This window comes from Ideonella sp. P3_A4 (assembly GCF_056403075.1).
On the sequence record NZ_JBFUGE010000005.1, the window covers coordinates 1 to 57,671 of the forward strand.

48 protein-coding genes and 1 pseudogene (1 of these 49 running past the window's edge) are annotated in these 57,671 nt (G+C 66.8%); 16 read left to right on the forward strand and 33 right to left on the reverse strand.

The features are described from left to right. Positions 1-208: transposase domain-containing protein (locus AC1DYI_RS01500; protein ID WP_477202310.1), on the forward strand; the 208-nt coding region annotated here is incomplete at its 5' end. Positions 209-245: 37 nt separating this feature from the next. Here AC1DYI_RS01500 and AC1DYI_RS01505 read toward each other — a convergent pair. Further along, positions 246-881: an Arm DNA-binding domain-containing protein gene (locus AC1DYI_RS01505; protein ID WP_477202311.1), complete on the reverse strand. Its 636-nt coding sequence runs from the start codon at positions 879-881 to the stop codon at positions 246-248. A 578-nt stretch (positions 882-1,459) separates the two neighbouring features. Between AC1DYI_RS01505 and AC1DYI_RS01510 the strand changes: the two are divergent. Continuing rightward, positions 1,460-1,657: pseudogene (locus AC1DYI_RS01510) on the forward strand (transposase domain-containing protein); the annotation flags it as partial. Positions 1,658-1,801: 144 nt separating this feature from the next. Here the strand turns inward: AC1DYI_RS01510 and AC1DYI_RS01515 are convergent. Next, the gene (locus AC1DYI_RS01515) at positions 1,802-2,434 is read right to left on the reverse strand and encodes an isochorismatase family protein (protein WP_477202355.1); all 633 of its coding nucleotides are present in this window, start codon (positions 2,432-2,434) and stop codon (positions 1,802-1,804) included. A gap of 564 nt (positions 2,435-2,998) precedes the next feature. After that, entirely contained in the window at positions 2,999-3,874 is an 876-nt protein-coding gene (locus AC1DYI_RS01520; RefSeq protein ID WP_477202312.1) for a pirin family protein, read from the reverse strand. Positions 3,875-4,027: 153 nt separating this feature from the next. On the opposite strand from AC1DYI_RS01520, the gene AC1DYI_RS01525 reads away from it, so the two are divergent. Further along, positions 4,028-4,945, forward strand: a complete 918-nt coding sequence (locus tag AC1DYI_RS01525; protein WP_477202313.1) for a LysR family transcriptional regulator — start codon at positions 4,028-4,030, stop codon at positions 4,943-4,945. Between the two features lie 251 nt (positions 4,946-5,196). On the opposite strand, the gene AC1DYI_RS01530 is transcribed toward AC1DYI_RS01525, so the two are convergent. Both AC1DYI_RS01530 and AC1DYI_RS01535 read right to left on the reverse strand, forming a co-directional pair. Continuing rightward, positions 5,197-6,285, reverse strand: a complete 1,089-nt coding sequence (locus AC1DYI_RS01530; RefSeq protein ID WP_477202314.1) for a S1C family serine protease — start codon at positions 6,283-6,285, stop codon at positions 5,197-5,199. Positions 6,286-6,623: 338 nt separating this feature from the next. Then, a complete protein-coding gene (locus tag AC1DYI_RS01535; protein ID WP_477202315.1) occupies positions 6,624-7,973 on the reverse strand; it encodes a methyl-accepting chemotaxis protein in 1,350 nt (449 codons plus the stop codon). Positions 7,974-8,362: 389 nt separating this feature from the next. Here AC1DYI_RS01535 and AC1DYI_RS01540 point away from each other — a divergent pair, with 389 nt between their 5' ends. Then, positions 8,363-9,112: a hypothetical protein gene (locus tag AC1DYI_RS01540; RefSeq protein WP_477202316.1), complete on the forward strand. Its 750-nt coding sequence runs from the start codon at positions 8,363-8,365 to the stop codon at positions 9,110-9,112. Between the two features lie 101 nt (positions 9,113-9,213). Here AC1DYI_RS01540 and AC1DYI_RS01545 read toward each other — a convergent pair whose 3' ends face one another. The 13 genes from AC1DYI_RS01545 to AC1DYI_RS01605 all read right to left on the reverse strand — a co-directional run bounded on the left by AC1DYI_RS01545 (position 9,214) and on the right by AC1DYI_RS01605 (position 25,327). Continuing rightward, positions 9,214-9,621 (reverse strand): ribonucleotide reductase subunit alpha, encoded by a 408-nt coding sequence (locus AC1DYI_RS01545; protein WP_477202317.1) that lies wholly within the window; start codon positions 9,619-9,621, stop codon positions 9,214-9,216. A 45-nt stretch (positions 9,622-9,666) separates the two neighbouring features. Continuing rightward, positions 9,667-10,500, reverse strand: coding sequence for a carbonic anhydrase (locus AC1DYI_RS01550; RefSeq protein WP_477202318.1), 834 nt, complete (start codon positions 10,498-10,500; stop codon positions 9,667-9,669). A 12-nt stretch (positions 10,501-10,512) separates the two neighbouring features. Continuing rightward, a complete protein-coding gene (locus AC1DYI_RS01555) occupies positions 10,513-11,253 on the reverse strand; it encodes a peptidylprolyl isomerase (protein ID WP_477202319.1) in 741 nt (246 codons plus the stop codon). Positions 11,254-11,264: 11 nt separating this feature from the next. Beyond that, complete coding sequence (gene narI, locus AC1DYI_RS01560; protein WP_477202320.1) at positions 11,265-12,074, reverse strand: respiratory nitrate reductase subunit gamma; 810 nt, start codon at positions 12,072-12,074, stop codon at positions 11,265-11,267. Further along, positions 12,071-12,778, reverse strand: a complete 708-nt coding sequence (gene narJ, locus AC1DYI_RS01565) for a nitrate reductase molybdenum cofactor assembly chaperone (protein WP_477202321.1) — start codon at positions 12,776-12,778, stop codon at positions 12,071-12,073. Before narJ ends, narI begins: the two co-directional genes overlap by 4 nt. Positions 12,779-12,789: 11 nt before the next feature. Then, entirely contained in the window at positions 12,790-14,313 is a 1,524-nt protein-coding gene (narH, locus tag AC1DYI_RS01570) for a nitrate reductase subunit beta (RefSeq protein ID WP_477202322.1), read from the reverse strand. Further along, the gene (locus AC1DYI_RS01575) at positions 14,310-18,107 is read right to left on the reverse strand and encodes a nitrate reductase subunit alpha (protein ID WP_477202323.1); all 3,798 of its coding nucleotides are present in this window, start codon (positions 18,105-18,107) and stop codon (positions 14,310-14,312) included. Before AC1DYI_RS01575 ends, narH begins: the two co-directional genes overlap by 4 nt. A gap of 168 nt (positions 18,108-18,275) precedes the next feature. Continuing rightward, on the reverse strand, positions 18,276-19,664 hold the full coding sequence (locus AC1DYI_RS01580) for a NarK family nitrate/nitrite MFS transporter (protein ID WP_477202324.1): 1,389 nt from the start codon (positions 19,662-19,664) through the stop codon (positions 18,276-18,278). 27 nt (positions 19,665-19,691) lie between these two features. Next, positions 19,692-21,005, reverse strand: a complete 1,314-nt coding sequence (locus AC1DYI_RS01585; protein WP_477202325.1) for an MFS transporter — start codon at positions 21,003-21,005, stop codon at positions 19,692-19,694. Positions 21,006-21,258: 253 nt separating this feature from the next. Beyond that, positions 21,259-21,915, reverse strand: coding sequence for a response regulator (locus AC1DYI_RS01590; protein ID WP_477202326.1), 657 nt, complete (start codon positions 21,913-21,915; stop codon positions 21,259-21,261). Beyond that, the gene (locus tag AC1DYI_RS01595) at positions 21,884-23,770 is read right to left on the reverse strand and encodes a type IV pili methyl-accepting chemotaxis transducer N-terminal domain-containing protein (protein ID WP_477202327.1); all 1,887 of its coding nucleotides are present in this window, start codon (positions 23,768-23,770) and stop codon (positions 21,884-21,886) included. Before AC1DYI_RS01595 ends, AC1DYI_RS01590 begins: the two co-directional genes overlap by 32 nt. Positions 23,771-23,837: 67 nt before the next feature. After that, positions 23,838-24,575 (reverse strand): Crp/Fnr family transcriptional regulator, encoded by a 738-nt coding sequence (locus AC1DYI_RS01600; RefSeq protein ID WP_477202328.1) that lies wholly within the window; start codon positions 24,573-24,575, stop codon positions 23,838-23,840. 119 nt (positions 24,576-24,694) lie between these two features. Next, positions 24,695-25,327: a YitT family protein gene (locus AC1DYI_RS01605; protein ID WP_477202329.1), complete on the reverse strand. Its 633-nt coding sequence runs from the start codon at positions 25,325-25,327 to the stop codon at positions 24,695-24,697. Between the two features lie 233 nt (positions 25,328-25,560). On the opposite strand from AC1DYI_RS01605, the gene AC1DYI_RS01610 reads away from it, so the two are divergent. The 4 genes from AC1DYI_RS01610 to AC1DYI_RS01625 all read left to right on the forward strand — a co-directional run bounded on the left by AC1DYI_RS01610 (position 25,561) and on the right by AC1DYI_RS01625 (position 28,698). Beyond that, the gene (locus AC1DYI_RS01610; protein WP_477202330.1) at positions 25,561-26,118 is read left to right on the forward strand and encodes an iron transporter; all 558 of its coding nucleotides are present in this window, start codon (positions 25,561-25,563) and stop codon (positions 26,116-26,118) included. After that, positions 26,118-26,447, forward strand: a complete 330-nt coding sequence (locus tag AC1DYI_RS01615; RefSeq protein ID WP_477202331.1) for a cupredoxin domain-containing protein — start codon at positions 26,118-26,120, stop codon at positions 26,445-26,447. Before AC1DYI_RS01610 ends, AC1DYI_RS01615 begins: the two co-directional genes overlap by 1 nt. 11 nt (positions 26,448-26,458) lie before the next feature. Further along, positions 26,459-27,289, forward strand: a complete 831-nt coding sequence (locus AC1DYI_RS01620) for an FTR1 family iron permease (RefSeq protein ID WP_477202332.1) — start codon at positions 26,459-26,461, stop codon at positions 27,287-27,289. Positions 27,290-27,375: 86 nt separating this feature from the next. Then, positions 27,376-28,698: a 4Fe-4S binding protein gene (locus tag AC1DYI_RS01625; RefSeq protein WP_477202356.1), complete on the forward strand. Its 1,323-nt coding sequence runs from the start codon at positions 27,376-27,378 to the stop codon at positions 28,696-28,698. A 10-nt stretch (positions 28,699-28,708) separates the two neighbouring features. Here the strand turns inward: AC1DYI_RS01625 and AC1DYI_RS01630 are convergent, their stop codons facing one another. The 15 genes from AC1DYI_RS01630 to ubiU all read right to left on the reverse strand — a co-directional run bounded on the left by AC1DYI_RS01630 (position 28,709) and on the right by ubiU (position 41,826). Beyond that, the gene (locus AC1DYI_RS01630; protein WP_477202333.1) at positions 28,709-29,389 is read right to left on the reverse strand and encodes an anaerobic ribonucleoside-triphosphate reductase activating protein; all 681 of its coding nucleotides are present in this window, start codon (positions 29,387-29,389) and stop codon (positions 28,709-28,711) included. Beyond that, a complete protein-coding gene (gene nrdD / locus AC1DYI_RS01635) occupies positions 29,382-29,576 on the reverse strand; it encodes an anaerobic ribonucleoside-triphosphate reductase (RefSeq protein WP_477202334.1) in 195 nt (64 codons plus the stop codon). Before nrdD ends, AC1DYI_RS01630 begins: the two co-directional genes overlap by 8 nt. 30 nt (positions 29,577-29,606) lie before the next feature. Further along, positions 29,607-31,646: a ribonucleoside triphosphate reductase gene (locus AC1DYI_RS01640; RefSeq protein WP_477202335.1), complete on the reverse strand. Its 2,040-nt coding sequence runs from the start codon at positions 31,644-31,646 to the stop codon at positions 29,607-29,609. A gap of 140 nt (positions 31,647-31,786) precedes the next feature. Continuing rightward, complete coding sequence (locus AC1DYI_RS01645) at positions 31,787-32,179, reverse strand: SirB2 family protein (protein ID WP_477202336.1); 393 nt, start codon at positions 32,177-32,179, stop codon at positions 31,787-31,789. Between the two features lie 6 nt (positions 32,180-32,185). After that, the gene (locus tag AC1DYI_RS01650) at positions 32,186-33,382 is read right to left on the reverse strand and encodes an NnrS family protein (protein ID WP_477202337.1); all 1,197 of its coding nucleotides are present in this window, start codon (positions 33,380-33,382) and stop codon (positions 32,186-32,188) included. Positions 33,383-33,395: 13 nt separating this feature from the next. Continuing rightward, positions 33,396-34,469 carry a hypothetical protein gene (locus AC1DYI_RS01655; protein ID WP_477202338.1) on the reverse strand — a complete coding sequence of 358 codons (1,074 nt, stop codon included), beginning with the start codon at positions 34,467-34,469 and terminating at the stop codon, positions 33,396-33,398. Next, positions 34,367-34,849, reverse strand: coding sequence for a metal-sulfur cluster assembly factor (locus AC1DYI_RS01660; RefSeq protein WP_477202339.1), 483 nt, complete (start codon positions 34,847-34,849; stop codon positions 34,367-34,369). The genes AC1DYI_RS01655 and AC1DYI_RS01660 overlap by 103 nt, the downstream gene beginning before the upstream one ends. Next, a complete protein-coding gene (locus AC1DYI_RS01665; RefSeq protein WP_477202340.1) occupies positions 34,846-35,319 on the reverse strand; it encodes an Rrf2 family transcriptional regulator in 474 nt (157 codons plus the stop codon). The genes AC1DYI_RS01660 and AC1DYI_RS01665 overlap by 4 nt, the downstream gene beginning before the upstream one ends. Positions 35,320-35,329: 10 nt before the next feature. Then, positions 35,330-37,678: a nitric-oxide reductase large subunit gene (locus tag AC1DYI_RS01670; protein ID WP_477202341.1), complete on the reverse strand. Its 2,349-nt coding sequence runs from the start codon at positions 37,676-37,678 to the stop codon at positions 35,330-35,332. A 39-nt stretch (positions 37,679-37,717) separates the two neighbouring features. Further along, positions 37,718-38,005: a DUF2249 domain-containing protein gene (locus AC1DYI_RS01675; RefSeq protein WP_477202342.1), complete on the reverse strand. Its 288-nt coding sequence runs from the start codon at positions 38,003-38,005 to the stop codon at positions 37,718-37,720. Between the two features lie 108 nt (positions 38,006-38,113). Further along, a complete protein-coding gene (locus AC1DYI_RS01680; protein ID WP_477202343.1) occupies positions 38,114-38,338 on the reverse strand; it encodes a DUF3079 domain-containing protein in 225 nt (74 codons plus the stop codon). A gap of 14 nt (positions 38,339-38,352) precedes the next feature. After that, the gene (locus AC1DYI_RS01685; protein WP_477202357.1) at positions 38,353-39,276 is read right to left on the reverse strand and encodes an acyltransferase; all 924 of its coding nucleotides are present in this window, start codon (positions 39,274-39,276) and stop codon (positions 38,353-38,355) included. Continuing rightward, positions 39,276-39,755 (reverse strand): ubiquinone anaerobic biosynthesis accessory factor UbiT, encoded by a 480-nt coding sequence (gene ubiT, locus AC1DYI_RS01690; RefSeq protein WP_477202344.1) that lies wholly within the window; start codon positions 39,753-39,755, stop codon positions 39,276-39,278. The genes AC1DYI_RS01685 and ubiT overlap by 1 nt, the downstream gene beginning before the upstream one ends. Further along, positions 39,752-40,705 (reverse strand): U32 family peptidase, encoded by a 954-nt coding sequence (locus tag AC1DYI_RS01695; RefSeq protein ID WP_477202345.1) that lies wholly within the window; start codon positions 40,703-40,705, stop codon positions 39,752-39,754. The genes ubiT and AC1DYI_RS01695 overlap by 4 nt, the downstream gene beginning before the upstream one ends. A gap of 8 nt (positions 40,706-40,713) precedes the next feature. Further along, positions 40,714-41,826 (reverse strand): ubiquinone anaerobic biosynthesis protein UbiU, encoded by a 1,113-nt coding sequence (ubiU, locus tag AC1DYI_RS01700; RefSeq protein ID WP_477202346.1) that lies wholly within the window; start codon positions 41,824-41,826, stop codon positions 40,714-40,716. 384 nt (positions 41,827-42,210) lie between these two features. Here ubiU and AC1DYI_RS01705 point away from each other — a divergent pair, with 384 nt between their 5' ends. The 8 genes from AC1DYI_RS01705 to AC1DYI_RS01740 all read left to right on the forward strand — a co-directional run. Further along, positions 42,211-42,567: a cupin domain-containing protein gene (locus tag AC1DYI_RS01705; RefSeq protein ID WP_477202347.1), complete on the forward strand. Its 357-nt coding sequence runs from the start codon at positions 42,211-42,213 to the stop codon at positions 42,565-42,567. An 869-nt stretch (positions 42,568-43,436) separates the two neighbouring features. After that, positions 43,437-44,564 (forward strand): 3,5-dihydroxyphenylacetyl-CoA synthase DpgA, encoded by a 1,128-nt coding sequence (gene dpgA / locus AC1DYI_RS01710; RefSeq protein ID WP_477202348.1) that lies wholly within the window; start codon positions 43,437-43,439, stop codon positions 44,562-44,564. Positions 44,565-44,584: 20 nt separating this feature from the next. Then, a complete protein-coding gene (gene dpgB, locus AC1DYI_RS01715; protein WP_477202349.1) occupies positions 44,585-45,307 on the forward strand; it encodes an enoyl-CoA-hydratase DpgB in 723 nt (240 codons plus the stop codon). Positions 45,308-45,471: 164 nt separating this feature from the next. Further along, complete coding sequence (gene sbnA, locus AC1DYI_RS01720) at positions 45,472-46,458, forward strand: 2,3-diaminopropionate biosynthesis protein SbnA (RefSeq protein ID WP_477202350.1); 987 nt, start codon at positions 45,472-45,474, stop codon at positions 46,456-46,458. Positions 46,459-46,469: 11 nt separating this feature from the next. Next, positions 46,470-47,477 (forward strand): 2,3-diaminopropionate biosynthesis protein SbnB, encoded by a 1,008-nt coding sequence (sbnB, locus tag AC1DYI_RS01725; RefSeq protein WP_477202351.1) that lies wholly within the window; start codon positions 46,470-46,472, stop codon positions 47,475-47,477. A gap of 4 nt (positions 47,478-47,481) precedes the next feature. Then, positions 47,482-48,429 carry a TauD/TfdA family dioxygenase gene (locus AC1DYI_RS01730; RefSeq protein ID WP_477202352.1) on the forward strand — a complete coding sequence of 316 codons (948 nt, stop codon included), beginning with the start codon at positions 47,482-47,484 and terminating at the stop codon, positions 48,427-48,429. 47 nt (positions 48,430-48,476) lie between these two features. Then, entirely contained in the window at positions 48,477-50,123 is a 1,647-nt protein-coding gene (locus tag AC1DYI_RS01735; protein ID WP_477202353.1) for an MBL fold metallo-hydrolase, read from the forward strand. Between the two features lie 140 nt (positions 50,124-50,263). Continuing rightward, on the forward strand, positions 50,264-57,671 hold part of the coding region annotated (locus AC1DYI_RS01740; protein WP_477202354.1) for a non-ribosomal peptide synthetase (this coding region is incomplete at its 3' end). 5,126 nt of the annotated region lie beyond the right edge of the window; 7,408 of 12,534 annotated nt are visible.

The following is a 57,671-nucleotide window of genomic DNA, read 5'->3' on the forward strand; positions in this document are numbered from 1 at the left end:
TGGACGCAACAACTGGCTGTTCGCGGGGAGCCTGCGTGCGGGCAAGCGGGCCGCCGCGATCATGAGCCTGGTGCACTCGGCGCGGCTCAATGGGCACGAGCCCTACGCGTACCTGCGCGACGTGCTTGAGCGGCTGCCCACGCAGCCCGCCAGCCGCATCGTGGAGCTGCTGCCGCATCGCTGGCAGCCGTTGGGCGCCACAGCCTGAACTGCCTGCTCGTCTCCAAGACGGGATTGCCGGACGCTTACCGAATACGATCGGCCTTGTCCTTCGACTGGCGCAGCGCAACATCCTTGATTAGTGAGACAGCATCTTCGCCGGTCATCGACCTAGCCTCGATGTTGGCCCATCGTGTTCCTTGGATGTAGTTCTTGATGTCGTACGAGTAAAGACGCGCGCTTACGTCGCTGCCTGGGGTGCCCCGCGTTCGAAGGTGATCCACATACATTTCGCAGAGCCAGACAATGCTGGGGCCGGCGCATGGGGTGCCGATACCGGTGCCGCGTGTGGGGGCGGCCACTGCGACCTGCAGGCCTTTCGTCCTCGATAGAGGAGATCGGACACCAAGTGCTGCCTGAATGTCGATGATTGTCGGATCGCACAACGCCAACGATGCACGCCGAGCCATGATGCGAGCTTCGTCGAGTGTCAGGAAGCCGTCCAGCTTCGTCCTGTTGTATCGGCCTATCCAGGCTCTGTGAACCTTGCCGTCTCGCGAGTACTTGAAGTAGAACAGCCGAGTCCTGCGACCGACTCTCACCATCAGGCGACCCGGGCCTCGCGAGCCATCATTGTCGGACAGCCAGACATCGTTGGGTTCCGCTCGAGCTGACTCGATGCTTTGGTTGCTCAAACGCCTTGCGCCGCGCATGTCGGTCACCTGAGGACAACATTGGGCCCTCGAGATACCGGCATTGCAACGCCCTCTTCGCATCCTGAATTTCTATGACGTGTCCTGACACGACTTGACTGATCGTGCTCCTCCGGCAGCAGGACATGCTGTCGCTGCTGCGATGAGGTGACCGGCTTCCGTCGTATGGGGCGCCGCGAGAACGGGAACCTAGCGGTCCCCGCTCCTGCCGGCGTTGGCTGTCAAGCGACGCGGTCCGCGTCGCTTCAGCCAAGTCGGACAGCCGACGAAGGCTGCCCTGAGCGAAGGCTCGGAAGCCTTCGATCCCCGGAGATTCCCTCGATGCGTCGTCATACTGTAGCGTCGACGTAGCGAAACGTCGCAATCCTCCCTGCTTCGGTCACAGGTGTCGTGACACGACCTGACCCGATTGCAGTCGTCCGTCTTGACGCTCAGTGAATCCCGGTGAATCCTCCTGACACGACCTGACGGTCGAGGTCAATGGCTACGCGGAACGGTGTTTACGCCCTCATAATCCTTTGGTCGCTGGTTCGAGCCCAGCACGGCCTACCAATTCTCATGCGCTTCTGCAAGCGAGTGGGTGTTCACCGTGGGCAACCGGACGCAAGAACTGGCTCTTCGCGGGAACCCTTCTCGCCGGCCAACGGGCTGCCGCCATCATGAGCTTGATACAGACGGCCAAGCTCGACGGGCATGACCCGTACGCGTACCTGCACGACGTCCTGACGCGTCTGCCAACGCACAAGAACCGCGACCTCGGCGAGCTCCTGCCTCATCGCTGGTAACCCAGTTGCGCCTGCCAACTTTCGTGTTGGTCCATGGCGTCGTTCGCGCAATGGGGCATCTGGCTTTTCTCCAACTTCCTCCAAGTTGAAGAACTGAGGGGCCACCTGTCGCCAGGTGGCCCAAGTCCATATTTTCGTCTGAACCTACTTCACGTTTTTTTGTGCCATGTCATAGCTTTCAAACAACGCGCCATATGCGGGCTCGACGTGGTCGACAAAGACCTTGGCGAATTCCATTGCTTCTGGGCGATTCCAAGTGTGCATCACCTCTGTAATCGCCGCGAATGTGTCAATTGGCATCGCGCCCGCCTGCGTGACCCGGGCAATGGAGATGTCGGTTGCCATCTTCGACCAATTACCCGAGGCATCCACAATGCAGAACACTTTGTATCCCTCTGCGAGGGCGCTGAGAGCAGGAAATACCATGCAAATGCTTGTGAGCGTGCCTGCGATGAGCAATGTCTTCCGCTTCGTCTTTTCGACGGCTTCGACAAAAGGGCGGTGATCCCACGCATTGATCGGGCCGCTGCGCGGAACGTACACCACATCGGGGTTGCTCAGAAGGATATCGGGAATGATCAGACCATTAGGACCACCGGGAACTGATGCCGTTGCAACGGTCGGGATCTTCGCGATCTTCGCTGCCTTCGCAAGAGCAATTACGTTGTTACGGAGTTCCCTGTACTCGATATCACGGACCAACTGGAACAATCCGCTCTGATGATCTATCAGCAGCAATACAGCATCGTTGGGGTCAATCATCCACTTGTTTGTCATGTCATTTCCTTTGGTTTTGGAACTGGATACACCGCCTGCAGCAGCGGCGGCTTTGTTTGCCGCGGTCGCCGACGTGGTCAGGAATGTCGCTCCGCCAACTGCAGCGCCGCTAATAAGCATCTCTCTACGCTTCATGTGATTCTCCGATGGGCTGATACTTTCAAATGAGGCCTGTCAAGCTGCAGAGGCGCGCGCGACCACGACTGCCCGGAATGCATTCTGGATGTCCACCGGTTACGGCGCTCTACCCAAGGCATGCCAGAGAAAATTGCGGCCAGAGTCCTCGCCTATGCACCCTGAAGGTTGTGCCTGGTCTCAGTCATGACGCTTACTTCAAGCGATGACTGCATTTAGTCAGTTGCGCACCATGTCATTTCCTTTGGGTTGGAACTAAATATGCTGTCCCAGGCAGCGGGGATCGTGCCTTCCAGCGCACGAATATGTCGTCGGCAGCCAGTACATGGGTCATGGAGCGGCCCCGGTGGACAAAGAGTTTCAATCGGTGGTTGCCGAATTCGCGGATAACTCGGTGGGAACCGAGCGGTCGACGCCAATGACGGTGCTTTAGCCGATCCGCTTGTCACGCCGCAACTCAGCGCCGATGCGCTGAATCTCGGCCTCGCCCTGTGCGAGGGCGGCCTTGCTGGTGTGCACTGAGTAGTAGCCCATCACCAAGTCGTGTGGATGCTTCACCGCCGAGCCGAGGACGAAGGACGTGTCGCCGTGGGCGACGAAGTCGATGGCTTGCTCCGATTCTTCGAACACGGCGAGTTCACCGGTTCCCACCATCCCATTCACGTCGACTCCTCCCGCGCTGACCGCAAACCAGGCCACGGTGTGGCCGGCGGGCGGCGTGTATCGCCAGCGGTCGCCGTCCTTCAGACTCACGGCCAGGTAGTTCATGCCCGAAGGTGCGGGAATCGGGCTCCGGGCCTTTCCGTAGCTTCCGAGCAGCACACGGGCCGGGCCATCGTGCGGAACATCTGAAGGTGTCAGGTAAAGGCTTTCCGCGTGTGCGTTCTCTTCCGAGGGCGGCAAGGCGACCCAGAGTTGAAAGCCCGACATCTGCACGTCGCCGACGGGAGCACCGATGTGCCACACGCCGTTGCCGGAGCGCATCCACTCCACGCCGCCAGCAGGCAGCACGCCCATCTTGCCCGTCGTGTCTTCGTAGCGAAGGTTGCCTGTCATCACGAAGGTCAGTGTGGCGATGCCCGAATGCGGATGCATCGCGAAACCTTGGCTGCCAAGACCGGGGCTGAAACTGTTGAGGTCGAGAAACACGAATGGCTTCAGGGACTCGCCGAGGTCACTCGGGCTCACCAGCCGCGTGATCGGTCCATGCGTGCTTCCATGCGTGCGGTGGACGATGGCCCGCACGCCGGCGCTCGATGCTTGATCAAGGGTCGGATTGCCAGAAATGGCTTGTGATGCGGGCATCGGTTGTCCTTGGCGTTGGTGTGAAGTGCGCTCGGCGAAGGCATGACGCCTGGGCTGCTGCAGTCGATGCGTGAACGATAGGAGCGCTAGGATCGACGTACTAGGCGGTGCTATCGGAGTGCATCCGTCCAGAAATCGAATCAATGGGTGCTCATGCTCGATCTGAACGACATTGCCTTGTTCGTGCACGTCGTGCGCAGCGGCAGCTTTGCGGGCGCGGCGCGGCACCTTGGCGTGCCATCGAACACTGTCAGCAGGCGCGTCCAGGGGCTCGAGCAACACCTCGGCACCCGGCTGTTGCAACGCTCGACCCGCAAGCTCACGCTCACCAGCGCAGGCGAGGAGTTCAACGCGCGTTGCGCCGGTCTGGTCGCCGGCCTTTTCGAAGCCGGGCATGAGCTGAGCTCGGGAAGCCGGGAGCCGAGTGGACTTGTTCGCGTCGGCRCCCCGGCCGACTTTCTCGACTTGTTCTTGATGGAGTGGATCGCCGAGTTCCTGGCCACTTATCCCAGGGTTCGACTCGCCTTGGTGCTCAGCGATTCAAAGGCGGACCTGATCGCAGATCGCATCGATGTGGCGTTTCGTGGCGGTCCCCTTGAGGATTCGGCATACGTCGGGCGGCACGTTTTCTGCACTGGCAACGACGGGCTGGTGGCCAGCCCGGGCTACCTGGCAGCGAGGGGTGCGCCCAACGCGCTGCAGGACCTGCTGGAACACGATTGCGTGACGTTCGCGCAGTCTGGCAGCAGTGATGTGACCTGGCGGTTGGCCGGACCGGACGGCATCGATGAGGCTGTGCAGGTTGCCGCTCGCTTCAGCGGCAATACGGCGCAGGCCCTTCGCAAGGCCACGCTGGCTGGGCTGGGGATCACGCTGCTTCCGAGGGCCGTCATCATCAATGACTTGCGGGCCGGCCGCCTTGTTCCGGTGCTGCCCGAATACCAGCGTCCCGGGCACGGACTCACTGTGCTCTACCCCAGCCGGCRTCATCTGCCGCTGGCGGTGTCGGCGTTCATCGACCTCGTCGTCGAGAAACTCGGCCAACTGGATGCGACATTGACACCGCAATGACCGACGTGGTCCACCAAGGTTCGCTCGATCGGCATCGCGGCGAACTGAGGGTGGCGGCTGTCCATGCAGCGCCTTGGGCTTCTGCCAATCGCGATCGGAACAGTCCGCTGGTTCGAAGCGCCGAGGCACGACCGGCCGCTCATCGTGCAGCTGGCTGTAGTCGAGCGGGCGTCAGCTCTATGCGCATTTGCGCTCTGCCATCAACGGCGTATGCACTGGCACCGAGAGCGCGTGCGCGATTTGCTCAAGGCTCATGGGTCGGTGGTCAAACGTCGGTAGTGGCCGGCGCGAAACACGGTCAGCCGGGCTGCTTCGCCGGCCCGCCAGCGTAGCAGTGCGTCGGCGAAGTCTGCGCTGTCGCCAATCGGCCGCCCGTTCATGCCGACCACGATATCGCCTTTGCGTACGCCCATCGACGCCGCGAGACCGTCCGGCTTGACTTCGTTGATCAGCGCACCGTTGGCGTAGGGCCGCCCGCGCGCGATCGCGATGAACGGCGTCACGTCTTCGAAGCCGGCGCCCAGGCGCGGGCGGGCCGTGCCAGCCTGGCCAGTGATCTCGGCCACGATCTGAAGCACCAGCTCGATCGGCACCGACAGGCTCAGGCCAGGTCCACCAGGCGTGCCGACCACCGTGCGCAGGTTCATGCCGACGATGCGACCCTGCGTGTCCAGCAGCGGCCCGCCCGAGTTGCCGGGGTTCAACGACAGGTCGCTCTGGATGAACAGCATCTCGCCGTCGTCCGCAAAATGCCGGCTGCGGCCGCCGACGACGCCTGCGGCTACTGAGCGGTCCAAGCCGTAGGGTTCGCCGATGGCGAGCACCCAGTCGCCCGGCCACAAGGAGTTCGACGCGCCGAAGACCGGCGCAGCGGGCCGGCTCAGCGGCACCCGGATCACCGCAATGTCGGCATCGCCGTCGATGCCGACCAGCTCGGCCAGCATCACGCGCTGGTCGGACAGCTTGACGATGATCTGCGTCGCGTCGGCTACCACATGCGCTGCGGTGGCGATCAGGCCGTCGGCTGAGACGAAGAAGCCGGCTCCCATCTGCGCACTGACTTTGAGGGCGGATCGGGCGCCTGCTTCGCCATGCTCACCATCGGCGCGGGATACCGCTTCGCGGTCGTCGTCCTCAGGGTCCGGCGCCTGGCGAATACCGTAGACCCCGGCAGCAGCGGGCACGCCGCGCGCCAGTGCGGTGGAGAAGGTCATTGCCGTTTCGCTGACACGGCCGCGCACCACCTGGTTGGGTGCCGGGACTGTGGCGCAACCGCCAAGAGCCATCAGGCAGGCCGTGGCGGCGGAAAGAAGAAGCCGTGGCTGGATGCTCTTGAACATGATGAACTCCGCGGCCGAATCGCCTTGGGCCTGCAGTGTCAGCGGAGGGGCGCCGCCCCGGCTTGATGCCGCGCAAGGCAAGTCGGCCGATGCGGAGACTGGTGACCCGTCGGCATCTCGCACATGGTGTCGATCGGCGAGCAATGCGAGGCGAGCAATGCGATGTGGGTTCATGCCGGCTGCTGGCGGTGGCGCGCAGCAAGCCGGTCCAAGGCCGGGCTTGGGCTGTACCCGGATCGACGAAGAGGGCACGGAGCAGGGTGAGGTTCGCGTGGTGAAAGTGCTGGCCCCTGCCTGGCGCCAGTTTGGAGCAACGCAAAGGATGCTTGGCTGGAAGACTAGAACGAATAGCCTAGGCGCAGCCCGCCCCAGTGTCGGCCGTGCACGGTGATCGGTGCTGACAGGTCCTTCATCAGCACCCTCTGACCGCCACCCATATCACGGCGGTACGTTTGCAGCAGGAACCGGCGTTTGTTGCGGCCGGCGGCCAAGCCGGTTCGATCATTGAAGATTCGGCGGTTGCGACAGTTGGCGGCATTCCATACCGGATCGCTGCCTTGGCGCTTCGAGAACTTGAGGTTGTGCGTCGGCAAGTAGCCGTTGCGATCAACGGCCACGCAAAAGATGACCTTCGAGTTGAATGCCAGCAGCTCTTCCTGAATCGGCGTGAAGAGCTCGTCGGCGAGCTTGACGAATCGGGTGACATGTTGCTGCGGATGCGTCTCCTTCAGCGGGACATAACGTTCGTCGAACAAATCGTCCATCGTGATGCGGCCGCTGGCCACCGCGGATTCCAGCAACCCCGACAAAGTCTCGGCACCGGCAGTCACCGCTTGGATATAGGGCGTGTCGACGGTCACGGCGTCGCAGTCCGCGGTCAACTCGATCAGCATTTCCGCGGCAGCCAGGAATTGCTTGGTGTGGGCGCTCGCGCTTTGCAGGCCTGCGGCGGTCGCGGCCACTTGAGCCCGCGTCGAGGCGACTTCGCCCAGCACCGCGGCGCAGCCATCCACGTTCCGGCACGCATTCTCGGCAATCAGCTGCACGCTCTTCTCGACCGATGCGAGCGCCTGATGAAGGTCACTTTGTGCCACGGCCCCTTGCCGCGTCGTCAGGCAGGAAACGAGTTCGTCTATCCGGCCTTCAAGGCGCGTGACGGTCGCCATGATCATCTTGGAGGATGACTCGACCTTGCCTGCCAGGTCCTTCACGGCGTCCGCGACGATCGCGAAGCCAGCACCGGCCTCGCCCGCCCGCTTGGCCTCCACGGTGGCATTGAAGGCCACCAGGCGTGTCTGCAGTGCGATCTGCGTGATGTCGGTGGCCGCTCCGGCCACTTCACGCAAAGAACTCATGGCCTCCAAGACGCCGTGGCCAACATGTTCGACAGCTTGACGTGTCTTGCCGACCGCTTCCTTGCTCGCCTCGGTCGACACCTGGATGGCCCGGTTCTCGCCGACCATGCCCTCGACGCGGCTGGACAGCGCGTCGAACGCCTTGACCTGCTGCGTCCCGCTGGCCACGGCGTCCTCAATCGCCCCGTCGACCTCGGCCGCCCCGCGACCCAGGTCGCTCGCCTGCTCGGCGATGGAGCCGATGGCATCGCGAAGTCGCGCGTCGCGCGTCGCCGGTGCAGGGGCGGACTCCAATTCGCGCTGCGCAGTGGCTCGCCAAAAGGACTTGATCATTCCGAGACTCCGAACGGTGCCGAGCGAGCCAGCGCCTGAGGAAGCGTCCAACGACTGCCGCCTTGGAGGCCAGGGACGCGACAGTCCGACGTCGTTCGATATGGTGCGCCTCGGCCCATCTTCCAAGGGTGAGACCCGCAGATCCTGCATCTGACTCCGTGGTTGAGGGATTGCGCTTGATGCCGATCAATCGCATCGCGACGAGCGCCGCTTGAGGACAACAACTTCTTGACGGACCGCGGCGATGGTGGCGACGCCTCCAGGCAATCGCATGGGAGTTCACGCCGACAGGCGGCCGGGCGGGCCCGCAACTTGAGCTGCGTCAATCCGTTGATGCGGTGGTGGTGCGCCAATCGAGCACACGGCACGATACAAAAGGGAGCCCCTTCATGAACCCGACCGACGCGCCCTTGAGCCATGGCGTAGAACAACGCCATCCATGGGTCACGATGCGGCTGCCTGCGTTCTTCGATCAGGTGCCGCGGCTGGTGGTGCGAGACCCGATGGCGGAGATGTTGGGCTGCGCGGAAGGCGGCATCTTCGAGTACAGCTACGCCGACGCTGTGCGGCTGACTGGGCACTCGTGCCCCACCGTCGCCAGTGCCTACTGGTTGACGGTGCTGGCCTTGCGGGCGCTGTATGCCGACGAGCTGCCGGTTCGCGGTTGCATCGAGGTGCAGTTCCGCGACAGCGCACGCTCGGGCAGCGTAGGCGTGGTCGCCACCGTGGTGCAGATGCTGACCGGCGCGGCCGGCAGCTCGGGCTTCAAAGGCCTGGGCGGGTGCTTCGCACGTGCCGGGCTGATGCGCATCGCACCCGATCTGCCTTTGTCGTTGCGCTACCGCCGGCTCGACACCGGTGCGGCAGTGGATGCCGCGGCCGATCTGTCGCTACCGCCAGCCAACCCGAGGCTGCAGGATTTGATCGGTCGCGCCACGCGTCAGCACCTCGACACCGCGGCCATGGCCGAACTGGGCCGGTTGTGGCAGCAGCGGGTTCGCTTCCTGTTGCTGGAGCTTCGCGACGATCCGGCCGTCTTCACGGTCCGCCCAGTCAAACGCAACTCACGCGTGCCGTTGGGCGGCCCGGCAGGGTTGCGCGAGCGGCGGACCATGGCAGACAGAGTTGGCAGCCGATAGCTCTTACGCCGACAACACAAGCGCGCTGCACGCCGGCGCGTAAGCAAAGCATCCATACCTCGGATTGACCAACTGGGCTTAGCCCGGCCCTGGGTGGCCACTCATTCGAAGGCCAGCACCTGACCGCGGCTGTCGTACGCCGCCAGGTTGCGCACCAGACCGTTGCGCACCGAATGGACCATCGATTCGAGGGCTGTGTCGATCTCGGCGCTGCTGGCCGGCTGGCCCGTGCGGCCGTCGAGGCCGGCAACGAACACCACGTCCCACGGCGGCTCGGCAACGCGCGACTCGGCCACCAGGCTGGCGAAATCCAGCAGCTCTTCCGGCCCCTTGTCGACGCACATCAGCGGCGTCAGGGTTCCGCCGGAGCCAGTGGCATGCCGGGCGCGCTGCTCAGCGTTGGCGTCGTCCGGCAGGCCGGCGGTGGCGAAGACGAACAGCAGGCGCTGCGGTTGCGCCATGCCGCGGGCCGCCTGCAACAGCTGATGGAAGTGGGACAGCGAGTTCATGGTGCAAAGCATCGCAGGCGGCGGCCTGACGGGACTTGCGCCTGGTCAAGTCGGCGTGACGACGTCATGTGGGGCCACGGGCGCATACGAGTCGTCGATCTCGTTGAACAGTGGCGTTTCGTCATCGAGTGAAAACGGCCCGTCGCCACTGTGCTCGGCCTCCGAAGCCGGGATGAAGCGGCCGCTCTTGAGGTCGAAGACATGCACCTCGCCGTCCTCGATCACGTAGTGCCAGCCGTGCAGCGCCAGCTCGCGCCGCTCGACGCGCCGCCGGACCATCGGGTAGTCCATCAGGCGTTCGAGTTGCAGCACGATGGCGCGCTGCTCGGTGCGGCGCAGCACCTCGGGTCGCAGGCCATCTTGAGGGTCGTCGGCTTCGGGCGCGAACAGGCGCACCGGCAGCACGGCCTCGCGCGCCAAGTCCAGCCAGGCGCCGAGGTTGACGGCTTCGGGCGACAGGTCTTCGTACAGCGCCTTGATGGCGCCGCAGTGGCTGTGGCCGCAGACGACGATGTGCTTCACTTTCAGGTTCAGCACTGCGAATTCGATCGCGGCCGCCGTGCCGTGGTAGCCGCCGCTCCAGCGGGCCGTGCCCTGCGGGGCGGCGCGGGTCAGCCAGCCTGCGGCGCCAGTTTCAGAGTCGTTGATGTCAAGACGGCCGCAGCAAGGCGGCACCAGCGCGCCGACATTGCGCACCATGAACAGCTCGCCCGGGCCGGCGCCTGTGAGCAGGTAGGGCACCAGGCGCGAATCCGAACAGCCGATGAACAACGTGCTCGGGTGCTGGCCGTCGTCGACCAGCTCGCGAAAGCGCGCCTGGTAGTGTGGGAAGGCATCTTCCCGGAAACGGCGCAGGCGCTGCAGCAGCTCGTCGGTCATGGGCCGGTCAGGTCATTGCGCGAGCGTCGCCGCTTCGGCGTCGAGGTGCACGCCTTCGAGCACCGCCTCGTCGGCGAGCTTGTGCAGGTAGTGCCGCACGGCGTTGGCCCAGGCTTGCTGGCGCAAGGTCTGCGCGACGGCGGCGCGCACGTCTTCGAACGCGGGCACCACGCCGGCGTCACGCGCGAGCACCTCGACGATGTGCAGCCCGAAGCGCGAATGCACGAGGCGAGGCAAGACGCCGATCGTGTCCTGGCCGAAGACGGTGCGCGCGAATTCGTCGGCACAGTCTTGTTGCGTCAGCCAGCCGAGATCGCCGCCGTTGGCGCCGGTCGGGCAGTTGGACCATCGGTGCGCAGCCGAGTCAAACGCAGTGCTGCCGGGTTCGGCACAACGCAGTTCCAGCAGGTGTGCTTCGGCGCGCTGGCGCAGGGCAACCAGGTCCACACCCGGTGTCACACCAAACAGGATGTGGCGCAGGTGCAGTCGCTCTTGCCGCGCATAGCGCTCGGGCTTGGCGCCGAAGGCGCGGCGGCAGGCCTCTTCGGTGGGTTCGTCGATCGACAGCTCCTGTTCCAGCAGCCGCTCGATCGCGTCGGGCACCGAGACCGTCTCGATGCCGGCGCGCTGTGCGGCCTGGCGAAGCAGCTCGGTGCAGGCGCGTTGGCGCAGCGTGTCGTCGTCAAGCATTTCGCCGGGCTGTTGCAGCGGCACGCCATTGACCTTGGCGGGGGCGATCAGGGTGGTGGTCATGGTGTGTGCTTTCAGGCGTTGCGGGGGCGGTGTACGGGTTGCGCAACTTCCGGCGGGCGCGGCGACGCCGGCCGCTTCGCAGCCGGCTGAGACGCCAATTGCCGCTGCGAGGCGAGGTGACCGGCCGGCAGGTTCAGCTTGCGGCTGCGCACCATCTGGTAGGGGCGGAAGGCGTAGGTGACGCTGGCAAAGCCGCTCCACACATGCACCAGGCGGGTGAAGGGGAAGACCAGGAAGATCGACATGCCCAGCACCATGTGCGCCTTGAAGACCCAGCTCGCGCCGGCCAGCAGTTCGACACCGCCTTCGCGGAAGGTGACGATGCGCTGCGCCCACTCGGCCAGGCGGATCATCATGCCGCCGTCCAGATGCTGGGCGGACAGCGGGATCGTCGACAGGCCGAGCGCGAACTGCAGCCACAGCAGCACCAGCAGCGCGATGTCGCTGGGCTTCGAGGTAGCGCGGATGCGCTCGTCGAACAGGCGACGGTGCAGCAGCAGCGAGACGCCGGCAAAGCCGAGCAGGCCGAACAGGCCGCCGGAGACCATCGCCACCACCTGCTTGTGGCCGGCGCTGATGAACGGCTCGTAGATGAAGTGCGGCGTCAGCATGCCCACGCTGTGGCCGGCGAACAGGAACAGCACGCCGAGGTGGAACAGGTTGCTGCCCCAGCGCAGGCTGCCGGTGCGCAGCAACTGCGACGAGTCGCTCTTCCAGGTGTACTGGTCGCGGTCGAAGCGGATCAGGCTGCCGAGCAGAAAGACTGTCAGGCAGATGTATGGGTAGTAGCCGAACAGGAAGGTGTCCATCCAAGTGGTCATGCGCTTGCTCCTTGGGCTGGTTGGCGAGCGGTGTTGTTGGTGTTGTGGTGATTGCGAACGATGTGGATCGGCTGCGGCGCGCCCGGCTTGGCCTGGCCGGCGGTCGAGCAGCCGTCGAAGGCAGGCGGCTCGGCCCAGGCCTCGTCTAGGGCCACGTCAGCCACGACCGGCACGGCCTGCACCTTCTGGCCCGACAGCTCCAGCACCGCGGCGATCACCGAGGCGTAGGGGCTTTCGCGTTCCAGCAGTGCGCTGAACACGGCGGTCAGGATGTGCGCCATCTCGCCGAGGAACTTGCGTGCCAGCTTGTCGGGCTGGGTCGAGGCGAACTCCAGCACGATCGGCAGGTGGTCCGGCAGCTCCTTGCCTTGCAGCCGCAGGCCGGCTCGCTCATAGGTCTGCTGGAGGTCGACCAGCGCCGGGCCGCGCTCGCGCGAGTCGCCATGCACATGCTCGAACAGGTGCAGCGACGTGGCGCGGCCACGGTCGAAGGTGTCGACGTAGCGGGCTTCGACTTCGTAAGGATCGTTGGCGCCGATCCAGCGCATCAGCGCCTGCAGCTCGGCCAGCCGCGTGCGCGACAGGCCGTCAGTACGCGCCAGCGCATCGGCCAGTTCGGGCATCGCGGCGCGCAACTCGGCGTTCGGATAGCCGAGCAGGGCAGAAAGAACACGCAGGGCCAGGGATTTGGGGGTGGTGGTCATGCCATGCTCCTTCAGACTGTCGCCTTGATCGGCACCGTGCGGCGCTTCTTGCCGCCGAACAGCGAGGTGTCACTGCTGCCGTCGGAGCAGCCGTTGCCGAACGAGAAGCCGCAACCGCCGCGCATGTCGAAGGTGTTCTCGGCGTACTCGCGGTGCGTGCTGGGGATCACGAAGCGGTCTTCGTAGTTGGCGATCGCCATCACCTGGTACATGTCTTCGACCTCGCGCTGGGTCATCGCCACGCGCTGCAGCAGGGCCAGGTTCTCGACCCCATCGACATGCTTGCCGCGCTGATAGGCGCGCATCGCGAGCATGCGTTCGAGCGCGCGCACCACCGGCTCGGTGTCGCCTGCGGTCAGCAGGTTGGCCAGGTACTGCACAGGGATGCGCAGCTGGCGCACGTCCGGAATTTCGCCGTTGACGCCGATGTCGCCGGCGTTCGCCGCAGCGGTGATCGGTGACAGCGGCGGCACGTACCAGACCATCGGCAGCGTGCGGTACTCCGGGTGCAGCGGCAGCGCGATCTTCCACTCCATCGCCATCTTCCAGACTGGGCTCTTCTTCGCCGCGGCCAGCCAGGCCTCAGGGATGCCGTCGGCACGGGCCTGCTCGATCACCTTCGGGTCGTTCGGGTCGAGGAAGATGTCGCACTGCGCCTGGTACAGGTCGCGGTCACGCTCGGTGCTCGCGGCTTGCTGGATGCGGTCGGCGTCGTACAGCATCACGCCGAGGTAGCGGATGCGACCGACGCAGGTCTCGGAGCACACGGTGGGCTGGCCCGCTTCGATGCGCGGGTAGCAGAAGATGCACTTCTCGGCCTTGCCGCTTTGCCAGTTGTAGTAGATCTTCTTGTACGGGCAACCCGACACGCACATGCGCCAGCCGCGGCACTTGTCCTGGTCGATCAGCACGATGCCGTCTTCCTCGCGCTTGTAGATCGAGCCCGAGGGGCACGATGCGACACAAGCCGGGTTCAGGCAGTGCTCGCACAGCCTGGGCAGGTACATCATGAAGGTGTTTTCGAACTGGCCGTAGATGTCCTTCTGGATGTCGTCGAAGTTCTTGTCCTTCGAGCGCTTGGCGAACTCACTACCCAGGATCTCTTCCCAGTTCGGGCCCCACACGATCTTCTCCATCCGCTTGCCGGTGATCAGGCTGCGCGGCCGGGCTGTCGGCGCGGCCTTGCTCTCGGGCGCCGACTGCAGATGGTCGTAGTCGAAGGTGAAGGGCTCGTAGTAGTCGTCGATCTGCGGCAGGTTCGGGTTGGCGAAGATGCGCATCAGCAGCTTCCACTTGCCGCCTTGCTTGGGCTCGATCGAACCGTCGACATTGCGGATCCAGCCACCGTTCCACTTGTCCTGGTTCTCCCAGTCCTTCGGGTAGCCGATGCCGGGCTTGGTCTCGACGTTGTTGAACCAGGCGTATTCCATGCCCGGCCGGTTGGTCCAGACGTTCTTGCAGGTGACGGAACAGGTGTGGCAACCAATGCACTTGTCCAGATTCAGCACCATGCCGATTTGCGCGCGGACTTTCATGCCTGTTCTCCCGGGTTCGTGCCTTCATCGTCGAGCCAGTCGACCTTGTTCATCTTGCGCACCACGACGAACTCGTCTCGGTTGGTGCCGATGGTTCCGTAGTAGTTGAAGCCGTAACTCAGCTGCGCGTAGCCACCGATCATGTGGGTCGGCTTGGTGACGATGCGGGTCACCGAGTTGTGGATGCCGCCGCGCTGGCCGGTGATCTCGCTGCCCGGTGTGTTGATGATCTTTTCCTGCGCGTGGTACATCATCGTCATGCCGGGCTTGACGCGCTGGCTGACCACCGCCCGCGCCGCGATGGCGCCGTTGGCGTTGAACAGCTCGATCCAGTCGTTGTCGACGATGCCGGCTTCCTTCGCGTCGTCCTCGCTCAGCCAGACCACCGGGCCGCCGCGGTTCAGCGTCAGCATYATCAGGTTGTCGCTGTAGGTCGAGTGGATGCCCCACTTCTGGTGCGGCGTGATGAAGTTCAGCGCCACTTCCTTGTGGCCGTTGGGCTTGACGCCGCTCGCCCCCGCGATGGCCTTCATGTCGACCGGTGGGCGGTAGCTGGTGAACTCTTCACCGAAGGCGCGCATCCACTTGTGGTCCTGGTAGAACTGTTGGCGGCCGGTGAGGGTGCGCCAGGGGATCAGCTCGTGCACGTTGGTGTAGCCGGCGTTGTACGAGACCTTTTCGCTCTCCAGCCCGCTCCAGGTCGGTGAGCTGATGATCTTGCGCGGTTGGGCCTGCACGTCGCGGAAGCGGATCTTCTCGTCTTCGCGGTGTTGCGCCAGATGGGCATGCTCGCGGCCGGTGAACTTGCTGAGCGCTTCCCAGGCCTTCACGGCCACGTGACCGTTGGTCTCGGGCGCCAGCATCAGGATCACCTCGGTGGCGTCGATGTCGGTCTCGATCTTCGGCATGCCCTTGGTCGGGCCTTCGGTGTGGACCTTGCCGTTCAGCTCCGCCAGTTGGCGCACCTCTTCGGCGGTGTTCCAGCCGATGCCTTTGCCGCCGTTGCCGAGCTTTTCCATCAAGGGGCCGAGCGCGGTGAAGCGGGCAAAGGTGGCCGGGTAATCGCGTTCGACCACGGTGATCTGCGGTGCGGTCTTGCCGGGAATCAACTCGACCTCGCCACGCTTCCAGTCCTGCACGTCGAAGGCTTGCGCCAGCTCGCCCGGGGTGTCGTGCATCAACGGGGTCAGCACCACTTCCTTCTCGACGCCGAGGTGGCCCACGCAGACTTCAGAGAAGGTCTTCGCGAAGCCCTTGTAGATCTCCCAGTCGCTGCGTGCTTCCCAAGCCGGGTCCACCGCGGTCGACAACGGGTGGATGAAGGGGTGCATGTCGCTGGTGTTGAGGTCGTTCTTCTCGTACCAGGTGGCGGTCGGCAGCACGATGTCCGAATACAGGCACGTCGTGCTCATGCGGAAGTCGAGCGTGACGATCAGGTCCAGCTTGCCTTCGGGCGCCTTGTCGTGCCAGCGCACCTCTTGCGGCTTCGCATCGTCCGGCCCCAGGTCTTTGCCTTGCACACCGTGCGAGGTGCCGAGGAAGTGCTTCAGGAAGTACTCGTGGCCCTTGCCCGACGAGCCGAGGATGTTCGAGCGCCAGACGAACATGTTGCGCGGCCAGTTGTCGGGGTGGTCCGGGTCTTCGCAGCTCATCTGCAGCGAACCGTCTTTCAGGCCGGCCACCACATGCGCCTTGACATCGCTGCCACCGTCGCGGGCTACTTGCAGCGGGTTGGTCTTCAGCTGCGGCGCCGAGGGCAGCCAGCCCATGCGTTCGGCGCGCACGTTGTAGTCGATCAGGCTGCCGCCGAACTCGGCCTTGTCGGCCAGCGGCGAGAGGATCTCGTCGACCCCCAGCCGCTCGTAGCGCCACTGGTCGGTGTGGGCGTAGAAGAAGCTGGTGCTGTTCATCTGGCGTGGCGGGCGCGTCCAGTCGAGCGCGAAGGCCAGGGCGGTCCAGCCGGTCTGCGGGCGCAGCTTCTCCTGGCCCACGTAGTGCGCCCAGCCACCGCCGCTTTGCCCGATGCAGCCGCACAGCATCAGCATGTTGATGATGCCGCGGTAGTTCATGTCGCAGTGGTACCAGTGGTTCATCGCCGCGCCGATGATCACCATCGACTTGCCACGGGTCTTGTCGGCGTTGTCGGCGAACTGGCGCGCCACGGTGATGACCTGGTCGCGCGGCACGCCGGTGATCTTTTCCTGCCAGGCCGGGGTGTAGGGTGCGTCGTCGTCGTAGCCCTGGGCGCCGTCGCCCTGACCACGCTCGATGCCGTAGTGCGCGGCCATCAGGTCGAACACGGTGGCGACCAGCGCCTCGCGGTACTCGCCGTCCTTGCCCAGGCGGATGCGTTGCACTGGGACCTTGCGCACCAGCACATCGCAGCCTTGTGCATTGGCGTTGAAGTGCGGCGTCTCGATGCCGGCGAAGTAGGGGAACGCGACTTCGGTGACTTCGTGGCCTTGCCCGTTCTCGGTCGCCGACAGGCGCAGCGTCACGTCTTCGCCGTGGCGGGCTTCCTTGTTCTCGAGGTTCCACTTGCCGGCGTCGGGTGTGCCCTCGGCGCCCCAGCGGAAGCCGACAGAGCCGTGCGGCGCGACCACGCGGCCGTTCTGGTCGAAGGCCAGTGTCTTCCACTCGGGGTTGTTCTGCTGGCCCAGGCGGCCGTTGAAGTCGCTGGCGCGCAGGTAGCGCTTGCTGGCCATCACCTGGCGGCCGTCGGGCAACGTGCGCGGCTCCAGCATCACCAGCATCGGCAGGTCGGTGTAGCGGCGCGCGTAGTCGTTGAAATAGGCGCTGCGGACGTTGAAGCCACCGGTCGACTCACTGCCGCCGAAGTAGAACTCCTTCAGGATCACATGGCCCATGGCCATCGCCAGCGCGGCATCGGTGCCTTGCTTGGGGTGCATCCACAGGTCGGCGAGCTTGCTGACCTCGGCGTAGTCGGGCGTCACCGCCACCGTCTTGGCGCCCTTGTAGCGAACCTCGGTGAAGAAGTGGGCGTCGGGCGTGCGGGTCTGGGGCACGTTGGAACCCCAGGCGATGATGAAGGTCGAGTTGTACCAATCGGCCGACTCGGGCACGTCGGTCTGCTCGCCCCAGACCTGCGGGCTGGACGGCGGCAGGTCGCAGTACCAGTCGTAGAAGCTCATGCACACACCGCCGATCAGCGACAGGTAGCGCGAGCCGGCGGCGTACGAGACCATCGACATCGCCGGGATCGGCGAGAAGCCGATGATGCGGTCGGGCCCGTGCTTCTTGATCGTGTAGACGTTGGCCGAGGCGATCAGCTCGTTGACCTCGTCCCAGCTCGAGCGAATGAAGCCGCCCAGGCCGCGCTGGCGCGTCCACTCCTCGCGTTGGGTCGCGTTCTCGACCACCATCGCCCAGGCGTCGACCGGGCTCTTGGCCACCGCCCGCGCGGCACGCCAGTGCTTCAGCAATCGGCCCCGCACCATCGGGTACTTGACCCGGTTGGCGCTGTACAGGTACCAGGAGTACGAAGCGCCGCGGGCGCAGCCGCGTGGCTCATGGTTGGGCAGGTCAGGCCGGGTGCGCGGGTAGTCGGTCTGCTGGGTTTCCCAGGTGACGATGCCGCCCTTGACGTAGATCTTCCAAGAGCACGAGCCGGTGCAGTTGGTGCCGTGGGTCGAGCGCACGATCTTGTCGTGCTGCCAGCGGCTGCGGTAGGCGTCTTCCCAGGTGCGGTCTTCGCCGGTGGTCACGCCGTGACCGTCGGCAAAGTCTTCGCGGGGCTGCGAGAAGTGGGTCAGTCGATCGAGGAAGTGGCTCATCGAGGGCTCCGGTGTATCGGAGTGGAGTTTTGGGGGCCTGAGGCAATGGCGTGCGACACCAGCACGGCACTGCGTGACAGTGCGTGAACGCTGCGTGTCAGCCCGGTAACCGGGCTCGGATTCGCCCCGTGCGCGGCCCCGCCGTTGGGGCCGCCCGGGCTTCGAGAATCAGCAGGGCATCGGCGCGTTGCGGCGGCTGTAGTACCACCAGGTCACGGCGATGCAGGTCAGGTAGAAGACGATGAAGCAGTACAGCGCCGCTTCGGTGCCGCCGGTCAGCGCGATCGAGCTGCCGTAGCTCTTCGGGATGAAGAAGCCGCCGTAAGCGCCGATGGCCGAGCTGAAGCCGAGCACCGCGGCCGCTTCCTTGTTCGCGTCCTTGATGGCCTGCTCTTTCGCGGCCGGGCCCTTGTCCTTCGCGTCGGCCATGCGCTCGGTCAGGAAGATCACCGGGATCATGCGGAAGGTCGAGCCGTTGCCGATGCCCGAGGTGGCAAAGAGGAACAGGAAGGCGACCAGGAAGCCGGTGAAGTTGCCGCCCTGGCCATGCGAGGGCAGGAACTGCAGCACCGCCAGCACGCCCACGGCCATTGCGACGAAGTTCCAGAAGGTCACGCGCGCGCCGCCCACCTTGTCGGCCAACCAGCCGCCCACGGGCCGCACCAGTGCGCCGACCAAGGGGCCGAGCCATGCGTACTGCAGGGCATTGATGCCGGGGAATTGGCTCTTGATCAGCAGCGGGAAGCCGGCCGAGTAGCCGATGAAGCTGCCGAAGGTGCCGAGATACAGCCAGCACATCAGCCAGTTGTGCTTGCGCTTGAAGATCACCGCCTGGTCGGCGAACGAGGCCTTGGCATCGGCCAGGTCGTTCATGCCGAACCACGCCGCCACAGCGCTGGCGATGATGAACGGCACCCAGATGTAGCCGGCGTTCTGCAGCCACAGCACCATCGCGCCGCCGACCTTGACCACGCCCTGCGGCGGGCCGCCGAGGTCACCGAACACGTTGGCGCCGATGACCATCGGCACGACCACCTGGACCAGCGAGACGCCGAGGTTGCCCAGGCCCGCATTCAGGCCCAGCGCGGTGCCTTTCTGCTCCTTCGGGAAGAAGAAGCTGATGTTGCTCATGCTGGAGGCGAAGTTGCCGCCACCGAAGCCGCACAGCAGCGCCAGCACGATGAATACCTCGYACGGCGTGTCGGGGCTTTGCACCGCCAGCCCGATGCCAAGAGCCGGCAGCAGCAACGAGGCGGTCGAGATCGCCGTCCACCGTCGGCCACCAAAAACCGGCACGGCGAACGAGTAGAAGATGCGCAGCGTGGCGCCGCACAAGGCTGGCAGCGAGGCCAGCCAGAACAGCTGGTTGGTCGAGAAGCGGAAGCCCACCTGCGGCAGGTTGACGACCACCACCGACCAGACCATCCACACCGCGAACGCAAGCGTCAGCGCGGGGATCGAGATCCAGAGGTTGCGTTGCGCGATGGTCGCGCCCTTGGTGCGCCAGAAGCCCTGGTCTTCAGGGTTCCATTGCGCGATCAGTGAGGAAGAAGCCATCAGGTGCTCCTTGTTGAGATGGGTTGATCAGGCGGCCGCGGGAGTTGCCACGGTGTCGCCCAGCAGCGGGGCACGACGCACTTCGGTGAAGTACATCCAGATCAGCGAGACCCAGACCACGCCGTACAGCAGCATGAAAGCCGACGAGCGCACACCGGTCAGGTCGAGCAGGGCGCCGAACAGGATCGGCAGCACGAAGCCGCCCAGACCGCCGGCCAGACCGACGATGCCGCTGATGGCGCCGATGTTCTTCGGGTAGTCGTCGCTGATGTACTTGAAGACGCTGGCCTTGCCGAAGGCCCAGGCCACGCCCAGCACCGCCATCAATGCGGTGAACGAGTAGACATTCAGGCCGATGTGGAAGGTGCGCGCGCCGTTGACCGTCAGCACCGTGAAGTCGGTTTGCGGGTAGCTCAGCAGGAACAGGCAGATCCAGCTGACCCACATCACCCACCAGGTGACGCTGTGCGCACCGTACTTGTCCGACAGCCAGCCGCCTACGGCGCGGAGCACACCACCGGGCAGTGAGAAGCAAGCCGCCAGCAGGGCCGCCACGCGGATGTCGAGCCCGAACTCGCCGACGTAATACTGCACCATCCACAGCGACAGGCCCACGTAGCCGCCGAAGACGATGCTGTAGTACTGGCAGTACTTCAGCACCTTCGGGTCCTTCAGCGCCTTCAGCTGGTCGAAGAAGGTCACGTTGTTCGGCACCAGGTGCTGCGGGTCGCTGTGGCTGAACATCCAGAACAGCACGACCGTGCCCAGCATCACCGCGGCGTAGACCTGCGGCACCATCGTCCAGCCGAAGGCGACGACCAGCGCCGGGGCGATGAACTTGTTGACCGCCGCGCCCGAGTTGCCGGCGCCGTAGACACCCATCGCAAAGCCCTGGCGCGACTTCGGGAACCAGCGCGCCACGTACGGCGTGCCGACCGAGAACGAGCCGCCGGCCAGGCCGACGAACAGGCCGATGGTCAGGAAGTGCCAATACGCGGTGGCGTAAGACATCATCCAGATCGCCGGCACTGTCAGCGCCATCAACAGCGCCATCACGATGCGGCCGCCGAAGCGGTCGGTCCAGATGCCCAGCGGCACGCGTACCAGCGAGCCCGAGAGCACGGGCATCGCCGTCAGCAGGCCGAACTGGGTGGCGTTGAGGTTCAGTGCCTTCTTGATCGGGATGCCGACCACGCCGAACATCATCCAGACCATGAAGCAGACGGTGAAGGCGAGCGTGCTGACGATCAGCACCGACAGCGCCTGGCGGCTGCGGTTGGGCTGCACGGCGGCGGCAACGGGGGGCGACGACTGTGTGGCACGGGTGGCAGCTAAGGCCATGACGCAACTCCTATTTCCTGACCTGAACTTTCGGCGCTGCGCCGGGCCGCGAACATCCTTCCGTGGAACGCCGCGCACACGGCGGAAGAACGATGCGGGACCGGCCTGGCATCGTTCGAATGGACGATGCTTCAGCCTTGGGGCATCAGCATCGGCAGCGGGTGGAAATGGCCGACGAACCGTCGGTGACGGCGGGTGTCACTGTGTGAATGCCGCGTATCACGCGGCGGCGCGCGCCCAGGTCGGACGCGTGTCAGCCCGCGCCGAGGTGCTCGGTCGCGTAGACGGCGGCCTGCACGCGCGAGCTGAGGCCCAGCTTGCGCAGGATGTGCTGCACGTGGATCTTCACCGTCGTCTCGGCGATCTCCAGCGTGCGGGCGATCTCCTTGTTGCTGGCGCCGCGCGCGATCTCGCGCACGATCTCGCGCTCGCGCGGCGACAGTGGCGGCCGCTCCGGCGGCTCGCTTGGCTCAGCGTTGCCCGCGCCGCGCAAGGCGGTCACCAGCTTGCCGGTCAGCTCCGGACTGACGACCGTGTCGCCGCGTGCGCAGCGTTCGATGGCGTCGAGCAGCGCCGGGCCGTCGATCGTCTTCAGCACGTAGCCCTGTGCGCCGGCTTGCAAGGCCGTGGCCAGGTCTTGTTCGTCTTCGCTGACCGTCAGCATCACGATCCGCGCGGTCGGTGCGGCGGCCTTCAGCTCCGGCAGGGCGTCGATGCCGCGCACACCCGGCAAATGGTTGTCCAGCAAGACGACATCGGGTTGCAGCGCGGACGCACCGCGCCGGGCTTCACCAGCATCGGCCGCTTCGCCGACCACCTGCACCTGCGCGTACTGGGCGAGCAGCGCAATCAGGCCGCGCCTGAACAAGGTGTGGTCGTCAACCACCAACAGGCGAATCGGCGCTTTCATGGGTGTCCTCGGTGGCATGTTCGGGCAGGCGCAGCGTCACGACGGTGCCTTCGCCGACTGACGAGCGCACGCTGACCTCGGCGCCGATGGTGGCGGCCCGCTCTTGCATGATGCGCAGGCCCACGTGGCTTTCGCCGGGCTGATCGGCCGGGTCGAAGCCGCGGCCGTCGTCGGCGACCTCGAAACGCCATTCGGGCGACTGCCGCACCGTCAACCGCACCTGGCTCGCGCCGGCGTGCTTGCGCACGTTCGACAAGGCCTCCTGCAGCACGTGCAGCACCTGCACCTGTTGGTCGGCCGGCAGCGGCAGGCCGTGGCCTTGCACGTCCAGCTTGACCGGCAGGCCGGTCTGGTGCTCGAACTTCTGCACCGTGCTGCGCAGCGCGGGCTCGATGTCTTCGCTGTTGGTGCGGGTGCGGAAGTGCAGCAGCAGCTCGCGCACGTCGCCATAGCTTTCGCGCACGCCGGTGTCGATCTCGCCCAAGGTGGCCTGGATGGCGGTCGGGTCGTCTCGCCGAAGCGCCTCGCGCAGCAGGCCGACCTGGATCTTCAGAAAGGCCAGCGATTGCGCGATGGAGTCGTGCAGCTCCTGGGCGATCAGCGTGCGTTCGGCGGCGACGGCGGTCTCTCGTTCGGCGGCGGCGACACGCAGGCTCTCGATGCCACCGGCCAGATGCCCGGCCAGGGTTTCGATCAAGGCGCGCTCGTCGGCGTCGGCCGTGCGGGCGCTGCGAAAGAACAGGTCGACTTCGCCGAGCACGCGCTGGTGCAAGCGCACAGGCACGGTCAGCAGCGTCTCGAAACCGGCGCGGCTGCAGTGCCCCGCACCTTGGGCCAGCGCCGGCGCCATCACCACCTGGGTGTGCGCCGTGGCTGCCGGTTGGCCGCAGTGGCAGTTGCCGGTGGGCAGGCAGCGGCCTTGCGCGGCCAGCGTGGGCGGCAGGCCCTCCTGGGCCAGCAAGAGGTAGCGCCGGTTCGATTCGTCCGACCAGCGTACCGCCACCGCGTCGGCACGGGCCACGCGGCGCACATGGCCGGCGAAGTTGCGGGCCAGCTCGTCCAGCGTGTCGGCACGGGCGACCAGCTCGCTGACCTCATACAGCGAGCGCAGCCGGGCGTGTTCGACTTCGAGCCGGGCGGTCTTCTCTTCGACCTTGTGCTCGAGATCGCGGTACAGCGTCGCCAGGCGTTCGGCCATCGTGTTGAAGCCCGTGGCCAACTGGCGAAACTCGTCGGCCGCATCGATCTCGACGCGAGCGCTGAAGTCGCCGGCATGGATGGCAGCCAGCCCGGCGCCCAGGCGCCGCAGCGGGTCCAGCACCATCAGGTGGCTGGCGTACAGCAGCAGCACCGCGCTGGTGACGGCGAGCACGACCATCGCCATCTGGACGCCGCGCAGCAGCGCCGTCCAGTACGACATGCGCTGCTCGATCGTCGACACGAAGCGGTCGACGCGCTCGACCAGGTTGTCGACATCCGGGACCGACACCCGCGCGCCGGCCAGCCAGCGCCCACGCAGGGCTGACCAGATTTGGCGCACGTCGTCATAGGCGGCGCGCGCCTCTTCGCTCCATGGGATGAACAGGGGCCGCGACGGGTCGCCGCTGMGCAGCAGCTCGAGCGTGGCGTCCATCTGCTGCACCGGTGCGGCGAGTGCCTGCGTTGCATCACCATCGGCGCGCAATGCCAAGCGGTAGCTCATCATGCGCAGGCGGCCGGCCTCGTTGACGGCGGCCGCGCCGCCTTCGAGCTGCCAGGTCACCCACAGCGTCAACGCGATCGACGCCAGGGCCACCAGCAGGAACAGCGAGCCGGTGGCCACCAGCTTGAAGGCAAGGGTCTGGCGGGGCCGCATCGGGTCACTCTAGGCCGGCGAGACCCGCAACGGCTTGACATCGATCAAGGCTGAACGGTTCGTGGCCCTATGGCGTCGCCAGCCGGTGCAGCGCCGTCGCGTCCCGCACGAAGATGCGTGCGCCCTTGACGTCGATGGCGCCCATCTCGCGCAGGCGGCGCAAGGTGCGCGAAAAGGTTTCCGGCGAGGTGCCGATCTGCGAAGCGACCGTGCTCTTGCGCTGCGCCAGCACGACGGTGGCGCCGTCAGCGGTGGCGTGCAGGGCGTCGAGCAACCAGGTGGCGCAGCGGGCGAGGGCGTCCTTGGTCAGCAGCTGCTGCGCGTTCTGGGTCGACTCGCGCACATGGCGGGCCAGCAGGCTCAGCAGCACGCGGGCGACCGAGGGCCGACGCCGGCAAAGCACCTCGACATCGGCAATCGGGAAGGCATACAGCGTGCTGTCGGCGTCTGCCACGCAACGCTCGACGACGGCCTGGCCCAGCCAGGCGTTCGCCACGTCCAGCCACTGGCCGCGCTGGAACGAGCGCAAGGGCTGCCGATGGYCGTCGCCGTCGGCGCCGCCCATCGTCACGCAACCGCCGGTGACCAGCCACATCGCATGGCTGGGCGTCATCTCGTCGAAGGGGCTGCACCCGGCGGCCACCCTGTGCGCTTGGCCCAGCATCGCCAGAGCCTGGGCATCGTCCGGCGGTGGTGGCGTGGGTTGGCAGGCTTGCTGCAAGAGTGCCGCAAGGGTGTCGACCTCGGTACCGGCGGCGCTCGGCGCCGGGCCGGGCGGTGTGAGAAGGGTCAGGGCGGTGTCCATGGCGGTCGGTACTGACGTTGTGGTCAAGCCACTGTCCATGCCTGAAGCAGGCGAGGTTTTGTGTTTGGTCAAGAGTCGATCGAGCGAGGGCTTGATCAAGATCATCGTTTCGGCAAGGGTCAACGGGCCGCCGCGGTCTGCTCGTTCAGCGCAGCGGGTGCCGCACCCGGCCGGTGGTTCCACAGCAGCACGAGGTTGAGCGCCACCGCACCGACAATCGAGTAGCCGACGCGACGTGGCTCGATGGTCACCAGCGCGGCCAGCAAGATTGCGCAGTCGATCGCCATTTGCACCGCACCGGCACGCCAGCCGCGGCGGCGCTGCAGGCTCAGCGCGAGGACGTTCACGCCACCCAGGCTGGCTCTGTGCCGGAACAGCACCACCAGGCCGACGCCGATCAGCGTGCCGCCGGCGATGGCCGCGTACAGCGGCTGCACGGTGCGCAGGCTCAGCGTGCGAGCCACCACCTCGACCCCTACCGACAGCGCGCCCACCGCGCAGAGAGTGCGCAACGTGAACCGCAGCCCCAGCTCGCGCCACGACAGCAGGTAGAAGGGCAGGTTGACGCAGAACAGCGCCACTCCCAGCGGCAGGCCCGTGCTGTAGCTCAGCAGGAATGCAATCCCGGGCGTTCCACCGGTCAGCAGGCCGGCGCCGCCGATCAACGACAGGCCCAGAGAGACCAGCAAGATGGCCGTGGCCAGGGCTTGCAGGTCGTCGACCAACGGGTGGGGTGTGCTGCGGATGGACATGGTCAGCGGCCAGTGTCGCGCGGCTCTGGCGGACCGGGTTGAGTTGGCGCAAGCGTTGGCCAATGAAGCGCCCCAGGGCTCAGCAAGCCAAGCCCGCCCCCGAGGGGATCGAGGAACTCGGGGCGGCCCTTCGTTCCTTGAGAGCGATCTGCCGAGTTCTTGTCATGGGTCAAATCCATGAACCCGGCGAGTTAGGAAGATGCAAATCATTCCTATTCATTCGAGACTCCCCCATGAGTTCCCTTTTGATTCGCGCCGCACTCGTGGCTGTCCTCGCGGCCGGCGTTTGCGCGCCGGCATCGGCGCTCGAGTACCCGATCGGCACGCCACACAAGGTGGCGGACATGGAGATTGGCGCGGTCTATCTGCAGCCGGTTGAAATGGAGCCCGATGGCCACATGCGGAAGGCGACCGAGTCGGATGTGCACATTGAGGCCGACATCCACGCGCTCGACAACAACCCGCATGGTTACGCCGAAGGCGCGTGGGTGCCGTTCCTGTTCGTGCGCTACGAGATCCGCAAGCAAGGCGGCGGCGAGCCGATCGTCGGCGACTTCATGGCGATGGTGGCCAGCGACGGGCCGCACTACGGCGACAACGTCAAGCTGCAGGGCCCGGGCCGCTACCACCTCAAGTACACGGTCTACCCGCCGAGCGCGAAAGAGAACCCGATCGGCCACCACTTCGGCCGCCACACCGACCGCGCCACTGGCGTGCGCCCCTGGTTCAAGGCGTTCGACGTCGAGTGGGATTTCACCTTCGCCGGCGTTGGCAAGAAGGGTGGGTATTGATGAACCGCCATCACTTGGCGATAGCCCTGGCTACGGTGCTGGCCACGGGCGCTGTGACCGCTGAGATGCAGACCCTGTCGATCGTGGTGCGCGACGGCCGCATCGAGCCCGCCACGCTGGCCGTGCCGGCTGGCGTGCGGCTGCGACTGGCGGTGAGCAACGGCGGCACCGGCCCCTGCGAATTCGAGAACCTCGGCCTGCGGGTCGAGAAGGTGCTCGCGCCCGGCGCCGCGTCGACGCTGGTGCTGCCGCCGCTGCGCCCGGGCAGCTACCAGTTCGTCGACGAATTCCACCCCGACGGCGCAGCGCTGACGCTGACCGCCAAGTAAAGGCCAATTCGATGCTCCACACCTTCATCGTTGTCTGGCGCGAAAGCGTCGAGGCACTGCTGATCATCGGCGTGCTGCTGGCCTGGATCGCCCGCCAGCCGACACCCGCCCCGTTGCGGCGCGGCCTGTGGGTCGGTGCCGTCGGTGGCGTGGGCCTGGCGGGGCTGCTGGGTGTGGCGACGCTGCTGGCGCAGTCCGAACTGCAAGGCCAGGCGCTGGACGCCGTGCGGTTGACGGTGACGCTGGGTGCCGCGGCGCTGATCCTGCAAATGGTGGCGTGGATGCGCCGCCACGGAGCCACGATGCGCTACACGCTCGAAGCGAGGGCCTCGCGGGTCTCGGGCGCTTCGGGCGTGGCCTGGGTGGCCGCGCTGGCAGTGGCGCGCGAAGGCGCCGAGACGGTGGTCTTTCTGTGCGGCATCGGCTGGGAGACCGCTAGCACGGCCACCGCGCGGTGGCTCGCGGGCTTTGGTGGACTGCTGGCGGCGTTGGCCTGTGCGTGGCTGCTCGGGCGCGGAGCGCGCGCGCTCGGCACGCGCCGGTTGATGCGCCTGAGCGAGGCGCTGCTGCTGATCGTCGCCGCTTCGCTGGTGGCGACCGGCATCGACCAGATGATCGCGCTCGACTGGCTCCCGCCGGGTTGGGACCCGGTTTGGGACAGCGCGCTGCTGCTCGACGACAGCACCGGCCTGGGCCGTGTGCTGGCCGACTTTGCCGGTTACCGCGCGCGGCCATCGGCCACCCTGCTGGTCGGTTATGCAGGCTTCTGGGCGCTGGCCTGGGCGCTGCTTTCTCGAGCCGGCAAACCGGCGTCTTCGGCGCCAGYGCGATGCACCGTGTGATCCCGATCGTGGTGGCGCCGTCGCCGGCGCCTGGCGTCAGCGACACGCCGGTGTCGCGGCCCTGGCCGGCACGCCTGGGCGATGCGATGCAGCGTCATCGCCGGCTGATCCAGACCATCCAGTGGGCGATGGTCGGGTTTTACGGGTTCCTCGTGGTGCTACCGGCCTGCCTGCCGCTGCCGCCGGCAGGTGCCAGCATCGTCGACAACCTGACGCTGTTCGCCCAGTTCATTTTTTGGGGCGTCTGGTGGCCGCTGGTGATCGCCGCGACGATGCTGCTCGGCCGCGTCTGGTGCGGCGTGTTCTGCCCCGAAGGCGCGTTGACCGAATGGGCCAGCCGCCACGGCCGCGGCGGCACGATCCCGCGCTGGGTGCGTTGGCGCGGCTGGCCGACGTTGGCGTTCATCGCCACCACGGTCTATGAGCAACTGATCGGCGTCTACGACTACGCGCAGGCGACGCTGTTGATCCTGGGCGGGTCGACTCTGGCCGCCATGCTGGTGGGTTACCTGTACGGCCAAGGCAAGCGCGTGTGGTGTCGCTATCTGTGCCCCGTCAGTGGCGTGTTCACGTTGCTGGCCAAGGTGGCCCCGCTGCACTTTCGTGCCGACGAGGCGGCCTGGCGACGCCACCAGGGCGTGGTGCCGCGGGTGGACTGCGGGCCACTGCTGAACCTGCGCCACCTCGACAGCGCCTCGGCCTGCCATTCGTGCGGTCGCTGCAGCGGCCACCGCGGGGCGATCGAACTGGCGACCCGTTCGCCGAATGCCGAGATCCTCGGTCCGGTGCGCCCTGGCGACGAGACCTCGGCCAGCTTGCTGGTGTTCGGCCTGCTGGGCGTGGCCGTCGGGGCCTTCCAGTGGAGCTTGTCACCAGCCTTCGTCACGGCCAAGCAGGCCGCCGCCGAGTGGCTGGTCGCGCACGACCACTACGCGCTGCTGGCCGACAACGCGCCATGGTGGCTGCTGACCCACCAGCCCGCGGCGAGTGACGTGTTCAGCTGGCTCGACGGGCTGGCCATCCTGGCCTATATCGGTGGCCATGCGTTGCTGGTCGGCGGCCTGGTGTGGCTGGCCCTGGGCGCTGCGGTGCGCGTGTTGGACGCTACTGCCATCACACGCCACCGCCTGGCGATGGCGCTGGTGCCGCTGGCAGGTGCTGGCCTGGTGCTTGGCTTGTCGATGACGACCGCGAGCCACCTGCGCGCCGAAGGGGTGCCGCTGTCTTGGCTTGGCCCATTGCGCGTGCTGTTGCTCGGTGGTGCCGCGGGCTGGTCGCTGGTGCTCGGGGCTCGGTTGCTGGCGTCAGCCGCTGCGGGTGCCAGTCGCAAGGCCTTGGCGCTGGCCTGCTACGGCCTGCCGGTGGCGTTGATGGGCGTGATCTGGGTGTGGATGCTGCTCGGCGTCTGACGACGCGAGATCAGCGCAGCGTCAGTTCCAACCCCAGCGCGCGAACCTCGTCCAGCAGGGGCTCGGGCCAGGCCCAGTCATCAGGCCAGCGGGTGGTGGCCTCGCYATCAACGCCGAGCAGGCGTTGCAGCGCCCAACGTTGTGCGCCGGCTGCGCGCAAGGCACGGGCGGTGTCCAGCAACGCGGCGTCGTCGACGAGCGCAGGGTGGTAGGTGGTGCGCAGTTCATGAGCGACACCGCTGGCGAGCACCGTGTCCAGCGCCCGCCAGGCGGCACGGCCGCTGCCGCGCCGGCCGGTGACTTCGTCGTAGCTTGAGGCACAGGTCTTCACGTCCAGGCCCACCCAGCCCAGCACGGGTAGCAGGGTGCGCAAACGTGCGGGGTAGATACCGGCGCTGTGCAGGCCCGTCTCGAAGCCCATGTCGCGCACTTCATTCAGTGCCTCGGGCAGATGTGGATCCAGCGCGGGTTCACCGCCACTGAAGACCACGCCATCGAGCAAGCCGACACGGCGCTGCAAGGTTTCGCGCACCGAAGCCCAGCCGATGTCGCTGCGGCCGGTGCGAACCTGCAGCTCGGGGTTGTGGCAGTAGCCGCAGCGCCAGGGGCAGCCGCGGATGAACACCACCGCGCACAGGCGGCCCGGCCAGTCGCTGGTGCTCAGCGGCGTGAAGCCGCCGACCTCAATCACGACTGGCAGGCGAAGGATCGGCGGGCGGCTCGACGAAGTAGCGACGCTCGTTGAATTCGCCCTGCTTGCCGGTGTTGAACGAGGCCATCGGCCGGTGGTAACCCATCACGCGGGTCCAGACCTCGCACCGTTGGCGCTCGTGCTCGGCCAGCGTGAAGTGTTCGGACAGGAAGGCGGCAGAAGTCATCGGAGTCTCCTTGAGGGTAGGTGAAAGGGGTCAGTGCGCTTGGGCCTCGTGCTGCCGGCGCTTGCGGGCCAGCGCGGCTTCGTCGCACTGCGGGCAGAAGACATGCTCGCCCGCCAGGTAGCCATGTGCCGGGCAGATCGAGAAGGTCGGCGTCACGGTGAGGTACGGCAGGCGGAAGCGGCTGAGCGCACGCCGCACCAGCGCCTTGCACGCGGCGGCCGAAGAGACACGTTCGCCCAGGTACAGGTGCAGCACCGTGCCGCCGGTGTATTTGCGCTGCAGCGCTTCTTGCCGCTGCAGGGCTTCGAACGGGTCGGTCGTGAAGGCGACCGGCAACTGCGAAGAGTTGGTGTAGTAGGGCTGCGCCGGTGTGCCGGCCTGCAGGATGTGCGGGAAACGCTTGCGGTCTTCTTTCGCAAAGCGGTAGGTGGTGCCCTCGGCGGGCGTGGCCTCCAGGTTGTAGAGGTGGCCGGTTTCTTCTTGCAGCGCGACGATGCGTTCGCGGATGTGGTCGAGGTAGCGCAGCGCGAAGGCCTCGCCCCATTCGGTGGTGATGTCCTCGGCGCCGCCGCTGAAGTTGCGGATCATCTCGTTGATGCCGTTCACGCCGATCGTCGAGAAGTGGTTGCGCAGTGTGCCGAGGTAGCGCTTGGTGTAGGGGAACAGGCCGTTGTCAATGTGGCCCTGGATCACCTTGCGCTTGATCTCCAGGCTGTTCCGCGCCAGGTCGATCAGCGTGTCGGTACGGCGCAGCAGCGCAGCTTCGTCGCCGGCGTGCAGGTGGCCCAATCGGGCGCAATTCAACGTCACCACGCCGAGCGAGCCGGTCTGCTCGGCCGAGCCGAACAGGCCGTTGCCGCGCTTGAGCAGCTCGCGCAGGTCCAGCTGCAGCCGGCAACACATCGAGCGCACCATGTGCGGCTCGAGGTCGGAATTGAGGAAGTTCTGGAAGTAGGGCAGGCCGTACTTCGCGGTCATCTCGAACAGGCGATCGGTGTTCGGGTGGTCCCAGGCGAAGTTGCGCGTGATGTTGTAGGTCGGGATCGGGAAGGTGAAYGCGCGGCCCTTCGCGTCGCCTCGCATCATCACGTCGATGTAGGCCTGGTTGATCAGGTCCATCTCGGCTTGCAGGTCGCCGTAGGTGAAGGGCATCTCGCGTCCGCCGATCACCGGCACCTGCTCGCGCAGGTCGTCGGGGCAGGTCCAGTCGAAGGTCAGGTTGGTGAACGGCGTCTGCGTACCCCAGCGCGAAGGCACGTTCAGGTTGTGGATCAGCTCCTGCATGCACTGGCGCACCTGCAGGAAGCTCAGGCCGTCCTTGCGCACATAGGGTGCCAGGTAGGTGTCGAACGAGCTGAAGGCCTGCGCGCCGGCCCATTCGTTCTGCAGCGTGCCGAGAMAGTTGACGATCTGCCCGACCGCGCTGGACAGATGCTGCGGCGGCCCCGACTCCACCTTGCCCGGCACGCCGTTCAGGCCCTCATGCAGCAGCGTGCGCAGCGACCAGCCAGCGCAGTAGCCCGACAGCATGTCCAGGTCGTGGATGTGGAAGTCGGCCTCGCGGTGCGCCAGGCCGATCTCGGGCGGGTAGACGTGATCGAGCCAGTAGTTAGCGATGACCTTGCCGGCCACGTTCAGGATCAGCCCACCGAGCGAGTAGCCCTGGTTGGCGTTGGCCTGCACGCGCCAGTCCTGCCGCGCGAGGTATTCGTTGACCGAACGCTCGACGTTCACCGCGACCACGCGGTCTTGCCGCAGGCTGCGGCGCTGCTCGCGGTAGACGATGTAGGCCCGCGCTGTGTCGAAGTGAGCGGCTTGCTGCAGCACACGCTCGACCAAGTCTTGAATCGTCTCGACATCGGCCACGCGCCCGCGCAGCTGCGCAACGACCTGCCGTGTCAGTTCAGCGGCGCGCTCCGCGTCGAACTCGCCTGTGGCGGCGCCAGCACGAGCCAGCGCCGCGTGGATCTTCTGCGCATCGAAGCCCACCGTTCGACCTTCGCGTTTGATCACGGCGACGGGCAGGCTGCCGGTGGGCGATGGGAACGGCGTGGTGGGGACTGGCGTCATGTCGAACACTAAATATGGGGTGTGAATTCAGTGTGGACACTATAGGCAGGGCATTGGCCGTGACCAAGCGGTCGAATTTGATCAGGATCAGAGATGCGGCGAATGCGCGCTGAAGCTGACGCGCGGCGCCAGCGAGAGCGTCAGGCGAGGTGCGCCAGAAAGCCCAGTGGGCTTTTCGTGATCGCAACGGAGGCGATCCAGCCGAAAGTGGCCAGCGCCGCCAGCCAGGCGCCGGCGCGCACGGCGGCAGGGCGGCCGGGCTTCAAGGCCAGCATGCCCAGCCCGATGTAGACCAGCAGCCCGATGATCTTGGCCAGCAGCCACGGGGCGTGGGCTGGATTCAGGCGCAGCATCCAGGCCAGCGTGAGGGCGGACAGCAGCAGCACCGAGTCGACGATGTGCGGCAAGGTCTTCGCTACGCGGCCTTGCACCCAGCGCGCGCCGCGCAGCGACGCAAGCCCGCGGGCGAAGAAACCGGCGAACGACAGCGCGACGGCCGTCTGGTGGATGGTCTTGAGCAGCGCGTAGTCCACAGCGAATCAACCCGGCTTGCCGTCGACGCGCGAGCGCGTCAGCACCGGCCAGTAGGTCACCGCGAACAAGCCGAAGCCGGCGGACCAGCAAGACGCCGACACCAGCACCGCGTACATCGTGGCCTCAGGCATCAGCATCGGCACAGCGATTCGCACGACCGCGGCCAGTGCGATGAGCACGTAGCTCGTGGTCTCGCTGCGACCAGCGCGAAGCATGCGGCCGGTGTGACCAAGCGCGGTGCGCGTCATCATGCCGATGATCAGGCCGCCGATCGCGCCGACGGTCAAGGCATGGGTGGCCAGCGATGGGGCCAGCCAGCCGGCTTCTGCCACGGCGCGCAGCATCAGGTGCACGGGAATCCACAGGTAGGCCAGGTGCAGCACCCAGACCAGCGGCGTGCGCCAGGTGACCCAAGGCTGCCACAGCGACCAGCGCCGCAGGTGCACCGCGGCGCACAACAAGGCCAGCAACAGCATCGACGTGCCGTGCAGCTGCACTGCGTCGGCTGCCCACAGCAACAACACCGAGCCCAGCGCCAACTTCTCGACCAGCGGCTGGCGCGTGGCCGCCGCACCGGGAATGCCGTTGTTGGTGAACATCGGGATCACGCGGCCGCCCATCACCGCCATGATGAACAGCACCACATCGAGCGCCAGTTGAATGCCGATCCACGGGGGCACTGCGATAGCGCCCAGCTGGGCTAGGTGGAACAGCATCTGCGCCGCCGACATCATCAACAACAGGCCGATGAAGAAGTAGTTGCGGCGGTTGCGCGACGCGATGAACGGCACCGCCAGCGAAACAGCCGCAGCCAGTGGGAAGGCGGCGCTGACCAGTGCAGCGGTGAGGCCGAAGGGCGTCAGCACCAGCACGCGCCCGGCCACCCACAAGGCAGCCAACGCAGCCAGCAGCGCGCCAGTCGGCGTGGGCCGGTTCGACCAGTTGCGCCCCGCGGTGAAGAGAAAGCCGACGACCACTGCGAGCGTGAAGCCGAACAGCATCTCGTGGGCATGCCAGGCGGGCCCGCTCAGGTAGGCATGGCCGAGCCAGCCTGAGAATTGCAAGGCCCACAGGCCGATCGACAGCGCGGCGAACGAGCTCGCCAGCAGGTAGAACGGCCGAAACCCGATTTGCCAGAGTGCGAAGCTCGGGGCGCTGTTGGGGCGCCGAGGCGGTTCCATGATTTGCACGAAGCCGGTCATTGGGGCTTCTCCGTCAAAGATGGGGCGCCAAGCCGCGATGGGCCCACCGCCAGGCGACGATGCCGCCCAGCGCTGTGGCCGCAAACCAGACCAGGGCCAGGGCGTTCATTGCGGCGCCGGCGGCGCGCAGGCTGTCATCGAATGCGCCGGCGCCCAGGCGGAGCACCAGCGAGAGGTGAAGTGCCAACAGAGGCCCGTAGAACGGCCGCCCGAACTGCATCTTGACGCGGGCGACCGCCGGCAGGATCACCGGCGCGTGGCCCATGACCATGCTGATGACGAAGCCCAGGCCCAGCGCGTGCAGCGCGATGTCGCGCGTCGGCGCGCCGAGCACCATCGCCGCCCATGCGACACCGGCCACTGCCAACCATCCGTAGCCGCCCAGCAGGCACACGGCCATGTAGCGGGGCAGGCCGGCGGCGAAAACGGTTCGGCGCGCGATGTCGAAAAYGGCGAGCCAAGTGGCCAGCAGCGTGAGCGCCACACCAAACAACACGCCGCCAACAACGGGCCAGGCAACTGACGCGGCGGCACCGGCCACCAGCAGCGCAACGATGGCATGGAACGATGGGTGCGCAGCCGGGTGCCGGCGCATCAGGCGTGTCATCTCCAGCCGCTCGGCCGCGATCGTCAGCACCAGGAAGCTGAACCACCAGGCCAGTGTGGCCAGGCTGGTGGCACCGAATGCGAAGTGGAGATTGCCGATCAGCCATGCCACGGCGGCCACCAGCAACAGCACGGTGTGTGCCGCACGCTGGCGGTGCACGATGACGACATTGACGGCCACGAAGACCGTCGCCGCCGCGGCGAGCAGCGCACTCGCCGGCATGGCCAAGCCTGCGACGAGACACAGGCCCGCCGCACCAGACAACACTGGCGCGAGGAACGCCGCAGGCCGCTTGACGGCCACCGCACGCTCGATGCCGATCACCGTGCCGAGGAAGCCACAGATCATCAGACCGGCGTGCCAGAGCAAGGCGTGGTTCAACCACGCGTCACCGTTGAATGACGAAGGGGCGACGCCGTAGCGCGCCAGCCCACCGAACACGCCGCTGACCAGCGACACCACCACCATGCCCAACAGCACAGGCTTGGCACATGCGGCCAGCCAGCGGTGTTGGGCGGCGGTGTYCACCACTGCATGAAGCGCCGGCCGCGCTCGCTCATCTGGTCGGGCGTCCACGGCGGCTCCCACACCAGTTCAACATCGATCGCCATGCCGCGTTCGGCGACGCTCATCAGCTCGGCCTCGGCCTCTTCGATGATCAGGCCGGCAACAGGGCAGGCGGCCGAGGTCATGGTTAGCAGCACATGCAGCCTGTCGGCGGACACCGTCACGCCCAGCACCAAGCCCACGTCGACGATGCTCAGCGCGACCTCGGGGTCGACGACATGCGTCAACGCGTCGATGATCGGCTGGCGCAGCGCCTCGGGGCCGGTGTAGGGGAACGGCGCGGGGGCGGTCATGAATGAAGCCCACCGCGCGCTGCCGGCCGCTGGTCGACGAACAGGATGCGCGCGAGTGCCTGCCGGTTGCGCGCCATGTCGGCCAGCGTGTAGCGGTCGAGCACCGCGTAGAAAGCCTCGACCGCTTCATGCAAGACCGGGCGCAGGCGGCAAACCGGTTCGATGCAACAGCGTCCGACGGCCGGCTCCTCACCGAAGCACTCGGCTGGCATGTCCGCCCCTTCGGTCTGCCGGACGACATGGCCGAGGACCACGTCTTCCGGCGCCAGCGCCAGGTCGAGCCCACCGCCCTTGCCGCGCACATTGGCCAGCAAGCCGGCCTTGCCGAGGAAGTGGACCACCTTGGTCAGGTGGTTCTCCTTCACATGGAACGCCTCGGCAATCTCGGCAATCGTGCTGCGTCGCCCCGGCTGGGCAGCCAGGTAGATCAGCACGCGCAGGCTGTAATCGGTGAAAGCGGTGAGCTTCATGGCGATGGTCTCAGGAACGGATGGCCGACGGCAACGCCGCAGGCACCTTGGACGCTGCGGGCCGGCGCAGCAGCTTGATCGCATACAGCGCCAGCATGACGCTACCAGCGGCGAACACGATGTCGCCCGGCACACGCAGCCAGACCAGCCGTTCCATCAGGACCGAATGGATGATCTCGGGCGAGCGAGCGAACCACAGGCCCTTGTCGATGCTGGCCCAGGCCTGGTAGATGCCGGCCGGCAGCAAAGACATGAACACCATCATGCCTAAGCCGATGTTCAGGCCCCAGAACGCGGGTTGGAGCAGGCTGTCGGCATGCAGATGGCGGGCACGAGCCGATCCGGCTCTGCCGGTCGGTTCGAGCACCCCCGCGGGGGGCGGCGACATAGTCGCCTGGGGGCTCGGGTAAAGGCCACGCAGGCAGAACAACATCAGCCCGATGCCCAGCATGCCGTAGACGCCGAACAGTGCCGCGTGGCCGTGGGCCGCCGTCATGTTCAGGCCCTGCACGTGGTACAGCGAGGCCGGTGGGTTGATCGCGAAGCCCAGCAGGCCGGCGCCGACGGTGTTCCAGAAGCCCACCGCGACGAAGCTGAGGATGACCCACTTGTAGGCCCGCAGCCACGGCAGCGACTTCGACTGGCGGTAGGTCTGCAAGGCTTCGAGTCCGATCAGCGTCAGCGGCACCACTTCGAGCGCCGAGAACACGGCACCCACCGCGATGATCGACGTCGGCGTGCCGGTGAAGTACAGGTGGTGCAGCGTGCCGAGGATGCCGCCGAACAGGAAGACGATGGTCTCGGCAACGATCGCACGGTTGGCGCTTTCTGCGCGCACCAGGCCCAGGTTGGTGAAGATCAGCGCGACAACGGCCGTGGCGAACACTTCGAAGAAGCCTTCGACCCACAGGTGCACCAGCCACCAGCGCCAATACTCGATCATCGAGTAGTGGGTGTGCTGGCCCCAGGTCAGCGAGCTGGCGTAGAAGCCGCCGATGCAGGTGGCCGACAGGAACACCATCGCGATCAGGCCGCGCGTTTCCGAGGGCTTGGTCAGCGCCGGCCACAGCGCACGGCCGAGCAGGAAGACCCAGAACAGCAGGCCCACGAACAGCAGCAGTTGCCAGACACGGCCCATGCTCGTGAACTCGAGGCCCTGGTTGCCGATCCAGAAGCTGAAGTCGACGCCGCGGTGTTGCAGCGTGCCGAGCCAGCCGGTGGCGGTGGAGCCGACGACGATCGCGATCAGGGCCCAGAACAGCACGTCGACACCGAGCTTTTGCAGCTTGGGCTCACGGCCCGACAGCAGCGGCGCGATGTACAGACCAGTGGCGAGCCACGCGGTGGCGATCCAGAAGATGCCGACCTGGGTGTGGATCGTGCGGCTGACGGTGTAGGGCAGCACCTCGGCCAGCGGGATGCCGAAGAAGGCCTGGCCCTCGACGGCATAGTGCGCGGTGATCGCGCCCATGCCAACCTGCAGCAGCATCAGGCCGACGACGGCGAAGAAGTACTTGCGCGTGGCCTTCATCGAAGGGGTGGCGACGGCGCCGATCAGCGGGTCGGCCTTGGGCGGCTGCGCCGGCTCGGCGTGCTTTTGCCCGCCATGGAACCACAGCATGGCGGCGATGCCGGCCAGCAGCAGCACGATGCTGACCATCGACCAGATCGCGGCCGTGCTCGTCATCGTGTTGCCGACCAGCGGCTCGTGCGGCCAATTGCTGGTGTAAGACAGGTTCCGTTCGCCGGGGCGGTCGGTCGTCGCAGCCCAGGCGGTCCAGAAGAAGAACGCACTGAGCGCCTGGCGGTCGGTCAGGTTCGGCAGCGTGCCTTCGGTCATCGCGTACTGATCGCGCAAATGGGCCAGCGAGGCTTCGTCGCCGAACAGGCCTTCGATGTGGTGCGCGACCTGCTTGATGGCCTGCGCGCGCTCGGCCGACACCTTGATGACACCGGTGGTCTCGTCATAGGTGTTGCGCCGCATCTCGTCTTTCAGCGCAGCGGCGATCGCGCCATGGTCGGCCGGTGTCAGGTTGGCGGCGACCTTGTTCAGTTGCTGCACACGAATGTCTTGCAGCGCGACCGCCTCGCGGTGGAGCCAGTCGGCCGACCAGTCGGGTGCGACATAGCTGCCGTGGCCCCAGACGGTGCCGAGTTGCTGGCCACCGGCCGAAAGCCAGGCCTGCTGGCCGAGCTGGATCTGCTCGCCGGTGAACAGCGTTTCGCCGTCGCTGCTGACGACGGCCTGGGGGATCGGTGGGGCGCTGAGGTAAATCTGCAGACCCAGGTAACCCAGTGCGCCGAACGACAGCACGAAGATGAGCGCAAGCCAGCGCCACAGTCTGTGGGTGTTGTTCATGACGGTGATTCAGTGGGGAGTGAGACGTCGCGGGGCGTTTCAGGCGCCGCCGCACGAGCCGCAGCATTGGCCGTTGGCATGGGGATCAGCCAGCTTGGTGATGCGCACGCGCCAGAGTTCAGGGCCTGCCTCGAGGTAGTCCCAGCCGAAGCGGCCAGGGATCTTGGCCTGGAACTGGTGGTACAGCGGCTTCGGATCGTGGTCGTTCACCAGGTCCATCGCCTGGCCGGCCGGCAGCTCGCGAAAGGTCGAGAAGATCAGCGGATGGCGGTCGAGCGGCGCGACGGGGCGAACGTCAACGGTCGAGTGGGCGTGGGTGGTTTGCATGGGCTGTCCTTTGAAGGTGCATTTTGAATGCATCTATCGTACGGACACCAATGCAGGGGCATTTGATCTGCATCAACGCTGCCCGCAAATGCAGRCTCGGACAGACAGTCACCCGCCCGAATCGACAGGCGCAGGGCGTTCACCCGGCGGGGTCAACACCCGATCGGCCTCGTCCACGCAGCCCTCGAGCCAGTCGTCACCGAACAACTCCACCGGATGCTGCGTGCGCTCGGCGCCGTTGCCGCAGATCAGGTCGTCAGCGGCGCAGTAGCGGTCGCAACCCCAGCAGTTGCGTTCCGGGTGCCTGGGGTGGATGGGGAAGCGCTTGGCCATGTGGTCGCGAGGGATCAGCGCGAGGCGCGGCGGCCGCTGTCCAGCGCGCCAGGGTTGGGTAGCGCCCGGCAGCCGTGGTGCTGGCGCAGCCGGGTTTCGATGAAGAGGTCCTTCTCGGCCCACTGCTCGTCGATCCATGCACGCACGCGAAGGCGGTAAGCCTTGTCGCGGACGAAATCGCCACCCACCACGCCTGTGGGCACCGGGCGCCGCCGAACATAGACACAGACCGCGCCGACCCTGCCGCACAGCAGGTCCCAAAAGCTTGGGGTGCCGTCGGGGTAGACGATGGTCACGTCCAGCAGCGCGTCGAACTGCTCGCCCATCGTGGCCAGCGCCACGCCCAGGCCGCCCACCTTGGGCGGCAGAAGGTATTGATAGGGGCTGTGCTGCGCCGCGTGCTTCGCGTGCGTGAAGCGCGTGCCTTCGGCGAAGTTGATCACCGAGGTCGGTATGTGCTTGAACTTCTCACAGGCGCGGCGTGTTGTGGCCAAGTCGTCGCGGCCGCTGCTGCGGCCTTGGCCACGCTGCATGAAAGGAAAGTCCAGTGCCCACCAAGCGAGGCCGATCATCGGCACCCACATCAGCTCGCGCTTCAGGAAGAACTTCAGGAACGGGATGCGACCGTGGAAGACGCGTTGCAACACGAGGATGTCGACCCAGCTCCGGTGATTGCTGGAAACGAGGTACCAGCCGCGCGGGGTCAGGCCCGCCATACCGCAAACCTCCCAAGGAGTTGACGCCGATGCCGCCAACCAGGCGTTGTTGACCACCACCCAGCACGAGGCCAGGCGATTCAGGGCCTTGTCGCAGGCCACGCGCAGAGCGCCGGCTGGCAGCACCAGCTTCGCCAGCGCCGGCAACATCATCAGCATGAAGACGGCCACCGTGTTCACGGCCAGCAGCAAACCGGTGAGGCCCCCGCGCAGCCAAGCCATCATCGCGGCGTCGTCGGCGCCGGTCGGCGAGGCCACAGCGGGCCGATCGCATCGAGCGTGTTCTTCAGCACCAGGCCGAGTTCGGTGTCGCCTTCCATCACCAACGCGCGCTCGAAGAAGAGTCGGTCGGGGTCGTCGTCGCCGCGCAGCAAGCGCAGGTAGCTGGAGCCTGGCGCGGTGATGCGCAAGGCCGGCTCTGCGTGCGCCGGTGCTGGTGCGAAGCCGGCGGGCGTGAGCCACAGGCGGACACGCAGGCCGAAGTCGGTGACATGCAGCTCAACGCAACGGCCGGCCAGGGCTTGACGCGCATCGGCCGGCAGCCGCGGCAGCAGCGTCTGGTCCAGCACGCGGGCGGCCACGAAGGAGGGCGGTTGCACCGGCAAACGCTCGACCAGTGCACGCAGGTGCCGGTGCAGTGGCGCCAGCATCGGGGGCAGGCCGCGCGGTAGGTCGGAGTCGTGGGTGGCGCTGGTGCTCATGCGTCGCTCCACACCATGCCCGGCAGACGGCGCGCATAGCCGTTGCTGAAGGGGCCCGGCACGCCCAGCTCGTTCCACGCGTCGGCACAGCCAGCGGCGGGCTGGCCAGCATTCATCACCGCATCGAAGTCGCGCAGCACCTGGGTGAAGCCGCGCGAACACGGCGACAGGCGCAGCCGCACGACACCCGCGTCGCACAAGGCTTGTGCATCGCCGAGCAGGTTCTGCACCGTGGCCGATTGGGTCTGGGTGCCGTTGAGCGTGAGAAAGGGCTGCCCTTCAGTCGACGCCAGCAGCAGGCCGTCCGGGTCCGACAAGCAGGGATAGCCGCAGTCGTCTTTGCCGACCCGGTGGTGGCGGGCGGTGAAGCAACGCGCCGAGAACGCCAGCGGCAAGCGGCCGAAAGCCCAGGCCTCGGTGGTGATGGGCACGCCTTGCGGGGTGCGCACCGGATCGGCCGATGGGTTGATCAGCGCCAACGCGTCGAGCGCCAGCTCCACTGGTGCCACCCAGCGCGTGGCGCCCAGGTCCGCGTGTTCGACCAGGGCTTCACGGCTGTAGATGTTCAGGTGCGGCCCCAGCACCAGCGGCACGCGCCCGGCCAGCAGTTGCAGTGCAGATGTATCGCCGGCCTCGACCGCGAAAGCCTGCTGCTCGCCCTGGCGCTCGATCAACCGCAGGTCGGCTTCGGTTTCGATCAGCGTCTGCGCGACCAGCACCACCTCTTTGCCGGCGGCTTGCAACTCGCGCCCGAGGGCCAGCCAGTCGTCCAGCCGCAGCTCGCGCCGCCGCGCGCAGACCGCTTCGCCGAGCACGACGGTGTCGGCCGCGCTGTCGGCCAGGTCGGCATAGAAGTGCAGCAAGGTGGCACGCGGCCAGTGGTAGAGCACCGGGCCGATGGTCAGCGCCATGCGGCGCGCAGCGGTGCTTGTCGTGGGGGTCGTCGTCATCGGTGGGTTCAGCGCCAGGGCCGGTTGTAGGCACCGAGCGTGTGTTGCTGGCCTTCCGCATGGCTGGCCAGCGTGGCGGTCCATTCCGGTTGGACGCTGTAGCGGCCGGTGGTGGCCGCCGCTTGGTCGATCGCCGCGCGCCAGACACGCGTGACCTGTTCGACATACGCCGCACTGCGTTGGCGTCCTTCGATCTTGATCGCCTTCACGCCCAGCGCCATCAGCTCGGGCAGGATCGCCAGCGTGTTCAGGCTGGTCGGCTCTTCGAGTGCGTAGTCGCGCTCGCCGTTGACAGAGAAGCGGCCTTTGCACAGCGTGGGGTAGCCACGTGGCTCGTCCGGTGCATAACGATCGATCAGCACGCCGTTCAGGCGCGCCTGCATGCCGGCGGGCCCATCGTCTTGCCAACGCACGGCCGACGGCGGCGAGCACACGCCGGCGTTGTTCGGCGACTGGCCGGTCGCATACGACGACAGCGCACAGCGGCCCTCGACCATCACGCACAGGCTGCCGAAGCCGAAGACCTCGATGTCGACATCGGTGTGCTGGATGACCTGGCCGACCTGCTGCAGCGTCAGCACACGCGGCAACACCGCGCGCTGTATGCCGTAGCGACGGCGGTAGAACTCGATCGCAGCATGGCTGGTGGCCGAAGCCTGCACCGACAGATGCAAGCGCAGGGCGGGGTGGTGATCTCGGCAATACGCCATCACCGCGCTGTCGGCCACGATCAGCGCGTCGGCACCGAGCGCCACGGCCTTGTCGACTGCGCGCCGCCACGGCCCGGGGTCGCGTGCGTCGGCAAAGGTGTTCAGCGCCATCAGTGCTTTGGCGCCGTGGGCATGGGCGTAGGTGACCCCGTCGCGCACCTGGGCGTCGTCGAAGTTCAAGCCGGCGAAGTTGCGCGCATTGGTGGCGTCTTTCAAGCCGAGGTAAACCGCGTCGGCACCCGCATCCACCGCGGCCACCAGGGCACGCAGTGAGCCGGCGGGGCAAACCAGTTCGGGGGCGGAAGTTTCAGAGGCAGAGGCAGAGGCAGAGGCAGAGGCAGAGGCAGAGGCAGAGGCAGAGGCAGAGGCAGAGGCAGAGGCAGAGGCAGAGGCACGTGTGCGGGTCGTCATCGGCGTTGGCTGGAACGGGGTCGTTGCACCAGCACAGGACTATCGCGAGATATCGCCGCCATGGTTTTGCGGCACCGCAAGGGATGTGCAGTCCGACCCCCGCTGACCGTGAGCGCAAGCTGGTGGAGCGTGCTCGCATGCAGATGAATGATCTGCGACGAGGGTTCCGTCGGGCGACCCAAGCGATGGGAGCGCCGGTGAATCGGTTCTCATGATCCTTTGGTCGCTGGTTCGAGCCCAGCACGGCCTACCAAATTCATCGAACGCGTCACTGCACGTGCGCTGCTGCTGCCAGCGATGCGCGGCCGCAAAGGTTGGGCCCGCAGGCGCGTCGATTGCCGGCATCATCGACAGTTCCTCGTGTACTCCTCAGGAGGATTGCGGATGGCTCTGCCCCATGCCCAGTTGCTCGACGTCATCGGCGTGAAGCCGCTCGGTGACGCGCTGATCGATGCCTTCAGCACCAGCCTGATCAAGACCGAACGCTTGCAGTTGCTGCACCTGGTATTGCCGGCGCGGCAGGACCTGCCCGAGCACCATGTGGACGATGAGTGCTGCATCCATTGCCTGGAAGGCGATGTCGAGGTCGTGATGCCGGGTGGCACGCGGCGCCTGTCGGCAGGGGAGCTCGTCGTCTTGCCGGCGCGGCAGCGCTACGGGCTCAGTGCGCGCACCGATTCGGCGGTGCTGCTCACGCTGATGCTGCGGCACGGTGATGCCACCGCCGGCACCACCGGCTGATCGCGTGCGGCCCCGTCGATCACGACCCGCTCCGCAAACGGCGGCACAGCCGCGCTGTCGGACCTAGGGATGGGTCTGCCCCCCTTGATCAGGGGGCCTGCATCTCTACGCTGCCTCGTTCTAGGTGTTGAGTATCCGGACCGGGTGTGGTCGGCCGGTCGGTCGCTCGAAAACTCAGAAACTTCGTGTTTATGCAGCTGGTATTCGATATTTGGCGCAAGTTACTTTCGTCAAGTCCGACTCATGGTATCTCCGCCCGCCGGATTGATATTGAATGATTGGTGGTCGGAATAAATGATCAATACTGCGCTCAAGTTACTTTGGTCATGTTTTAACGGCTGTTACTGCACGCCGAGAAAAGGCACTTCATCTGTCCAGGGTATGGCAGCCTGAAATAGCCCTGCCGCACGCGCTGAACCCGGGATCCACCGGGCTACAGCACGTTTCAACGAGGGGTCGTGCCTGTCAACAATCCGTCGCAACCGAATGCCAAAGTGTGGGGTCTGGCCCTGCGGTTCTTGGGATTTGTCTTGTATTGACACCCTTCTCAGCGCAGGGCTAGCATCCGCCGGCCTTTATTGCAGATATATCCGGGAGAAGAGATGCAAGTAGTTTGCGTGTCGATAAGCCGGCCGCATATCGTTATGCCTCGCCGGCGCCGATCGCGGCGACGCCGAGCTTGATCGCTGCGTTCCTTCGGGTTTATACCTGAATCGGACGCCGGCGAATATCTTTCCTCCTTTCTCGACTGAGTCTTTCGCCTGAATACCGGTTTAACCGGTATCTGGCGGAGCCATGGGCGGCATTCACCGCGCGGGGCTGCGTTCCCGGCGTCATCGCCGCGGCTGATGTTCTTCTTAGGAATGGTCATGGAGTTGTCTCAAGGCATTGCGGTGACGGTCGATTCCGAGGGCGCACCCGCGTCTGCCGACGTTCGGATCCATGGGCTGCAGGCGCAGGTGGTCGGCGTGGGCACCGCCAACTCCGGCCACCAGTACTCGCAGCGCGCGCTGCTGGACCTGTTCCGGGTCGAGGACCGCCGGATCCGCTCGGTCTTCCTCAACGGCAGCATCGAGCAGCGCTACCTGACGCTGCCGAAGTTCGCTGACGACGGCGCGGCCATCACCGAGTCGCAGGGTGAACTGCTCGCGAAGCACCGGCGCGTCGGGATCGACATGGGCCTGCGGGCCTTGCGGGCCTGCCTCGACGAGACTGGCGCGAAGCTCGAAGACATCCGCTACCTGTGCTGCGTGACCACCACCGGCATGCTCACCCCGGGTCTGAGCGCCCACGTCTGCCGCGAGCTGGATCTGGGCCGCCATTGCGCTCGGCTCGACGTGGTGGGCATGGGTTGCAACGCGGGCTTGAACGGCCTGACGGCCGTCAACAACTGGGCGCGGGCCAACCCGGGTCAGCTGGCGGTGCTGCTGTGTGTCGAGGTCTGCTCGGCCGCCTACATCTTCGACGACAGCATCGAGACGGCGGTGGTGAACAGCCTCTTCGGCGACGGCGCCGCCGCGCTGGCTGTCGTCGCCGGGCCGCCGCCGGCATGGTCGGGGCCGACGCTGCTGAAGTTCTCGAGCCGCATCATCCCCGAGTACATCGACGCGATGCGCTTCGACTGGAACGATGGCCACGGCAAGTTCAACTTCTGCCTCGATCGGGACGTGCCCTACGTCATCGGTTCGCATGCTGAGCAGGTCATCGACGCGCTGCTGAAGGGCACCGGACTGCGGCGCAAGGACATCGCGCACTGGATCGTGCACTCGGGCGGCAAGAAGGTGATCGACGCCATCCGCCTGAACCTTGGCCTCAGCCCGCACGACCTGCGCCACACGACGGACGTTCTCGCCAACTACGGGAACCTGTCGAGCGGCTCGTTCCTTTTTTCCTATCAACGACTTCTCGCTGAAGACGTCGCCGTGCCCGGAGACTTCGCGGTCATGATGACCATGGGGCCCGGCACGACGATCGAACTCGCGTTGATGCAATGGTGAATGCCAGGAAGACCCCAGCGATGACCCGACCCTCTTTCGCGGAATCGTCCGCCGGTGCCACTGTGACCCTGCGCCTGGCGCTGGCGTCGCGAGCGGTGGCAACGACCGTCAAGCAGATCCACGAGGCCTGCGACGCCGCCGAGGACGCCGGTCCGCACGGCGCCCTCTTGGTCCACATCCAGGACAGCGACCGTGCGCTGACCGCCGAAGACATGGACATGCCGCTGCACAGCCAGTGGGAACGCGCATTGCGGCGGATAGAGATGCTGCGCGTGCCGACGGTCTGCGTGGTCGACAGCGCCTGCCTTGGCCTGATGTTCGAGGTGCTGCTGTGCACCGACTACCGCATCGCCGGGCCGCAGCTGACGCTGGGCCTGGCGCATGTTGCCGACTCGCTGTGGCCCGGCATGGCGATCCACCGGCTCGCCACCCAGCTCGGTGTCGCGCAGGCCCGCAACCTCGTGCTGTTCGATGCCGTCGTCGAAGGCGAGCAGGCGATCCGGCTCGGGCTGGTCCAGCGCATCGCGGCGGACCCGCTGGCCGCCGGCGCGCAGTTCCTGGCCGACCTTCGGGCCTCGGGCATCCAGGACGTGTCGGTGCGCCGGCAGCTGCTGCTCGAAGCGCCGAACTCGAGCCACGAGTCGGTGCTCGGTTCGCACATGGCGGCCTGCGATCGCACCCTGCGTCGCGAGGGGCGCCGAGCCTCGCAGCTGGCTGCCGTGGAGGCACTCGACAACACCTGACCGGGCAGAGCTGCCGCCGCGCGGCCGAGGCGACAAGCCTCGGTCCGTAGGACAGCTTTGCCTTCTGGCCGCTGCATTGGCCCGACCGGCTCGCGCATGTGGCCGACGAGACCCGGCTCCGCTACCCCGACAGCCGACGTTTCTTCACCGATTGAGAGCTTTCAATGACTCGCATCTCGGACATCGTCAACGACTCCAACTTCGTGAGGATCCGCGGCCTCGGCGTGGCGCACCTGCACCTGAAGATCGAGGCGTTCAACTCCGCGGGTTCGATCAAGCTCAAGACGGCGCGCGGGCTGGTCGACGACATGGAAGTGCGCGGGCTCATCGGGCCGCAGACGGTGCTGATCGAGTCGTCCTCCGGCAGCCTGGGCGTGGCGCTCAGCATCATCTGCGCCGAACGCGGCTACCGCTTCACCTGCGTCGTCGATCCGAACTCCTCGTCCAACAACGTGCGCACGATGAAGGCGCTCGGTGCGGAGGTCGTGGTGGTCACCGAGCGCGACGAGAACGGTGGCTTTCTCGGCACGCGCATCCGCTACATCAACGACCAGCTGCAGCGTGACCCGCGCTACCTGTGGACCAACCAGTACGCGAATCCGCAGAACCCGCGGGCCCATGCGCTGACGACGGCGCGGGCGATCCACGAGCGCTTCGACCACGTCGACTACGTCTTCGTCGGCGCGGGCACCACCGGCACCTTGATGGGCTGCGTGCAGTTCTTTTCTCAGCACAGCCCGTCGACCCGCGTCGTGGCCGTCGACAGCAAGGGCTCCGTCACCTTCGGCGGCCCGGCCGGCCCGCGCCACATCCCGGGGCTGGGCACCAGCCGCCGGCCCGAGATCTACACCGCGGCGGGCATCCACGCGCACGAGATGGTGGCCGAGGAAGACACCGTTGCGATGTGCCGTTATCTCGCGCGCAGCAATGGCCTGCTGTGCGGTGGATCCACCGGCACTGTGATGTGCGCTGTGGCCCGCTGGCGCGAGCGCTTGGACGAGCAGGCCACCGTGGTCGCGATCTCGCCCGACATGGGCGAACGCTACCTCGACACGGTCTACGACGACGCCTGGGTGCGCGAGCGCTTCGGCCGCATCCCGAACCTGCATCTCAACGAGGCGGGCACGCCGGCCGTCGCCGCCATCGCCTGACGAGGATTCCCATGCCCCACTTCGACGTTCTCTCCGGCCGCCACATCCGCGAGATCCTTGCGGCCGATCCCACGCTGGGCCCGCAGGCCGTGCGCCAGGCCTACCTGGACCATCACGACGGCAAGACGGTGAACCCGCCGAGCCAGTTCCTGCGCTTTCCCGACAACGAGCTGAACCGGATCATCGCGTTGCCGGCTTCGCTGGGCGAGGGCGCCGGAGTCGCCGGCATCAAGTGGATCTCGAGCTTCCCCGGCAATCTCACGCGCGGCCTCCCGCGCGCTTCGGCCGTGCTGGTGTTGAACGACCTGCGCACCGGCTACCCGTTCGCGCTGCTCGAGTCGTCCATCATCAGCGCGGCGCGCACTGCGGCCTCGGCCGTGCTCGCGGCCGGCTGGATGAACCAGCATGTGCACCGCGCCACCAGCCTCGGCGTGATCGGCCTCGGCGTCATCGCACGCAGCACGCTCGACGCTTTCGTTGCCGATGACTGGCAGTTCGACGACGTGCGCGTGCACGACCTGTCCAGCAAGGCGGCCGAGGCGGGTGCGCAATATGCGAAGCAACGTTGGCCGAAGGCCAATGCCCAAGCCGCCAGCCTGGCGCAGGCGCTTGCGGCCGATGTGGTGCTGTTCACCACCACCTCCGGCAAGCCCTATGTCTTGCCGCCGGTGTCGTTCGCGCCCGGCCAGATCGTGCTGAACGTGTCGCTGCGCGACATCGCGCCCGAGCTGATCCTCGAAGCCGAGAACATCGTCGACGACGTCGACCACTGCCTGAAGGCTGCGACTTCACCGCACCTGGCCGAGCAGCTGTGCGGCCACCGCGACTTCGTGACCGGCACCCTCGCGCAATTGATGCGCGGCGAGGTGGCGCTCAACCGTTCGCGGCCGCTGATCTTCTCGCCCTTCGGCATGGGCATCCTCGACCTGGCGATCGGCCACGAGGTCTACCGCCGGGCGCGTGAACAGGGGTTGACGTTCTCGGTGCCCGATTTCTTCGGCCTCGAGTCGGCGGACTGACATCATGCCGGTCGCCCCGCTGTTCACCGAGTCGCACCACCCGGTCGTTCTTACGCCCGATGGCAACGGCGACCWGTCGGCCTTGCTCGACAGCGTCGGTGCCCGCCGAGACGAGATCACTGCGCTGCTCAGGCAGCACGGCGCGATCTTGTTCCGCGGCTTTGCACTGGCCGGTGCGGCGGACTTCCAGGTCGCCGTCTCGCGCCTGGGTGGCGAGAACTTCGCCTACGTCGGCGGCAACTCGCCGCGCAGCCGTGTGCTGCACGACGTTTTCACGTCGACCGACTACCCGGCCAGCGAATCGATCTCGCTGCACAACGAGCTGTCGTACGCGCCGGCGTGGCCGAAGCGGCTGTTCTTCTTCAGCGAGCAGCCAGCGCTGACCGGCGGCCAGACCTCGCTCGCCCACGGTGTCGACGTGATGCGTGCCATGCCGGGCGACATCGTTCGGCGCCTGCGCGAGCGACGCGTGCGCTATGTGCGGCATTTCCATCCGCGGCTGCGGATGGGCAAGACATGGCAGCAGACCTACCAGACGCAGGACCGCGACGAACTGGCTGAGATCCTGCGCAGCCAGGGCTCGACGCATGAGTGGATGGACGACGGCACGTTGTACGTCGCCACCTGCTGCGACGCGTTCACGCAGCATCCGGACACCGGTGAAGAGGTCTGGTTCAACCAGGCCGAGCAATGGCACCCGTCTGCCCTGCACCCGGCGCTGCGGCAGTTGCTGGAGCCGCGCGGCCAGCTCGCGCACCACTGCGAGTTCGGCGACGGCAGCCCGATGGACGACGGCATGTTGATCGAGATCCGCCGCGTGATCACGGCTTGCAAGCTGCTGTTCGATTGGCGCCGGGGCGATCTGCTGATGCTCGACAACCTTTTGACGATGCACGGCCGGGAGCCCTTCACCGGCACACGCAAGACCTTTGCCTGGCTGTCGCGCACCTGACGCGACGCCGCTTTCGACGAACCCTACCCCCGCAGGACGACGACGCCATGACTGACCTGGTCTACCTGAAACCCGAAGTGAAACTGGAGCCGCTGGTGTGCCGCTGGTGGGCATGGTCACACCTGGTCGCGCCGGCGCAGCTGGCGCTGCACCTGAACCAGCGCATCCTGCCGCTGCTGCAGAACTTCGTCGACAACCCGATGGTGCACGTCTCCGCCAACCGGGACCCGAACATGTACGGCGGCCCCTTCGTCAGTCTCGCTGAGTCGGATGTCGCGCGCGTCGCGCAATTGATCACCGACACCAAGACCGAGTGTGCCGACCTGATCCGCCTCGGCGAGGACCTGCGCGCGCTCGACACCGAGCTGCAGAAGAGCGCCCAGGGCTTCTCGTTGCACGAGTTCTACGACAAGTTGCCCGAGTCGCTGCGCGGCCTGGTCGAGTTCACCTACGACGTGCACCACCGGCCCAGCTTCCGCTTCTTCGAACCGCTGCTCTACCAGACCGGCATGGCGCGGCATGCGCAAGAGATCATGCTGCAGCTGACGAGCGAGAACGACCGCCACTTCTTCATGAGCACGCCGCGGCTCGAAGCGCCGGGTTGCGAGTTCTTCCGCATGCCGTTCGCCGACCCGAGGCTGGACACGCTGTGCCGCATGCGCCAGCAGCCGGCGTCGTTCACCGAGATCGCGCGCCTGTTCGAAGTCGGCGACGACCGCCTCGAATCGTTCCGCAGTTTCTTCACCGACAAGGCGCCGCGGCGGCGCATCGGTCAAGACYATGTGGGCGACGGCGTTCGCATGCGCTTCTTCGGCCACGCCTGCGTGCTGCTGCAGACCGACGAGGTGTCGGTGCTGTTCGACCCGTTCTTCAGCATCGAAGAGTCCGACGAGCTGCGCCTGACGATCAACGACCTGCCCGAGGTCATTGACTACGTCGTCATCTCGCATGCGCACCAGGACCACCTGGCGCCCGAGATGCTGCTGCAGATCCGCCACCGTATCAAACGTTTCGTCGTGCCGGCCAACAACAGCGGCAACATCGCCGACCCATCGGTCAAGCTGACGCTGCAGGAGCTGGGCTTCAACGACATCGACGTGCTCGACTGCTACGACAGCGTGAAGATCCCCGGCGGCGAGATCACCAGCCTGCCGTTCACCGGTGAGCACGCCGACATGCCGATCTTCAGCAAGCACGCCGTGCTGGTCGAGATGGCGGGCCGCAAGTTCATGTTCCTGATCGACTCCGACGGCCGCGACGTGATGATGTACCGCCGCATGATGCAGCGCGTCGGTCAGGTCGATGCGCTGTTCATCGGCATGGAATGTGTCGGCGCGCCGCTGAACTGGCTGTATGAGCCGCTGCTGGCCAAGCCGGTGAACCGGCGCAGTAACGAGTCACGTCGACTGTCGGGTGCCGACTGCCAGCGGGCCTCGAACATCCTGGCCGAGATCAACCCGCCGCGGGTCTTCGTCTACGCGATGGGGCAGGAGCCGTGGATGAAATGCATCATGGGCCTGCAGTACTCGGCCGACAGCACCCAGCTGACCGAGGCCGACAAGTTCGTCGCCCACTGCAATGGCAGCGGCATCCCGGCCGAGCGCCTGTACATCCGGCGCGAGGTGGTGTTCGAGCACGAAGCATCACCCACCGGGGTGCCCCACCCATCCGAACTYGCCAACGCGGACGCCTGAGCCTGTGCGTCGGTTCGCACCCTGCGCTGCCCGGAGCCTTCTCCTCACGACCCGCCTTCGCTGATGTCCGGGCTTCGGCCCGTCTCGATGCTGTTGCCCGCCAGGCCCGTTCGCGCCAGGGCGGCCTGCCTGGAATGTCCATGACGATCCTCGAGTCTTTTCCGCAACACGCCCCGGCCGACAGGCTGGACGGTCAATCGGCGTCGGTGACGGCCACGGCGCCTGGCGGACAAGACGACTCGCAGGGCTGGTTCCCGCTCTCGCAGGGCCAGCGCAGCCGTTGGTTGCTCTACCAGCTCGACCCGAAATGCCAGGGCCGGCACAACAACGCCTTCGCCTTCAACGTGCATGGCGCGCTGGACCTGGTGCAGCTCGACCGGACCGTTCAGGCGCTTGTGCAGCGGCACCCGATGCTGCGGGCGCGCATCCGCAGCCACGGCAGCGAGCCTGAGCAGCAGATCGTCGACAACGGGCCTTCGGCGCTGAAGGTGATTGACGTGGGCGCCGGCGATGACCTCGCCGCGCGCGTGTGGGCCGATGCGACCCGCCCGTTCGACCTATCGGCGCCGCCGCTGATCCGGGTCCACGTGTACCCGCTGGGCGACCAGCGCAGCGTGGTGCTGCTGGCGTTCGACCACCTGGTCGGCGACGGCTGGTCGTTCTGGCGCATGTTCGACGAGCTGGACCAGCAACTCGCGCAATCCGTCGAGGTGCCGACAGCACCGGCGATGGACTACCGCGCCTTCGTGCAACACCAGCGCACGTGGTTGAACGGCCCGGCGGCGCAGCGCCAGCGCACCTACTGGCAGGCCGAGCTGGAGGCGCCGCTGCCGCTGCTGCAACTGCCCACCGATCGCACCGACCGCAACGCGGCGCCGTACGAGATCGGCGTCACCAGCCTGTACCTGCCGCCTGAGCTGGACGACCGCTTGCGCGACGCCGCACGCCGCCGCGGCGGCAGCCTGTACACGGCCTTGCTGACCGCGTACGTGGCGGTGCTGCATCGCCACACCGGCCAGCGTGACCTGGTGATCGGCTCGCCGATGCCGGGCCGCACCGACGTGGCCTGGCAGGGCGTGGTGGGCGATTTCGTCAATGCCGTGCCCATCCGCTGCCGTCTTGAAGAGCAGACGACGCTGGCAGACCTGCACGCGATGGTGCGTGCGAAGACGCTGCGGGGCCTGCGCCACCAGGAGTACCCGCTCAACCTGCTGGTCGACAGCCTCGGCGCGGCGGCCCCGCTGCGCAACGGCGTGCGCTCGCTGTTCGACACGATGTTCCTGTTCCAGAACGCGCGCCACGCGAGCGGCCTCGGCTCGCTGTGGAACGAGCACGGCGGCGGGCGGGCCCGTTGGGGCGGGCACGACATCAGCGCCTTCCAGCTGCACCAGAGCGGCAACATCGACCTCGACCTGACCCTCGAAGCGCTGGAGGCGGGCGACGCAGTGCGCTGCGACTTCCGCTATGACGCGCGCAAGTTCAGCGTCGCCAGCATCGAGCGGATGGTGCAGCACTTCCAGCGCGTGCTCGAAGCGCTGGCCGACGACGACCAGCAGCTGGTCGACCGCGTGGACCTGCTGGCCGAGTCGGAGCGTGCGCAGCTGGCGCGCTGGTCTCAAGGGCCGGCACTGGCGCTGCCCAACGATGCGCTGATCCACCGGCTGTTCGAGCGCCGCGCGGTGCAACAACCCGCTGCAGTGGCGGTCGAGTTCGAAGGCGAAACGCTCAGCTATGCCGCGCTGAATCAGGCTGCCAACCGGGTCGCCCATGGGTTGCTGGCGCAGGGTGTGCAGCCGGACGACCGCGTCGTCGTCTGTGCACAGCGCGGCTTCGAGATGGTCATCGCGCTGCTCGGTGTGATGAAGGCCGGCGCGGCCTATGTGCCGCTGGAGCCGACGCAGCCCGCGCAGCGCCTGCTGCAGATGCTGGAAGACGCGGCGCCAGCGGCGGTGCTGTCGCATGGCGCGGTACGCTCGATGCCGGCCGTTGCGTTGGCGCTCGACAAGATGGCCGCCGGCGGCGTTCCGGTGCACTGCGTTGGCGAAGCATTTGCCGATGTGCCGGACTACGACCCGCTGTTGCCATCGCTGCGGCCGGACCATTTGGCCTATGTGATCTTTACGTCCGGCTCGACCGGCCGGCCCAAGGGCGCGATGAACGCGCACCGTGCCGTCGTCAACCGCCTGGTCTGGGGGCTGCAGATCTTTGCGCTGACGCCGCAAGACCGGGTGTTGCAGAAGACGCCATTCGGCTTCGACGTGTCGGTCTGGGAATTCTTCATGCCGCTGCTGGCCGGCGCGCGGCTGGTAATGGCGCGGCCCGAGGGGCATCAGGACCCGCACTACCTGGCCCAGGCGATCGAGCGCCACGGCATCACGGTGCTGCATTTCGTGCCGTCGATGCTGCAGGCTTTTCTCGACGCGGTGCCGGCCGGGGGCGGCGCGTCGTTGCGCCTGATCAAGTGCAGCGGCGAGGCCTTGCCGCCGGTGCTGGCGAACCGGGCCCGGCAAGCGTGGCCGCAGGCCGGCTTGCACAACCTTTATGGCCCGACCGAGACGGCGGTCGAGGTCAGCGTGTGGTCGGCCGGTGAAGGCGCGGTCGATCTGGTGCCGATCGGCCGGCCGATCGCCAACACGCGCCTGCACATCCTCGATGCCTTCAATCAGCCCACACCGATCGGCGTGCCGGGTGAGTTGCACATCGGCGGCCTGCCGGTCGGGCGGGGCTACCTGAACCGGCCCGAGCTGACGGCCGAGCGCTTCGTCGCCGACCCGTTCACCGACGACCCCAAGGCGCGCCTGTACCGCACCGGCGACCTGGCGCGCTGGCTGCCGGATGGGCAGGTCGAGTACCTGGGCCGCAACGACTTCCAGGTCAAGGTGCGTGGCTTTCGCATCGAGTTGGCCGAGATCGAGACCGCGTTGCGCCACTGCGTGGGCGTGTCCGACGCGGCGGTGCTGGCGCGCGAAGACCGGCCCGGCGAGCAGCGCCTGGTGGCCTATGTGCGCGGTGACGACGGCGTGGTGCTCGAGCCAGCGTCGTTGCGCTTGCGGCTGGCGCAGGCGCTGCCGGACTACATGGTGCCGGTCGCGTTTGTCGCGCTCGATCGTTTCCCGCTCACGCCCAGCGGCAAGCTCGACCGCAAGGCCTTGCCGGCGCCTGACGAAGGTGCCTTCGCCAGCCGTGCCTATGAGGCACCGCAAGGCGAGATCGAAGCGGGCGTCGCGGCGGTGTGGGCATCGCTGTTGGAGGTCACACGCGTCGGCCGCCAAGACGATTTCTTCCAGCTCGGTGGCCACTCGCTGCTGGCGGTGCAATTGACCTCGCGTCTGCGCGAACGCCTGGGCGTGGAAGTGCCACTGAGCCAGGTTTTCGCGCACCCGGTGCTGGCCGACTTCGCCGCGCAGCTGGCGCAAACCGGCGTCACCACGATGGCGGCGATCGAGCGGGCCGACCGCACGCGGCCACTGCCGCTGTCGTGGGCCCAGCAACGGCTGTGGTTCCTGGATCAATTGGATGCCGGCGCCGGTGCGGCGTACCACATGCCTGCGGCGCTGCGCTTGCGTGGCGCGCTGGACCGCGCGGCGTTGCGCGCAACGTTGGACCACGTGGTGGCACGGCACGAATCGCTGCGCACAACGTTCGTGCTGGACAACGGCGAGCCTGCGCAGCGCATTGCAGACGAAGGCGTGGGCTTCGCGCTGATCGAGCAGGACCTGAGTGCGCTCGATGAAGCTTCTCAACGGCGAGAAGTCGACAGCATCAGCGCGGAGTTCTTCAGCCAGCCCTTCGACCTGGCCCGCGGACCGCTGATCCATGGACGCTTGCTGGCATTGACGCCAACCGAGCACGTGCTGTTGATCACCCAGCACCACATCATCTCGGACGGCTGGTCGGTCGGGGTGCTGGTGCGCGAGGTTGGGACGCTGTACGAGGCCTACAGCCAAGGCCGGGCCGACCCGCTGCCGGCACTGTCACTGCAGTACGCCGACTACGCCGCATGGCAACGCCAGTGGCTGCAGGGTGATCGGCTGCAGGTGCAACTGGACCACTGGAAGTCGCACCTGACCGGCGCGCCGGAACTGCTGGACTTGCCGCTGGACCGGCCCCGGCCGGCCGTGCAGGGCCACGCGGGTGGCACGGTGCCGATCAGCCTGCCGGGCGAGCTGGTCGCGTCGCTGGAAGCACTGGCGCGCCGCCACGACCTCACGCTGTTCATGGTGCTGCTGGCCGGCTGGTCGACGCTGCTGGCGCGTGTCTCGGGCCAAGCCACCGTCGTGGTCGGCACGCCGGTCGCCAACCGGCCGCAGCTGGCGGTGGAGCCGCTGATCGGCTTCTTCGTCAACACGCTGGCGCTGCGCGTCGAGATTGAATCGGACGCGACGGTGGCGCAACTGCTGGCACAGGTGCGCAACACCACCTTGGCCGCGCTCGCCCACCAGGACGCGCCGTTCGAGCGCGTGGTCGAGGCCGTGCAGCCTCGCCGCAGCCGCAGCCATCATCCGGTGTTCCAGGCGATGTTCGCGCTGAACACGGCGCCCACCGCGCAAGACCTTGCATTGACTGGCCTGCAGTTGGCGCTGCTGCCGCAGGCGACGACGACAACTCGTTGCGACGTGACACTGGCGCTGAACGTCAGCGACGGCAGCGTCGCCGGCGGGCTGGACTATGCCGCCGACCTGTTCGACCACGCGACGATCGAGCGGCTGTCGCGCAGCCTGGTGACGCTGCTGCGCGCGCTGTGCGTCGACGACGCGGCGTCCCTCGATGGGCTGCCGCTGCTGTCCGACGCAGACCGCCGGCAAGCGCTGGCCGGCGCTTCGGGCCCGACGCTCGACATCGAGCGCGACAGCTTCGTGCACGGCCTCATCGAGCGACAAGCTGCTCGCCAACCCGACGCGATCGCGCTGGCTTGCCGCGACCAGACGCTGGCCTATGGCGAGATGAATCGGCGCGCCAACCGCCTGGCCCATCGGCTGCAGGCGGCGGGCGTCCAGCCGGGTCACCTGGTGGGCTTGTGCGCCGAACGCAGCATCGATCTGGTGGTCGGCGTGCTCGGGATCCTGAAGGCGGGCGCGGCTTATGTGCCGCTCGATCCGTCGTACCCGGTGCAACGGCTGACCCGCATGCTCGCCGACAGCGCACCGGTGGTCTTGGTGGCCGAATTCGAGCTGCTGGCCCAACGGGGTTTGACGCCACCGTGCCCGGTCGTTGCGATCGACGAAGGCGTGGACGCCTGGGCATTCGCCAGCGATCTCGATGCGGATCCCGATCCGGCGATGCTCGGCCTGTCGACGCAGCACCCGGCGTACGTGATCTACACGTCGGGCTCGACAGGCGATGCCAAGGGCGTTGTCATCGAGCACCACGCGCTGAGCGCGTCCAACGCAGCGCGTGTGGCCCGTTACGCCGCGCGCGAAACCTTCCTGCTGGTGCCGTCGTTCGCGTTCGACAGCTCGGTCGCGGTGTTGTTCTGGGCCCTGTCTGCCGGCGCGCGGCTGGTGATCGCCGACAGCGACGAGGCGCGCGATCCGGTGCGCCTGGCCGCGCTCGTCGAGCGGCATGGCGTCGATCTGTGGCTCAGCGTGCCGTCGCTGTACGACGCGACCTTGTCGGTGGCCCGCGAAGGCCAGCTTGCCAGCCTGCGCACGGTGATCGTCGCCGGTGAGGCGCTGCAAGAAGGCGTGCTGAGACGCCATCGCGAACAGCTCGGTGCGGTGGCCGCGCTGTACAACGAATACGGGCCGACGGAAGCCGCGGTGTGGTGCACCGTGGCCGAAGTCGATGACCTGTCGTTCTGCGACATCGGCCGCCCGATCGCCAACGCGCAGATCCTGGTGCTCGACACGAGCCTGCGGCTGGTGCCGCTGGGTGTCGTCGGCGAGATCTGCGTCGGCGGTGCCGGGCTGGCCCGTGGTTATCTGGGGCGGTCTGAACTGACGGCCGAGCGCTTCGTCGAAGGGCCGCGCGACAGCGCCCAGATGCAACGCCTGTACCGCACCGGCGACCTCGGCCGCTGGCGTGCCGACGGCCGGCTGGAATACCTCGGCCGCGTCGACTTCCAGGTCAAGCTCCGCGGTTTCCGCATCGAGTTGGGCGAGATCGAGTCGCAGCTGACGCGTTGCGACGGCGTCGCAGAAGCCGCAGTTCTGGCGCGCGAAGACCGGCCCGGCGAGCAGCGCCTGGTCGCTTATCTGCGTGCTGGTGACGGTGAGCTGTTGGAGCCGGCCGCCCTGCGTGCACACCTGGCGCAAGCACTGCCGGACTACATGGTGCCGGCCGCCTTCGTCGTGCTGCCGAGCTTCCCGCTGACCCCTAACGGCAAGCTTGACCGCAAGGCGCTGCCAGCGCCCGACGAAAGCGCGCTGGCCAGCCGTGAGTACGAAGCCCCGCAAGGCGACGCCGAGCGGGCTGTGGCCGAGGTGTGGCAAGGCTTGCTGGGCGTGGCCCGCATCGGCCGCCATGACGACTTCTTCCTGCTTGGCGGCCACTCGCTGCTGGCAGTGCAGCTGACGTCCCGGCTGCGCGAACGCCTGGGCGTGGAGGTGGCGCTGAGCGAGGTCTTCGCCCATCCGGTGCTGGCCGACTTCGCCGCGCAACTGGCGCAAGTTGGTGCCACGCCCATGGAAGCGATCTCGCTGGCGGACCGCACGCAGCCCCTGCCGCTGTCATGGGCGCAGCAGCGGCTGTGGTTCCTGGACCAACTCGATGCGGCCGCCGGTGCGGCGTACCACATGCCTGCGGCGCTGCGCTTGAGCGGTGCGCTGGACCGCGCGGCGCTGCGCGCGACGCTGGACGGCGTGGTGGCGCGCCACGAATCGCTGCGCACGACCTTCGTGCTCGACAACGGCGAGCCGGTGCAACGCATTGCCGACGAAGGGGTCGGCTTCGCGCTGATCGAGCAAGACCTGAGCGCGCTCGATGAAGCGACCCAACGGCGAGAAGTCGAAAGAGTCAGCGAAGAGTTTTTCAGCCAGCCGTTCGACCTGGCGCGTGGGCCGCTGATCCGCGGCCGTTTGTTGGCGCTGACACCGACCGAGCACGTGCTGCTGATCACCCAGCACCACATCATCTCGGACGGCTGGTCGATCGGTGTGCTGGTGCGCGAGGTCGGGGCGCTGTACGAGGCCCACAGCCAAGGCCGGGCCGACCCACTGCCTGCGCTGACGCTGCAGTACGCCGACTACGCGGCATGGCAGCGCCAGTGGCTGCAAGGCGAACGGTTGCAGGCACAGCTGGACTATTGGAAAGCGCACTTGAGCGGCGCGCCCGAGCTGCTGGACCTGCCTCTGGACCGGCCGCGACCGGCGGTGCAAGGCTATGCCGGCGCGAGCGTCGAGCTGCACCTGCCGGCCGAGCTGATGCAAGGCTTGAAAGCCCTCGGCCAGCGGCATGGCGCAACGCTGTTCATGACGCTGCTGGCGGGCTGGGCCACGTTGCTGTCGCGCTTGAGCGGCCAGGCCGACGTGGTCATCGGCACGCCGGTGGCCAACCGGCCGCGGCGCGAGGTCGAAGGGCTGATCGGCTTCTTTGTCAACACGCTGGCGA

Bases quoted from the DNA above. Each gene is read 5' to 3' on its own strand.
- AC1DYI_RS01515 (WP_477202355.1), bottom strand. From the start codon at position 2,434: ATGACAAACAAGTGGATGATTGACCCCAACGATGCTGTATTGCTGCTG.
- AC1DYI_RS01520 (WP_477202312.1), bottom strand. From the start codon at position 3,874: ATGCCCGCATCACAAGCCATTTCTGGCAATCCGACCCTTGATCAAGCA.
- AC1DYI_RS01530 (WP_477202314.1), bottom strand. From the start codon at position 6,285: ATGTTCAAGAGCATCCAGCCACGGCTTCTTCTTTCCGCCGCCACGGCC.
- AC1DYI_RS01535 (WP_477202315.1), bottom strand. From the start codon at position 7,973: ATGATCAAGTCCTTTTGGCGAGCCACTGCGCAGCGCGAATTGGAGTCC.
- AC1DYI_RS01540 (WP_477202316.1), top strand. From the start codon at position 8,363: ATGAACCCGACCGACGCGCCCTTGAGCCATGGCGTAGAACAACGCCAT.
- AC1DYI_RS01545 (WP_477202317.1), bottom strand. From the start codon at position 9,621: ATGAACTCGCTGTCCCACTTCCATCAGCTGTTGCAGGCGGCCCGCGGC.
- AC1DYI_RS01550 (WP_477202318.1), bottom strand. From the start codon at position 10,500: ATGACCGACGAGCTGCTGCAGCGCCTGCGCCGTTTCCGGGAAGATGCC.
- AC1DYI_RS01555 (WP_477202319.1), bottom strand. From the start codon at position 11,253: ATGACCACCACCCTGATCGCCCCCGCCAAGGTCAATGGCGTGCCGCTG.
- narI (WP_477202320.1), bottom strand. From the start codon at position 12,074: ATGACCACTTGGATGGACACCTTCCTGTTCGGCTACTACCCATACATC.
- narJ (WP_477202321.1), bottom strand. From the start codon at position 12,778: ATGACCACCACCCCCAAATCCCTGGCCCTGCGTGTTCTTTCTGCCCTG.
- narH (WP_477202322.1), bottom strand. From the start codon at position 14,313: ATGAAAGTCCGCGCGCAAATCGGCATGGTGCTGAATCTGGACAAGTGC.
- AC1DYI_RS01585 (WP_477202325.1), bottom strand. From the start codon at position 21,005: ATGGCCTTAGCTGCCACCCGTGCCACACAGTCGTCGCCCCCCGTTGCC.
- AC1DYI_RS01590 (WP_477202326.1), bottom strand. From the start codon at position 21,915: ATGAAAGCGCCGATTCGCCTGTTGGTGGTTGACGACCACACCTTGTTC.
- AC1DYI_RS01605 (WP_477202329.1), bottom strand. From the start codon at position 25,327: ATGTCCATCCGCAGCACACCCCACCCGTTGGTCGACGACCTGCAAGCC.
- AC1DYI_RS01610 (WP_477202330.1), top strand. From the start codon at position 25,561: ATGAGTTCCCTTTTGATTCGCGCCGCACTCGTGGCTGTCCTCGCGGCC.
- AC1DYI_RS01615 (WP_477202331.1), top strand. From the start codon at position 26,118: ATGAACCGCCATCACTTGGCGATAGCCCTGGCTACGGTGCTGGCCACG.
- AC1DYI_RS01625 (WP_477202356.1), top strand. From the start codon at position 27,376: ATGCAGCGTCATCGCCGGCTGATCCAGACCATCCAGTGGGCGATGGTC.
- nrdD (WP_477202334.1), bottom strand. From the start codon at position 29,576: ATGACTTCTGCCGCCTTCCTGTCCGAACACTTCACGCTGGCCGAGCAC.
- AC1DYI_RS01650 (WP_477202337.1), bottom strand. From the start codon at position 33,382: ATGACCGGCTTCGTGCAAATCATGGAACCGCCTCGGCGCCCCAACAGC.
- AC1DYI_RS01665 (WP_477202340.1), bottom strand. From the start codon at position 35,319: ATGAAGCTCACCGCTTTCACCGATTACAGCCTGCGCGTGCTGATCTAC.
- AC1DYI_RS01670 (WP_477202341.1), bottom strand. From the start codon at position 37,678: ATGAACAACACCCACAGACTGTGGCGCTGGCTTGCGCTCATCTTCGTG.
- AC1DYI_RS01675 (WP_477202342.1), bottom strand. From the start codon at position 38,005: ATGCAAACCACCCACGCCCACTCGACCGTTGACGTTCGCCCCGTCGCG.
- AC1DYI_RS01680 (WP_477202343.1), bottom strand. From the start codon at position 38,338: ATGGCCAAGCGCTTCCCCATCCACCCCAGGCACCCGGAACGCAACTGC.
- AC1DYI_RS01685 (WP_477202357.1), bottom strand. From the start codon at position 39,276: ATGGCTTGGCTGCGCGGGGGCCTCACCGGTTTGCTGCTGGCCGTGAAC.
- ubiT (WP_477202344.1), bottom strand. From the start codon at position 39,755: ATGAGCACCAGCGCCACCCACGACTCCGACCTACCGCGCGGCCTGCCC.
- AC1DYI_RS01695 (WP_477202345.1), bottom strand. From the start codon at position 40,705: ATGACGACGACCCCCACGACAAGCACCGCTGCGCGCCGCATGGCGCTG.
- ubiU (WP_477202346.1), bottom strand. From the start codon at position 41,826: ATGACGACCCGCACACGTGCCTCTGCCTCTGCCTCTGCCTCTGCCTCT.
- AC1DYI_RS01705 (WP_477202347.1), top strand. From the start codon at position 42,211: ATGGCTCTGCCCCATGCCCAGTTGCTCGACGTCATCGGCGTGAAGCCG.
- dpgA (WP_477202348.1), top strand. From the start codon at position 43,437: ATGGAGTTGTCTCAAGGCATTGCGGTGACGGTCGATTCCGAGGGCGCA.
- dpgB (WP_477202349.1), top strand. From the start codon at position 44,585: ATGACCCGACCCTCTTTCGCGGAATCGTCCGCCGGTGCCACTGTGACC.
- sbnA (WP_477202350.1), top strand. From the start codon at position 45,472: ATGACTCGCATCTCGGACATCGTCAACGACTCCAACTTCGTGAGGATC.
- sbnB (WP_477202351.1), top strand. From the start codon at position 46,470: ATGCCCCACTTCGACGTTCTCTCCGGCCGCCACATCCGCGAGATCCTT.